Source organism: Vibrio sp. 1159 (genome assembly GCF_033340395.1).
Lineage (GTDB): Bacteria > Pseudomonadota > Gammaproteobacteria > Enterobacterales > Vibrionaceae > Vibrio > Vibrio alginolyticus.
Genome location: NZ_JAWOWL010000003.1, coordinates 75,352 through 133,022 on the forward strand (window position 1 = coordinate 75,352; position 57,671 = coordinate 133,022).

The 57,671-nt window shown below is 45.5% G+C and carries 45 protein-coding genes and 1 pseudogene (1 of these 46 running past the window's edge); 20 read left to right on the forward strand and 26 right to left on the reverse strand.

Annotation, left to right across the window (positions count from 1 at the left end; genetic code table 11):
• Positions 1-444: 444 nt before the first annotated feature.
• From yacG to nadC, 8 genes are all read right to left on the reverse strand, one after another.
• Positions 445-639 (reverse strand): DNA gyrase inhibitor YacG, encoded by a 195-nt coding sequence (gene yacG / locus R7127_RS03710; RefSeq protein WP_017635922.1) that lies wholly within the window; start codon positions 637-639, stop codon positions 445-447.
• 158 nt (positions 640-797) lie between these two features.
• Positions 798-1,538: a cell division protein ZapD gene (gene zapD / locus R7127_RS03715; protein WP_005373086.1), complete on the reverse strand. Its 741-nt coding sequence runs from the start codon at positions 1,536-1,538 to the stop codon at positions 798-800.
• 27 nt (positions 1,539-1,565) lie between these two features.
• Entirely contained in the window at positions 1,566-2,180 is a 615-nt protein-coding gene (gene coaE, locus R7127_RS03720; RefSeq protein ID WP_017635920.1) for a dephospho-CoA kinase, read from the reverse strand.
• Positions 2,181-3,050, reverse strand: a complete 870-nt coding sequence (locus tag R7127_RS03725) for a prepilin peptidase (RefSeq protein ID WP_025768182.1) — start codon at positions 3,048-3,050, stop codon at positions 2,181-2,183.
• A gap of 64 nt (positions 3,051-3,114) precedes the next feature.
• Positions 3,115-4,338: a type II secretion system F family protein gene (locus tag R7127_RS03730; protein ID WP_262584474.1), complete on the reverse strand. Its 1,224-nt coding sequence runs from the start codon at positions 4,336-4,338 to the stop codon at positions 3,115-3,117.
• A gap of 23 nt (positions 4,339-4,361) precedes the next feature.
• Positions 4,362-6,047 (reverse strand): type IV-A pilus assembly ATPase PilB, encoded by a 1,686-nt coding sequence (gene pilB / locus R7127_RS03735; RefSeq protein WP_206949411.1) that lies wholly within the window; start codon positions 6,045-6,047, stop codon positions 4,362-4,364.
• Complete coding sequence (locus tag R7127_RS03740; RefSeq protein WP_064368760.1) at positions 6,047-6,505, reverse strand: pilin; 459 nt, start codon at positions 6,503-6,505, stop codon at positions 6,047-6,049. Before R7127_RS03740 ends, pilB begins: the two co-directional genes overlap by 1 nt.
• 261 nt (positions 6,506-6,766) lie before the next feature.
• Positions 6,767-7,654 (reverse strand): carboxylating nicotinate-nucleotide diphosphorylase, encoded by an 888-nt coding sequence (gene nadC, locus R7127_RS03745; RefSeq protein ID WP_017820396.1) that lies wholly within the window; start codon positions 7,652-7,654, stop codon positions 6,767-6,769.
• Between the two features lie 92 nt (positions 7,655-7,746).
• On the opposite strand from nadC, the gene ampD reads away from it, so the two are divergent.
• The 5 genes from ampD to lpdA all read left to right on the forward strand — a co-directional run bounded on the left by ampD (position 7,747) and on the right by lpdA (position 15,795).
• Entirely contained in the window at positions 7,747-8,298 is a 552-nt protein-coding gene (gene ampD, locus R7127_RS03750) for a 1,6-anhydro-N-acetylmuramyl-L-alanine amidase AmpD (RefSeq protein ID WP_042521337.1), read from the forward strand.
• Positions 8,299-8,703: 405 nt separating this feature from the next.
• On the forward strand, positions 8,704-9,471 hold the full coding sequence (gene pdhR / locus R7127_RS03755) for a pyruvate dehydrogenase complex transcriptional repressor PdhR (protein ID WP_005379989.1): 768 nt from the start codon (positions 8,704-8,706) through the stop codon (positions 9,469-9,471).
• 48 nt (positions 9,472-9,519) lie between these two features.
• A complete protein-coding gene (gene aceE / locus R7127_RS03760) occupies positions 9,520-12,183 on the forward strand; it encodes a pyruvate dehydrogenase (acetyl-transferring), homodimeric type (protein ID WP_005386612.1) in 2,664 nt (887 codons plus the stop codon).
• Positions 12,184-12,202: 19 nt separating this feature from the next.
• The gene (gene aceF / locus R7127_RS03765) at positions 12,203-14,101 is read left to right on the forward strand and encodes a pyruvate dehydrogenase complex dihydrolipoyllysine-residue acetyltransferase (RefSeq protein WP_005386611.1); all 1,899 of its coding nucleotides are present in this window, start codon (positions 12,203-12,205) and stop codon (positions 14,099-14,101) included.
• Positions 14,102-14,367: 266 nt separating this feature from the next.
• Entirely contained in the window at positions 14,368-15,795 is a 1,428-nt protein-coding gene (gene lpdA / locus R7127_RS03770) for a dihydrolipoyl dehydrogenase (RefSeq protein WP_005379993.1), read from the forward strand.
• A gap of 145 nt (positions 15,796-15,940) precedes the next feature.
• Here lpdA and opaR read toward each other — a convergent pair whose 3' ends face one another.
• Positions 15,941-16,555 (reverse strand): transcriptional regulator OpaR, encoded by a 615-nt coding sequence (opaR, locus tag R7127_RS03775; RefSeq protein WP_005379994.1) that lies wholly within the window; start codon positions 16,553-16,555, stop codon positions 15,941-15,943.
• A 319-nt stretch (positions 16,556-16,874) separates the two neighbouring features.
• Here opaR and hpt point away from each other — a divergent pair, with 319 nt between their 5' ends.
• Positions 16,875-17,405: a hypoxanthine phosphoribosyltransferase gene (hpt, locus tag R7127_RS03780; RefSeq protein ID WP_005379995.1), complete on the forward strand. Its 531-nt coding sequence runs from the start codon at positions 16,875-16,877 to the stop codon at positions 17,403-17,405.
• 78 nt (positions 17,406-17,483) lie between these two features.
• Here the strand turns inward: hpt and can are convergent, their stop codons facing one another.
• Positions 17,484-18,152 (reverse strand): carbonate dehydratase, encoded by a 669-nt coding sequence (gene can / locus R7127_RS03785; protein WP_005379996.1) that lies wholly within the window; start codon positions 18,150-18,152, stop codon positions 17,484-17,486.
• A gap of 281 nt (positions 18,153-18,433) precedes the next feature.
• Here can and R7127_RS03790 point away from each other — a divergent pair, with 281 nt between their 5' ends.
• From R7127_RS03790 to R7127_RS03805, 4 genes are all read left to right on the forward strand, one after another.
• Positions 18,434-20,104 carry a SulP family inorganic anion transporter gene (locus tag R7127_RS03790; protein WP_005379997.1) on the forward strand — a complete coding sequence of 557 codons (1,671 nt, stop codon included), beginning with the start codon at positions 18,434-18,436 and terminating at the stop codon, positions 20,102-20,104.
• A 250-nt stretch (positions 20,105-20,354) separates the two neighbouring features.
• Positions 20,355-21,272 carry an ABC transporter ATP-binding protein gene (locus tag R7127_RS03795; RefSeq protein ID WP_005380000.1) on the forward strand — a complete coding sequence of 306 codons (918 nt, stop codon included), beginning with the start codon at positions 20,355-20,357 and terminating at the stop codon, positions 21,270-21,272.
• Positions 21,273-22,043, forward strand: a complete 771-nt coding sequence (locus R7127_RS03800) for an ABC transporter permease (RefSeq protein WP_005380002.1) — start codon at positions 21,273-21,275, stop codon at positions 22,041-22,043.
• Positions 22,044-22,170: 127 nt separating this feature from the next.
• Entirely contained in the window at positions 22,171-23,100 is a 930-nt protein-coding gene (locus R7127_RS03805; protein ID WP_053304122.1) for a Kdo(2)-lipid IV(A) acyltransferase, read from the forward strand.
• 53 nt (positions 23,101-23,153) lie between these two features.
• Here R7127_RS03805 and panC read toward each other — a convergent pair whose 3' ends face one another.
• The 7 genes from panC to sfsA all read right to left on the reverse strand — a co-directional run bounded on the left by panC (position 23,154) and on the right by sfsA (position 29,100).
• Positions 23,154-24,059, reverse strand: coding sequence for a pantoate--beta-alanine ligase (gene panC / locus R7127_RS03810; protein ID WP_005380005.1), 906 nt, complete (start codon positions 24,057-24,059; stop codon positions 23,154-23,156).
• An 11-nt stretch (positions 24,060-24,070) separates the two neighbouring features.
• Complete coding sequence (gene panB, locus R7127_RS03815) at positions 24,071-24,865, reverse strand: 3-methyl-2-oxobutanoate hydroxymethyltransferase (RefSeq protein ID WP_172563501.1); 795 nt, start codon at positions 24,863-24,865, stop codon at positions 24,071-24,073.
• Positions 24,866-24,889: 24 nt separating this feature from the next.
• Positions 24,890-25,375: a 2-amino-4-hydroxy-6-hydroxymethyldihydropteridine diphosphokinase gene (gene folK, locus R7127_RS03820; RefSeq protein ID WP_017635910.1), complete on the reverse strand. Its 486-nt coding sequence runs from the start codon at positions 25,373-25,375 to the stop codon at positions 24,890-24,892.
• Positions 25,372-26,739: a polynucleotide adenylyltransferase PcnB gene (gene pcnB / locus R7127_RS03825; protein WP_005386589.1), complete on the reverse strand. Its 1,368-nt coding sequence runs from the start codon at positions 26,737-26,739 to the stop codon at positions 25,372-25,374. Before pcnB ends, folK begins: the two co-directional genes overlap by 4 nt.
• A 102-nt stretch (positions 26,740-26,841) precedes the next feature.
• Positions 26,842-27,705: a tRNA glutamyl-Q(34) synthetase GluQRS gene (gene gluQRS, locus R7127_RS03830; RefSeq protein ID WP_005386586.1), complete on the reverse strand. Its 864-nt coding sequence runs from the start codon at positions 27,703-27,705 to the stop codon at positions 26,842-26,844.
• Between the two features lie 95 nt (positions 27,706-27,800).
• A complete protein-coding gene (dksA, locus tag R7127_RS03835; protein ID WP_005386584.1) occupies positions 27,801-28,247 on the reverse strand; it encodes an RNA polymerase-binding protein DksA in 447 nt (148 codons plus the stop codon).
• 136 nt (positions 28,248-28,383) lie between these two features.
• Positions 28,384-29,100: a DNA/RNA nuclease SfsA gene (gene sfsA, locus R7127_RS03840; protein WP_005380023.1), complete on the reverse strand. Its 717-nt coding sequence runs from the start codon at positions 29,098-29,100 to the stop codon at positions 28,384-28,386.
• A 66-nt stretch (positions 29,101-29,166) separates the two neighbouring features.
• On the opposite strand from sfsA, the gene hrpB reads away from it, so the two are divergent.
• The 10 genes from hrpB to R7127_RS03890 all read left to right on the forward strand — a co-directional run bounded on the left by hrpB (position 29,167) and on the right by R7127_RS03890 (position 45,493).
• Positions 29,167-31,635 carry an ATP-dependent helicase HrpB gene (gene hrpB / locus R7127_RS03845; RefSeq protein WP_172563502.1) on the forward strand — a complete coding sequence of 823 codons (2,469 nt, stop codon included), beginning with the start codon at positions 29,167-29,169 and terminating at the stop codon, positions 31,633-31,635.
• Complete coding sequence (mrcB, locus tag R7127_RS03850; protein WP_005380020.1) at positions 31,628-34,000, forward strand: penicillin-binding protein 1B; 2,373 nt, start codon at positions 31,628-31,630, stop codon at positions 33,998-34,000. Before hrpB ends, mrcB begins: the two co-directional genes overlap by 8 nt.
• Before the next feature lie 122 nt (positions 34,001-34,122).
• Positions 34,123-36,453 (forward strand): patatin-like phospholipase family protein, encoded by a 2,331-nt coding sequence (locus R7127_RS03855; protein ID WP_171343195.1) that lies wholly within the window; start codon positions 34,123-34,125, stop codon positions 36,451-36,453.
• Between the two features lie 268 nt (positions 36,454-36,721).
• Entirely contained in the window at positions 36,722-39,319 is a 2,598-nt protein-coding gene (gene acnB, locus R7127_RS03860) for a bifunctional aconitate hydratase 2/2-methylisocitrate dehydratase (protein ID WP_005380009.1), read from the forward strand.
• Positions 39,320-39,418: 99 nt separating this feature from the next.
• A complete protein-coding gene (locus R7127_RS03865) occupies positions 39,419-39,787 on the forward strand; it encodes a YacL family protein (protein WP_017635908.1) in 369 nt (122 codons plus the stop codon).
• A 188-nt stretch (positions 39,788-39,975) separates the two neighbouring features.
• Entirely contained in the window at positions 39,976-40,314 is a 339-nt protein-coding gene (locus R7127_RS03870; protein WP_005386570.1) for a P-II family nitrogen regulator, read from the forward strand.
• A gap of 27 nt (positions 40,315-40,341) precedes the next feature.
• Positions 40,342-41,571, forward strand: a complete 1,230-nt coding sequence (locus R7127_RS03875; protein ID WP_005386568.1) for an ammonium transporter — start codon at positions 40,342-40,344, stop codon at positions 41,569-41,571.
• A 152-nt stretch (positions 41,572-41,723) separates the two neighbouring features.
• Positions 41,724-42,737, forward strand: coding sequence for a Fe(3+) ABC transporter substrate-binding protein (locus R7127_RS03880; RefSeq protein WP_005386566.1), 1,014 nt, complete (start codon positions 41,724-41,726; stop codon positions 42,735-42,737).
• A gap of 99 nt (positions 42,738-42,836) precedes the next feature.
• Entirely contained in the window at positions 42,837-44,462 is a 1,626-nt protein-coding gene (locus R7127_RS03885; RefSeq protein WP_258484327.1) for an ABC transporter permease, read from the forward strand.
• Positions 44,462-45,493 (forward strand): ABC transporter ATP-binding protein, encoded by a 1,032-nt coding sequence (locus R7127_RS03890; RefSeq protein WP_256901300.1) that lies wholly within the window; start codon positions 44,462-44,464, stop codon positions 45,491-45,493. Before R7127_RS03885 ends, R7127_RS03890 begins: the two co-directional genes overlap by 1 nt.
• 158 nt (positions 45,494-45,651) lie before the next feature.
• Here the strand turns inward: R7127_RS03890 and R7127_RS03895 are convergent, their stop codons facing one another.
• The 9 genes and pseudogenes from R7127_RS03895 to R7127_RS03935 all read right to left on the reverse strand — a co-directional run.
• Entirely contained in the window at positions 45,652-47,064 is a 1,413-nt protein-coding gene (locus R7127_RS03895; protein ID WP_158156842.1) for a phosphoglucomutase/phosphomannomutase family protein, read from the reverse strand.
• 125 nt (positions 47,065-47,189) lie between these two features.
• Positions 47,190-49,598 (reverse strand): annotated as a pseudogene (locus tag R7127_RS03900) (GH36-type glycosyl hydrolase domain-containing protein).
• Positions 49,599-49,682: 84 nt separating this feature from the next.
• A complete protein-coding gene (locus R7127_RS03905) occupies positions 49,683-51,602 on the reverse strand; it encodes a beta-N-acetylhexosaminidase (protein ID WP_025768196.1) in 1,920 nt (639 codons plus the stop codon).
• A gap of 8 nt (positions 51,603-51,610) precedes the next feature.
• Entirely contained in the window at positions 51,611-52,501 is an 891-nt protein-coding gene (locus R7127_RS03910) for an N-acetylglucosamine kinase (protein ID WP_206959606.1), read from the reverse strand.
• 2 nt (positions 52,502-52,503) lie between these two features.
• Entirely contained in the window at positions 52,504-54,243 is a 1,740-nt protein-coding gene (locus R7127_RS03915) for a glycoside hydrolase family 9 protein (protein ID WP_138939049.1), read from the reverse strand.
• 63 nt (positions 54,244-54,306) lie between these two features.
• Positions 54,307-55,302 (reverse strand): ABC transporter ATP-binding protein, encoded by a 996-nt coding sequence (locus tag R7127_RS03920; RefSeq protein ID WP_262584477.1) that lies wholly within the window; start codon positions 55,300-55,302, stop codon positions 54,307-54,309.
• A gap of 47 nt (positions 55,303-55,349) precedes the next feature.
• A complete protein-coding gene (locus R7127_RS03925) occupies positions 55,350-56,333 on the reverse strand; it encodes an ABC transporter ATP-binding protein (protein ID WP_005380040.1) in 984 nt (327 codons plus the stop codon).
• A gap of 2 nt (positions 56,334-56,335) precedes the next feature.
• Positions 56,336-57,361, reverse strand: coding sequence for an ABC transporter permease (locus tag R7127_RS03930; protein WP_054579088.1), 1,026 nt, complete (start codon positions 57,359-57,361; stop codon positions 56,336-56,338).
• Positions 57,362-57,363: 2 nt separating this feature from the next.
• On the reverse strand, positions 57,364-57,671 hold the 3' end of the coding sequence (locus R7127_RS03935) for an ABC transporter permease (protein ID WP_005380038.1). The gene runs 679 nt beyond the window's last position; only the last 308 of its 987 coding nucleotides appear in the window; its start codon lies beyond the right edge, outside the window; it ends in the stop codon at positions 57,364-57,366.

Here is a 57,671-nt window from a genome sequence, read left to right on the forward strand (position 1 = left end):
GAGTACCGTGGTTAAAATTCGTCATTCTGGACAGCGACGAAGGAGCGTGATTCAGAATCTACTAGTCGAGCATGCAATTGTTTACGTTGTTAGCTTCATCCTTGCTATGCGTAGATTCCTGATGCCGCTATGGCTCCTCGGAATGACAGGAAATGATGGTCAAAGATTATAGAGTACCGTGGTTAAAATTCGTCATTCTGGACAGCGACGAAGGAGCGTGATTCAGAATCTACTAGTCGAGCATGCAAGTGTTTAAGTTGTTAGCTTCATCCTTACTGTGAGTAGATTCCTGATGTCGCTATGGCTACTCGGAATGACGGAAAATGATGGTCAAAGATTATATAGCACCGAGGTTCAAATTCGTCATTCTGGACAGCGACGACGGAGCGTGATTCAGGTTCCCCAAGAAGGAACCTAGGGTATTCCTTTACCCTAGGTCTCAATTTAATACTGGTCTTCAGACCAGCCATCACTATCGGACATATCGGGTGCGCCTGGGATGGTGTTTTCTTCATCTGCCCATTCACCAAAATCAATCATTTGGCATTGTTTACTGCAGAAAGGGCGATGAGGACTTTGTTCTCCCCATTCTACGTCGGCGCCACATTGTGGACATTGAACGATGGTAACTTTAGACATAGTTGAGCGTCCCATTACTAATTGGTGTTAAAGGGTAGTATACCTAAACGAATTAAAGATGGCTTATTCAACGCGCTATTGCTGCTACGAAATTTTATCAAATATAAGCGCAATAAAGCGTTGAATTTTAGATTATGGAGGCGAGGCTAAGTGTCGTCTTAGCTGCACACAGCAAGTTCAAATTCAATATCTTGTGTGCACGCTTGACCGTTTTCAAACGACATGAACTTGATCGCAAAGCGGTTTTTATGGCCTGAAATCATAGGATACACGCCATATTCCATTGGGATGTGAAGTCTTAGAATGTTGGCTTCATCAGCGTCACTTTGGAAGAAACCTGCACGACCGATTTGAGCTTTGAAATGTCCGGTCTCTCTAGTGAGCTTTAACCATAACGAAAGCGCATCAGATAAGGGCTTTAAGCTTGCTTGCCACTGTTGTGCATCACGCTTTTTACGTTCAATAGGTAGATGAAGCCAGTAGTGTAATGCTGGCAGATCAAAACAGCATGAACCACCCGGTAGATTAAAGCGTTGACGGATAGAGCTTAGGAAGCGATCTTCTTTTAATGCTTGGCCAAAACGTTCTGCACCCATCAGTTGGCTATGAACGACATCTATCTCTTGTAGTAGGGTATTTAATGCGTCTTGATCGACGCCATCAACATTTAGCCAATGGCGGTACGACAGCCGTTGCTTCTCAAGATCTTTAGCCAGTTCACTTTTCAACTGGATCTGTTCGAAGATCTCAACCATATCGAATAACGCACGGAAAAACAGTTGATACTGATGATTTTCGCTAAACCCAGAGGCCAAGTGAGCCTGACGCAGCAGAGACTCCACTCTTAGATAAATACGAGTTTTCTCATTTAACGGATGTTCAAATTTGTGCGTGGTCATCGACATAAGCCTTTGTGAGTTTCGTTCCTATTTTCGCAGATTTTTCTTACACATGGCTAGGTACTTTTCGTGCAAATCTGTGATTTGAAGCAAAAGATCAGGGTCACTTGGATTATTCTTAACCACATCGTCTGCAAGCGCGAGCCTTTGCTCTCTTGATGCTTGAGAGGCAAGGATGGCGCGAACTTGATCTTCACTCACATTGTCTCGTTTCATCGTGCGAGATATCTGTGTATTCGGTTCTACATCGACGACAAGAACGCGATCACACAAACTATCTAGCTTGTTTTCTACGAGCAACGGCACCACAAGTAACGCATACTCTGAAGTGACTTGCTGCAAATCTTCGATCATCTTTTCACGAATTATCGGGTGCAACAGTGCGTTGAGCCATGCTTTTTCATCTGAATTCGAAAAGATTTTTTCTCTCAGCTTTGCGCGATCTAAAGTTTGGTCTTCACGAACGATATCGTGACCAAAGTGTTCAATAATCGCGTTTAGGCCGGGAGTACCTGGTTCGACAACTTCTCTTGCTACAATGTCGGCATCAACGATATCGATTTTAAATTGTTGTTTGAACAGATTCGCGACGGTTGTTTTTCCACTAGCGATACCACCTGTTAAACCAATAACCAAAGCCATTTACACTCCTAGAACTGAAGTAAAGTACCAGTTTAAAATCTGCTCGCCCCAAATTAAGCTTATCCAACCAGCAATTGCTAAGTAAGGACCGAAAGGGAAAGCTTTTTCAATTCCCTGCTTTTGCAAGCGTAGTTGAATGATGCCAAATACGATGCCAACCACAGAAGAAAGTAGAATGATCATCGGCAGTGACTGCCAGCCCAGCCAAGCCCCTAGTGCTGCTAGTAGTTTAAAATCACCATATCCCATTCCTTCTTTACCAGTAAGTAGCTTAAAGCCCCAGTAAACGGACCAGAGACATAGGTAACCAGCAATAGCACCAATGACAGAATCTTGTAGAGTAACAGGACTTATTTCGACTAATGCTAAGGCAATGCCAGCCCAAGTTAATGGTAATGTTAATTGGTCAGGTAACAACATAGTATCGAGATCGATAAATGTTGCAGCGATTAAGATAAAAGTGAAAAAGAGTAGTGCAACGGTAAAGTAACTAAAACCAAAGTGGTAAGCGACAAAGCCTGAGCAGAATGCAGTGAGCAGTTCAATCAGTGGATAGCGTGTGCTAATGGTTGTCTGACAGTTGTGACATTTGCCTTTTAAAAGCAGCCAGCTAATCACAGGAATGTTGTCGCGAATACGTATCGGTGTTGCGCATTTCTGGCAGGAGGAGCGTGGGACGCTCAAGGTCAGCACTTCTTTAGGAGGTTCTATTTTGTATTCAGGAAATGACTCGGCACATTCGCGTCGCCATTCTAGTTCCATGATTTTAGGTAGTCGATAAATAACCACATTGAGGAAGCTACCCACGATAAGACCGAAGATGGTGGCAAACACAACGAATAGCCAAGGGTAGTACTGGAATACTTCCATATTTGTCTCTTGAGCGATGAGTGAAATCAGCAAGATGCTGTTTTAAAGGAGTTAACAGCTCATTCTAGCCCAATACACTCATTAAGTTAAAGATTGGCAAGTACATTGCTGTCACTAATCCGCCAACAACGATACCTAAAAAAACGATAATTAGTGGCTCTAGAATTTTACTAAGGTTGTCGACGGTGTTGTCGACTTCAAACTCGTAGATTGTTGCAACTTTATTGAGCATATCGTCAAGTCGACCAGACTCTTCACCGATCATAACCATTTGTAACACCAATTCAGGGAACACATTACAGTTGCGCATGGCTACATACATTGGCATACCTGCGGCGGTATCACGGTAAACTTCTTCTATGGCGAGTTGATAGTGCAAGTTTCCTGATGTTTTTGATGTAGTTTTTAAACTGGTTAGAATTGGAATGCCCGCTGTAAAGCTTGTGGCGAGTGTTCGACTAAATTTGGCGATAGCGGCTTTTGATAATACAGGGCCCAGGACAGGAAATTTAAGCACAGAGCGGTTGAGCATTAAGCGAAAAGAATCTGAACGCTTAGAGAGGATTCTCGCCGAAATGAATAAACTAATGGAGCCTAGTGCGATAAACGGACACCAGTTTTGTGTCCAGGCGGAAAGATCTAATACTTGCCTGGTAAACCACGGTAAGTCAGCACCAAAACCAACAAACATTTTTTCAAACTCGGGAATGACTTTGGTGAGCATGATAAACGACACGCCTAACGCTACTAGCACTACCATCGCTGGGTAAATCAGAGCTTTGATCACTTTCGCACGGAGTTGTTCATTTTTTTCTCGGTAGGTGGCTAAGCGCTCGAACACTTCTGCTAAGTTACCGGATTGCTCACCTGTGGCGATAAGATCGGTATAGAGTGGGTCAAAGTGTTCACTTGCAGTGCGCATGGCTTTTGACATGGGCGTCCCCGCTTCAACGGCGCGTGTCACGCTCATCAAAATGGATTTCATCTCTGCTTTTTTATGATTTTCTGAGACCAATTTTAAAGCCTGAACTAAGGGTACACCGGTTATCAACATCGTCGAAATCTGACGGGTAAACACCGTGATGTCTCTGGCTTTCACGCGATGGCTGAGTTTAGTGAGAAACGAGATACTGCTTTTCTTTAACTTCTTGATCTTGATGTGCTGTGCGTCTAGACGCTCGCGTACTTCAATTTCTGTCATCGCGAGGGTTTGTCCAGACGTCTTTTTGCCAGAACTGTTGATGCCTTTCCAGCGGAAGTTTTTAAGTTGTGGTGTAGTGCTTTTCATAGAGGTGACTGCTGATTAAAGGATTAAAAATAAAGTACGCGCTGTAGTTCACTAAAACTTGTGATCCCTTGTTTGAGTTTTTCTATGCCCGACATTTGTAACGTGCTCATACCATTTGCGATGGCGAGTTTTTCTAGTTCATGTACCGAGGCACCTTTAATAAGCGCTTCGGAAAGAAATTCATCAAAGCGCATCACTTCATAAATCCCCGTTCGGCCGGAATAACCATGGGTACACTCATTGCATCCATCGGGATTGGCTTTAAAAATGTTGTCGCTTGCTTGAATTCCGAGATGTTGTAGCTGAACGGTAAGCTCTTGTGATTGTTTGCAGTGCGAGCACAGTTTACGGGCTAAGCGCTGGGCAATAATCAAACTAAGAGATGAGGCCAAGTTAAAGCTTTCTACGCCCATGTTTGATAAACGAATAACCGTTTCAGCCGCAGAATTGGTATGTAAGGTTGAAAGTACTAAGTGACCGGTTTGCGATGCTTTTATGGCTATTTCCGCAGTGTCTAAGTCACGAATCTCACCGACCATTACCACATCGGGGTCTTGACGCAAGAAAGAGCGCAGGGCTTCGGCAAAACCAAAACCAATCTTAGGCTGAACTTGAACTTGGTTAATGCCCGATAAGTTAATTTCTACTGGGTCTTCTGCCGTGGAAATGTTGATTTCTGGCTTATTGAGGATACTCAGCCCAGTGTACAGAGATACGGTTTTTCCGCTCCCGGTTGGACCTGTCATCAGAATCATGCCTTGTGGGCGACGCAGCGCATCCAAGTACAATTGTTTTTGTTGTTCGCTATAACCAAGCTTGTCGATATCCAATGATGCAGAGCTGCTGTCGAGCAGTCGTAGTACAATTTTCTCTCCAAATAGAGTAGGCAGCGTGGATACACGCATATCAATTGCGGTGTCTTGATTCAACTTGAGCTTAATACGCCCATCTTGTGGTAAACGTCGCTCTGCAATATCAAGTTTAGAGAGGATTTTGATACGAGCGGATAAGCGGCGACTTAAGTGGCTTGGTGGCTGCTGTGTTTCAATTAAGATGCCATCACAGCGTAGGCGCACGCGGTACATCTTTTCATAAGGTTCAAAGTGGATATCGGATGCGCCTTTGCGCACAGCGTCCAGCAGAATTTGGTTTATGTAACGGCTGACGGGCGACTCGTCTTGGCTCAAGTCTTCAATGTTGTCGATTTCATCTGCGCCCACGTCAACCAGATTGGCTAACTCTTCTTGGTTGATCTCTTTTAACCCGGACTTCTCATGACTCAATGAACGACCATATAAGCGCCGAATCGCAGCGGTCAGTTCGCGAAAATCAGCCAGAACAAGTTCGACTTGCAAGCCTGTTGCAAAACGAAAGTCGTCTTCGGCTTGAAGATTGGTTGGATCGGCAACCGCGAGAATCAAAGTTGATGAGGTGCGATTAAGCGGCAGAGCGTTGTGCCGAGTGATCAAATCTCGCAAACCTAGTGTTTGGCATAACGAAGCGTATTCGTATTGATTGAGAGAAGCGCAAGAAAGCCCGAAAACAGAGCTTAGGTGCTCCGTTAATTCATGAGATTGAAAAAAGCCAGAATTGAGCAAAGCCTCCGGCATTGATTTACCAGAAGCTTTAGCTTGCTCAAGTAACAGTTCTTCTTGGGAAAAAGTCAGTATCCCTGCTTGGCGAAGAACTGTTGAGAGGTTGGTTAGCATTAGTTACCAGAACAATCTATGCTACGTCCAGCGGTTGTACAGCCAGTACCTGTTAGGTCCCATTGTACAACACCATTACCAATCTGAGGGGTCAATGTTAAAGTCAGGTTAGCACCTTGATCATCAACACCGGTAGTGGTCATGGTGATAATGCCATTTGTAACCGCTAACTCGTCCACATAAGCAATGGTCGCACCAGCGTTATTTGCTGCAATTGCTGCTGGGATGTCATTGGCGGCGTTGTTGCAACCGTTAAGCTGGCCACGCTCTTGAGCACACATGGCAATGGCTGTTTTAAAGCCACTGATCCCTGCTGCTGCACCCGCAACACGAGTTCGTTGTGTGTAGTCTGAGTAGGCAGGCACGGCAAATGCAGCCAAAATACCGATAATCGCCACCACAATCATCAATTCAATCAGAGTAAAACCCTGTTGTTTTTTATGTTTACTGTTTTTCATTTTTAACCCTTTCTTAAAAATTAATAATGCTCTTGCATTAGCGAAAGATTATGGAGAGTTAAGGTGGGTTGAAAATGGGGAAGAGATGGGCTCTCGAGTGAGATAAAACTCTTTGGTAAAAAGTTGCATATCGCATGCAGAGTTTTGCGAGTAGTACTATTTTTTTAGTGGATAAAAAGAAAGGGCCAATTGGCCCTTTTAAATGATGAGTTACTCACAACTCACTGAGTTAGTTGAAGTAATTTAGATTTGTTGCTTTTATTATTTGAAGCGCATCGAAAGATCCATCGCTTTTAAATGCTTAGTCAACGCGCCTACCGAAATGTAATCGACACCGGTTTCTGCGTATTCTGCGATGGTCTCTAGCGTAATGTTGCCGGAGTTTTCTAAAGCGGCACGACCTGCGTTAATCGCTACGGCTTCACGCATCATTTCTTTTGTGAAGTTATCGAGCATGATGATGTCGGCACCAGCCTCTATCGCTTGTTTCAACTCTTCTAAGCTTTCCGTTTCGACTTCTACCGGTTTGCCTGGGTTGAGCTCTTTCGCTTTTTGGATAGCTTGAGTGATGCCACCACAAGCAATAATGTGATTTTCTTTAATAAGGTAAGCGTCGAACACACCGATGCGATGGTTAAAGCCACCACCGCAGGTCACGGCGTATTTTAGTGCGCTACGCAGACCAGGAATGGTTTTGCGTGTGTCTAGTAGACGGCACTCAGTATGCGCGATTTTTTCAGCGTACTCTGCGGTAACTGTTGCGCAGCCAGACAGCGTTTGGATGAAATTCATTGCGTTACGCTCACCAGTCAACAGGTCACGAGCAGGGCCTGTCAGCGTGCAAAGGGTTTGGTTAGGTTTGACCTTATCGCCGTCCTTTACGTGCCATTCAATGCTGACCTTGCCACCGAGCTGTTTAAAAACTTCATCAGCCCATGCTTGACCACAGAACACACCATGCTCACGAGTAATAATCGTTGCGGTATTAACCGCATCGGCAGGGATCAAAGATGCAGTAATGTCATTATCTGCGTCGACACTGCCACCTAGATCTTCTTTTAAGGTATCAGCGACAGAGCGAGTGATCTCTAAAGGGAGTTGTTGTTTAAGGTATTCTAGGCGTTCTTGAATGTTGTGTGTGTTCTTCATCGCAAATCTTGTCTTGAAAGGGAGATGGCAACGAATGATACTCTCCGGTGTCAATAATTTCAGCAGTTAATTTGCAAAGTAGAGAGGTTGATATGCGCCCAATTATCGAGAATGGCTGGCTGACACAAGCAAAGCATGTTCCGTCACCATTTTTTGATGCCCGCTCTGATATAAACGACATCTCTCTGCTGGTGGTACACAATATCAGTTTGCCTCCTGGTCAGTTTGGTGGACCATATATAGAGGACTTCTTCACTGGCAAGCTAGACCCAAATGAACATCCATTTTTTGAAGTCATTCACAAAATGGGCGTTTCTGCACATTGCTTGATTAAAAGAAACGGCGAGGTTGTTCAATTTGTTTCTTTTCTTGATAGAGCATGGCATGCCGGTCAATCCAGTTTCGCAGGCAGGGAGCGTTGTAATGACTATTCCATTGGTATCGAGCTTGAAGGGACAGAATTTACTGCCTACACAGAAGCGCAATATCAATCACTTGCAGAGATCACTGAGGTGATTATGCAGTCTTATCCTCAAATCACCCCGCCACGAATTACCGGTCATCAATATATTGCGCCCTTGAGAAAAAGCGATCCTGGTCTAAGCTTTGATTGGGTGAAATATAGACTGCTTATACAGCGTTGATTTGTAGCGAAAGTGTAAATTCAAAAAAGCGAAATAAATAAGGCATACGATCAGGTATGCCTTTTTTTGATACCAGAAATATTAATGATTGTTAAAAGTTAACTACATTTTTACGCTCGCACATGCCGTTTTGGTGAATAAATAGACTGATAATTTTGTCATTTTCTGTATTTCTTTTCCAAAACTGCTAGCACGTCGACTTCCCATTTGTATGCTTTATGTAATTGGTCATACCAATTCTATTGCTGTTTTAACAGTCGATTGTTATCAGAGTGTTGGAAGTAAGCTCGTTCTATGATTTAGGTCAATTTTCGGCTGGACAGTGGCGTTTTAATTATGTTAATTTCTGCACCAACTTAAAATTGGTATTACCAATTACCTGCAAGAGTAGAAGAACAATAAATTATGGCTTATCAAAGGATTCGTCAGCCAAAACTCTCTGATGTTATAGAACAAGAGTTAGAAAGGTTGATAGTGGAAGGAACATTGTCTCCGGGGCAACAACTGCCTCCAGAGCGTGAACTGGCAAAACAGTTCGATGTGTCTCGTCCTTCAGTCCGAGAAGCCATTCAACGCTTGGAAGCGAAGCGTTTGTTGACTCGTCGCCAAGGTGGCGGAACATTCGTAAGTGAGAATATCTGGAAGAGCTTTTCAGATCCCTTGTTGAATTTGTTGTCTAGTCATTCTGAAACCCAGCTTGATGTGCTTGAGTCTCGTCATGCGATGGAAGGAATTTCAGCCTACTTTGCAGCTTTACGTGGTACCGAAGAAGATTTTGCGCGTATTCAAGGTTGCCTTGAGCGCATTAGCCAAGAGCAAGCAAACAACGATATCGAAGCTGAATCTGCGGAAGTGATGCAATTTTTGATCGCTTTGACAGAAGCCGCGCACAACGTGGTTTTGTTGCACATTGTTCGAAGCTTAGCACCTTTGCTTGAGCAAAATATTCTACAAAATTTTAAATTACTACGTCGCCGCCCAGAAGCGGTCGAGAAAGTCAGTAAACACCGAGCCAATATCGTGGATGCGATTGTTTCTGGTCAGCCTGAAAAGGCGCGAGAAATGTCCCACTCGCACTTGGCTTACATCGAAGAAACATTGTTGGATTTGACTCGAGAAGAGTCTCGACGAGAGCGTTCTCTACGTCGAATTCAGCAGGGTAATGACTCGTAAGAGCGTTACTTAAATAAGTAGATCCAACCAACAGAAGGATAGATCGCCATGTCTGATATGAAGCATGACGTAGATGCACTGGAAACTCAAGAATGGCTACAAGCGCTTGAGTCAGTTGTACGTGAAGAAGGTCTAGAGCGTGCTCAATTCCTATTAGAGCAAGTTCTAGATAAAGCACGTCTAGACGGTGTTGATATGCCAACAGGTATCACAACTAACTACATCAACACGATTCCTGCAGACCAAGAACCAGCATACCCAGGTGACACAACACTTGAGCGTCGTATTCGCTCAATTATTCGTTGGAACGCTATCATGATCGTTCTACGTGCATCTAAGAAAGACCTAGAGCTAGGCGGCCACATGGCGTCTTTCCAGTCTTCTGCTGCGTTCTACGAGACATGTTTCAACCACTTCTTCCGTGCACCAAACGAGAAGGATGGTGGCGACCTAGTTTACTACCAAGGTCACATTTCACCAGGTATCTACTCACGTGCATTCGTTGAAGGTCGTCTAACTGAAGAGCAGCTAGACAACTTCCGTCAAGAAGTAGACGGAAAAGGTATTCCTTCATACCCGCACCCTAAACTGATGCCTGAATTCTGGCAGTTCCCGACAGTATCGATGGGCCTAGGTCCAATCGCTTCTATCTACCAAGCTCGTTTCCTTAAGTACCTAGAAGGCCGTGGTCTTAAAGATACTTCAGAGCAGCGCGTTTACGCGTTCCTAGGTGACGGTGAGATGGATGAGCCAGAATCACGTGGTGCTATCTCTTTCGCTGCGCGTGAGAAACTAGACAACCTATGTTTCCTAATCAACTGTAACCTACAGCGTCTAGATGGCCCTGTAATGGGTAACGGTAAGATCATTCAAGAACTTGAAGGTCTGTTCAAAGGTGCTGGTTGGAACGTAGTGAAGGTAATCTGGGGTAACAACTGGGATTCACTACTAGCTAAAGATACGACTGGTAAGCTTCTACAGCTTATGAATGAAACGATCGACGGCGACTACCAAACATTCAAATCAAAAGATGGCGCGTACGTACGTGAGCACTTCTTTGGTAAGTACCCAGAGACAGCTGCACTTGTTGCTGACATGACTGACGACGAAATCTTCGCACTTAAGCGTGGTGGTCACGAGTCTTCTAAGCTATACGCGGCATACAAAAACGCGGCAGAAACTAAAGGTCGTCCAACAGTAATCCTAGCTAAGACTGTTAAAGGTTACGGCATGGGTGAAGCGGCTGAAGGTAAGAACATCGCGCACCAAGTTAAGAAGATGGACATGACTCACGTACTACACCTACGTGATCGTCTAGGTCTTCAAGACATCCTAACTGACGAAGCAGTGAAAGAGCTTCCGTACCTGAAACTTGAAGAAGGTTCAAAAGAGTACGAATACCTACACGCTCGTCGTAAAGCGCTACACGGCTACACGCCACAGCGTCTACCAAAATTCACTCAAGAATTCATCGTTCCTGAGCTAGAAGAATTCAAGCCACTACTAGAAGAACAGAAGCGTGATATCTCTTCTACTATGGCATTCGTACGTGCGCTAAACGTTCTACTTAAGAACAAGAACATTGGTAAGAACATCGTTCCTATCATTGCTGACGAAGCACGTACATTCGGTATGGAAGGTCTGTTCCGTCAAATCGGTATCTACAACCCGCACGGCCAAACTTACACACCAGAAGACCGTGGCGTTGTTTCTTACTACAAAGAAGCGACTTCAGGTCAGGTTCTACAAGAAGGTATCAACGAGCTAGGTGCTATGTCTTCATGGGTTGCTGCTGCGACTTCATACTCGACAAACGACCTACCAATGATCCCGTTCTACATCTACTACTCAATGTTCGGCTTCCAACGTGTTGGCGACATGGCGTGGATGGCTGGTGACCAACAAGCACGTGGTTTCCTACTAGGTGCAACTGCGGGTCGTACAACGTTGAACGGTGAAGGTCTACAGCACGAAGACGGCCACTCGCACATTTTGGCGGGTACGGTTCCTAACTGTATTTCTTACGACCCAACATTCGCGTACGAAGTAGCAGTAATCATGCAAGACGGTATCCGTCGCATGTACGGTCCAGAACAAGAAAACGTGTTCTACTACCTAACGCTAATGAACGAAAACTACGCAATGCCAGCAATGCCAGAAGGCGCTGAAGAAGGCATCCGTAAAGGTATCTACAAGCTAGAAACTTACACGGGCGACAAAGCGAAAGTTCAGCTAATGAGCTCTGGTACTATCATGAATGAAGTACGTAAAGCAGCTCAAATCCTAAGCGAAGATTACGGTGTTGCTTCTGATGTTTACTCTGTAACGTCATTCAACGAACTAACTCGCGATGGCCAAGATGCAGAGCGTTTCAACATGCTTCACCCAGAAGCGGAAGCGAAAGTACCTTACATCCAAACAGTAATGGGTACTGAACCTGCTATCGCAGCAACTGACTACATGAAGAACTACGCAGAGCAGGTTCGTGCATACATTCCTGCTGAGTCTTTCAAAGTTCTTGGTACTGATGGCTTCGGTCGTTCAGACAGCCGTGAAAACCTACGTCGTCACTTCGAAGTGAACGCAGGTTACGTAGTAGTAGCAGCGCTAACTGAACTAGCGAAACGTGGCGAAGTTGAGAAATCTGTAGTTGCAGAAGCAATTAAGAAATTCGACATCGACACAGAGAAAACAAACCCGCTATACGCTTAATTAAGAAGGTAGATAAGAAATGGCAATCGAAATTAATGTACCAGACATCGGTGCGGATGAGGTTGAAGTTACTGAGATTCTTGTAAGCGTTGGCGACAAGGTTGAAGAAGAGCAGTCTCTGATCACAGTTGAAGGCGATAAAGCTTCTATGGAAGTTCCTGCTTCTCAAGCGGGTATCGTTAAAGAAATCAAAGTTGCAGAAGGCGACAAGGTTTCTACTGGTTCTCTAATCATGATTTTCGAAGCCGAGGGTGCAGCTGACGCTGCACCTGCTCCTGCGGCAGAAGCAGCTCCAGCAGCAGCTCCAGCTCCAGCAGCAGCGGCAGAACTAAAAGAAGTTCACGTACCAGACATCGGTGGTGATGAAGTAGAAGTTACTGAAATCATGGTTGCCGTTGGCGACAGCATCGAAGAAGAGCAATCTCTTCTAACTGTTGAAGGCGACAAAGCTTCTATGGAAGTTCCAGCGCCATTCGCAGGTACTCTAAAAGAGATCAAAGTTGCAGCAGGCGATAAAGTATCGACTGGCTCACTTATCATGGTATTCGAAACAGCAGGTTCAGGCGCTCCAGCAGCACCAGCGGCAGCTGAAGCTCCTGCGGCAGCAGCTCCAGCAGCGTCTGCGGCAAAAGAAGTGAACGTTCCAGATATCGGCGGCGACGAAGTTGAAGTTACTGAGATCATGGTTGCGGTTGGCGACACAGTGGAAGAAGAGCAATCTCTAATCACTGTTGAAGGTGACAAAGCTTCTATGGAAGTTCCTGCACCATTCGCTGGCACAGTTAAAGAAATCAAGATTGCAGCTGGCGACAAAGTGTCTACTGGCTCACTAATCATGGTATTCGAAGTGGCGGGCGCAGCACCTGCTCCTGCAGCAGCTCCAGCTCCAGCTCAAGCGGCAGCACCTGCAGCTCCAGCTCCTAAAGCAGAAGCTCCAGCGGCAGCAGCTCCAGCAGCGACTGGCGATTTCAAAGAAAACGATGAGTACGCTCACGCGTCTCCAGTTGTTCGTCGTCTAGCGCGTGAATTTGGCGTTAATCTTTCTAAGGTTAAAGGTTCTGGTCGTAAGAGCCGTATCCTAAAAGAAGACGTTCAAGCTTACGTGAAAGATGCACTTAAGCGTCTTGAGTCTGGCGCAGGTGCAGCAGCATCTGGCAAAGGCGACGGCGCGGCTCTTGGTCTACTACCATGGCCAAAAGTGGACTTCAGCAAGTTTGGTGAGACAGAAGTTCAACCGCTATCTCGCATCAAGAAGATCTCTGGCGCAAACCTACACCGTAACTGGGTAATGATCCCGCACGTTACACAGTGGGATAACGCAGACATCACGGCTCTTGAAGCATTCCGTAAAGAGCAAAACGCGATTGAAGCGAAGAAAGACACTGGCATGAAGATCACACCACTTGTGTTCATCATGAAAGCGGTAGCTAAAGCGCTTGAAGCGTTCCCAGCGTTCAACTCTTCTCTATCAGAAGACGGTGAGAGCCTAATTCTGAAGAAATACGTGAATGTTGGTATCGCGGTAGATACACCAAACGGTCTAGTTGTTCCTGTATTTAAAGACGTGAACAAGAAAGGCATCTACGAGCTATCTGAAGAGCTAATGGCGGTTTCTAAGAAAGCACGTGCAGGCAAGCTAACAGCGGCTGACATGCAAGGTGGCTGTTTCACTATCTCTAGCCTAGGCGGTATCGGCGGTACGGCGTTTACTCCAATCGTAAACGCGCCAGAAGTTGGTATCCTAGGTGTGTCTAAGTCAGAAATGAAACCGGTATGGAACGGTAAAGAGTTCGAACCGCGTCTACAACTTCCACTGTCTCTATCATACGACCACCGTGTGATCGATGGTGCTGAAGGTGCGCGCTTCATCACTTACCTAAACTCATGTCTATCTGACATTCGTCGTCTAGTTCTGTAATAGAAATTAGATGAATGAGAGGCGGCAACTTAGCCGCCTCTGCTAATCATAATTACCGACAATTTGGTTATCAGCCTTGCTTCGTTCAGGGTTTTCACAATCGAATTGTTGTCTAGCTCACAGGCTAAATTGATTTACTTTTCACACCATTAACATCTCTGTAAACTGTTAGCGGTCTGAAATAACTGTTTAAAACAAATCTCTCTTAAACATAAAAAATCGATACCCACTCAGCCTGTTAGGGATAATGACTACAAGAGGTCAAAATGAGCAAAGAAATTAAAGCCCAAGTTGTTGTACTTGGTTCTGGTCCTGCTGGTTACTCCGCTGCATTCCGTTGTGCGGACTTAGGTCTTGAAACTGTACTAGTTGAACGTTACAGCACGCTTGGCGGTGTATGTCTGAACGTGGGTTGTATCCCATCTAAAGCACTGCTTCACGTTTCTAAAGTAATTGAAGAAGCGAAAGCGATGGCTGACCACGGCGTTGTGTTCGGTGAGCCTCAAACAGACATCAGCAAAATCCGCATCTGGAAAGAAAAAGTTGTTAACCAACTAACTGGCGGCCTAAGCGGTATGGCTAAGATGCGTAACGTAACAGTAGTTAACGGTTACGGTAAGTTCACTGGCCCTAACTCTATCCTTGTAGAAGGCGAAGGTGAGCCAACAGTTGTTAACTTTGACAACGCAATCGTTGCGGCTGGTTCTCGTCCAATCAAACTGCCATTTATCCCGCATGAAGACCCACGTATTTGGGACTCTACTGACGCTCTTGAACTAAAAGAAGTGCCAGAAAAACTGCTTATCATGGGCGGTGGTATCATCGGTCTAGAAATGGGTACGGTTTACCACTCTCTAGGTTCTAAAGTTGAAGTTGTTGAAATGTTTGACCAGGTAATTCCTGCAGCAGACAAAGATATCGTGAAAGTATTTACTAAGCGTATCAAAGACAAGTTCAAGCTAATGCTAGAAACGAAAGTAACAGCAGTTGAAGCAAAAGAAGACGGTATCTACGTTTCAATGGAAGGCAAGAAAGCGCCAGCTGAAGCTGAGCGTTACGATGCGGTTCTAGTTGCTATCGGTCGTGTACCAAATGGTAAGCTAATCGACGGTGAAAAAGCGGGTCTAGAAATTGACGAGCGTGGCTTCATCAACGTTGATAAGCAAATGCGTACTAACGTTCCTCACATCTTCGCGATCGGTGATATCGTTGGTCAACCAATGCTTGCTCACAAAGGTGTACATGAAGGTCACGTAGCTGCTGAAGTTATCTCTGGTAAGAAGCACTACTTCGACCCTAAAGTTATCCCTTCAATTGCGTACACTGAGCCAGAAGTAGCTTGGGTTGGTAAGACTGAAAAAGAAGCGAAAGAAGAAGGCATCAAGTACGAAGTAGCAACATTCCCATGGGCAGCATCAGGTCGTGCAATCGCATCTGACTGTGCAGACGGTATGACTAAGCTAATCTTCGACAAAGAAACTCACCGCGTAATCGGTGGTGCTATCGTTGGTACTAACGGTGGTGAACTACTTGGTGAAATCGGCCTTGCAATTGAGATGGGCTGTGATGCAGAAGATATCGCTCTGACTATCCACGCTCACCCAACTCTACACGAGTCTGTAGGTCTAGCTGCTGAAGTATTTGAAGGTTCAATCACTGACCTGCCAAACAAAAAAGCAGTTAAGAAGAAGTAAGCTTTTTCTGACTGAATGATAGAAGCCGCTGCATTGCAGCGGTTTTTTTATGCTTGTTATATAGAAATATAAATGTGTGCTTAGCTGACAGCAGACAATAAAAAGCCCACCAAACGGTGGGCTGACATATATCACGAGTTAAGCTTTAGTGTTCACGGTTGTAAATGCAAAGCATATCTAAGTATGAATTCACTAGGTGTTTCAGCTCCGCTTCACCTTTAGCGCGGTTCGCTTGGACAAACAGTGAGTAACAAATACCGTGGAACAGGTTTGCCAAGTGTTCTGAATCGTGCTGGTCACACACCTCACCGCGTTCAATTGCTTTAATGAACATGTTTTGTACTAGCAGCTGGTTAGTGCGGTTAGTCGAAACAAACAATGGCCATACTTCGTCACGTGTTGAAGCACTCCACTCGAACCATACTTTTAGCCAGTGACAATCTTGGCTGACAAGCTCGATCATCGCATTAGTAATATTGGCGATGTTTTCACGTGCATGTAAGTCTAGGTCTATGTTATCCGATAGGAAGTTTGAGAACTGACGTACGACGTGATTGAGAACTTCATCCACCAAGTCTTCGCGTGTAGGGAAGTAGTTAAAAACAGTCGCCACAGAAACTTGAGCAATTTCTGCGATATCTGCGTGACCACCACGACCGATGCCGCGGCGCGCAAATACTTCCAATGCGATTTCCATTAACTGTTGCTTACGCTTAATTGGAGAAAGCCTAGTTCTAGGTCTCTTTGCAATTGAGTCCATATCCATTTTCCTTGCCATTTGAGTTGATATTGGGGGTAACCCCCTAATTGATTATTTTAATAGTTGCTTAAAGCAGTGATGAGTGTAATGGTGCATATGCACAAGGTCAACATCTGTAGAACAATTTATATACAGTAATGTCATTATTATTGATAAATTTAGCTATGAACTTTATAAAACTAAGACCTTCTTCCAAGATTTTTTGGCAACAGGATGCGACTTTCAACCCAATGAACGTGGTGATACACTACACGCCGTAAGATTAGGTGATCGTTTGCGTGCGACTTACCTCAACCCACAAATTTAGATTGAGCACAGTATGAAACATACAATAGAAGTCATGATTTCTGAGCAAGAAGTTCAGGAGCGAGTTCGTGAATTAGGCAAACAAATTACAGAGCGTTATCAAGGTAGTGAAGATCTTGTGTTGGTAGGCTTATTGCGTGGCTCATTTGTATTTATGGCAGACTTGGCACGTGCTATCGAACTGACTCACCAAGTTGATTTTATGACAGCGTCAAGCTACGGCAACACGATGGAAAGCTCACGTGACGTTCGTATCTTGAAAGATTTGGATGATGACATCAAAGGTAAAGACATTCTGCTTGTTGAAGACATCATTGACACTGGTAACACACTAAATAAAATCCGTGAGATTCTTTCGCTACGTGAGCCGAAGTCTATCGCGATTTGTACGCTCCTAGATAAGCCATCTCGTCGTGAAGTGAATGTTCCTGTGGATTGGATTGGTTTCGAAATTCCAGATGAATTTGTCGTTGGGGTGGGTATTGATTACGCGCAGAAATACCGCCACTTACCATACATCGGTAAAGTTGTACCTCAAGAATAATCATTGAGAGCAGCATTAAAAATATAAAAAAAACGCCCATCTAAGATGGGCGTTTTTTGTTCAACTTTTAGATATGACTTAGCGACAAAGCAGCTTGTTATCTGTATTTAGAATCGTCGAAAGAGCTTTCTGGTAAGACGCTTCTACGGTTTCCTTAGAGTTAGAACGAATGCCTAAGTACTCTAAGCGACCATCTTCAATTCCGTATACCACACCATGAATTTCAACATCTTGTCCACGCTCCCAAGCGTTTTGCAGGATGGTTGAGTTACCCAAGTTGTACACTTGCTCTGCAACATTAAGCTCGCCTAGTTTATCCGCTCGATCTTGTTGCGGCATTTGATCTAGGTAAGTGCGGTGTTTGAAATAGATATCTCTGATATGTAACAGCCAATTATTAATAAGACCTAGCTTAGGGTTATCAATGGCTGCATTTACGCCACCACATCCATAGTGTCCACAGACAATGATGTGTTTAACCTTAAGAACGTCTACGGCGTACTGGACGACGGATAGACAGTTGAGATCAGTATGGATAACTTGGTTTGCAACATTCCGATGAACAAAGAGTTCACCTGAGTATAGTCCGGTTAGTCGCTCGGCAGGGACGCGGCTATCAGAGCAGCCAATCCAAAGAAAATCAGGCTTTTGCCCCTCAGCGAGTTTTGCGAAGTATTCAGGTCGATCAGATTTGATCTCTTGAGACCATTTCGAATTGTTTTCAAATAACTGTTTTATTTCCGGCATTTTGCAAACTACTTCCCTTAAAAGACAAAATCGCTGCCGCTGTTTGTGTGCACATGCAAGCGATCAGTGTTGTAACTATACACAATGTTACAATTTCGATCTCGTTAAATATTCGTCAGATAGGACTCATCTGACTAGTTTTCATTAAGAAAAAAGTAAAATCTGATGAAACTATTTGTGGTGTGAATTTAGCCTTAATCTATTTATGGTTTAAATTTTCGCCTAGCTCGTTAAAGTAGTGATATTTTACTTTTTAAAATTGAATGCAGGGAAAATCAGCAGTGTTCGGTAGTCGTTTTGAAGATATCAATTTCAAAGGGGATGTATTTGGCGGGGTAACCACGGCGATTATCTCTCTCCCTCTGGCGTTAGCGTTTGGTGTTGCATCCGGAGCCGGTGCTGAGGCCGGCCTTTGGGGAGCAATAATGGTCGGTTTGTTTGCCTCGTTATTTGGTGGTTCTAATACGTTAATATCAGAACCGACAGGGCCAATGACGGTAATCATGACCGCAGTATTAACCAGTATGATGGCGAAATACCCAGAAACGGGCATGGCTATGACTTTCACGGTTGTCATGATGGCTGGCGCGTTCCAAATCCTATTGGGGACGTTAAAACTGGGTAAATACGTTACCTTAATGCCTTATAGCGTTATTTCCGGGTTTATGTCTGGCATTGGTGTGATTCTTATCATTCTGCAGTTATCGCCTTTGATGGGGCATGCTGCGCCTTCAGGGGGAGTACTCGGAACGTTATCTGCTTTGCCGGAGACCATTTCTAACCTTAAGTTCAGTGAGTTGTTTTTGGGACTACTGACTTTGGGGATTCTTTTTTTCTTCCCTAAGCAATATCGTAAATACGTTCCTGCACAGCTCGTGGCATTGGTCGCGGTGACTTTATTGTCTGTGATTCTCTTTGATACAGAAGATATTCGTCGTATCGGTGAAATTCCTGCTGGGTTACCTTCTCTCGTCGCCCCTTATATTGACACAGATATGTTTGTCGAGATGGTCATTGATGCATTAGTGCTCGGCACATTAGGTTGTATTGATACTTTGTTAACGGCGGTTATCGGTGACTCATTAACTCGTAAAGAACACGACTCAGATAAAGAGCTGCGAGGTCAAGGGTTAGCTAACATGATCTCAGGCTTGTTTGGTGCGCTGCCGGGGGCGGGGGCTACCATGGGGACGGTAACGAATATCCAAGTTGGGGCTCGTTCGCCATTATCTGGTGTGATTCGTGCACTAATGTTGGCGTTGGTTGTACTGGTTGCTGGCGGGTTAACAGAGCCAATCCCGATGGCTGTGTTAGCAGGCATTGCGGTGTATGTTGGCTTTAACATCCTAGACTGGAGCTTTATTCAGAGGGCACATAAGGTAAGCTTTTCCGGAATGGCGGTGATGTATGGCGTTATGTTGCTTACAGTATTCGTTGATCTTATCGTTGCGGTGGGTTTAGGCGTCTTTATCTCGAACATTATCATCATCGAGCGTTTGAGCCGAGAGCAGGCGCGACAAGTAAAAGCGATCAGCGACGCGGATGAAGATGATGTGCCGCTGACTGACAGCGAGCGTGGCTTGTTGGATCGTGCGAATGGTAAAGTGCTGTTCTTTTATCTTTCCGGTCCGATGATCTTTAGTGTTTCTAAAGCCATTTCACGTCAGCACTCTAGTATTTCGGACTATGACGTGATGATTCTCGATCTTACGGATGTACCAATGATTGATGTGACCGTCGGTTTGGCGTTAGAGAATGCGATTAAGGATGCTCTCGATGCCAATTGTGCCGTGTATTTATTATGCCCGAATGAGCGAACACGAGAACAGCTAGAGAAATTCCATGTGATTGACCTTGTGCCTGATGAAAATATGTACCAATTCCGTTACGAAGCATTGAATGCGGCGGTGGCACATGTTGAGGCAGACCAGTATCAGCGCATAACGGCGTAATCATTCTGACAGTTAAAAACGCAACAGTGTCCTGTTGCGTTTTTTTATGCTCTATTTTGTCTTACTCAGAGATAACCTTTACAAGGTAAGGGTTATATTTCCAATATTATCGAAAGGTTTATTTGTAATCATCGTTATTCAACGATAAACTGATGGACCTCCAATACGATACCCAAGGCGATTTTGTAGTAAACCGCTGCTAAATATGAGTCGGTATTAGTAATCACAAACAAACGGCAATCAAGACCTTATGTACGCATTAGAAATTGAACAACTGCGCAAGACGTATGCAGGTGGCTTTGAGGCGTTAAAAGGTATAAGTCTCCAAGTGAAAAAGGGTGACTTCTACGCGCTTCTGGGTCCCAATGGTGCAGGAAAATCGACCACGATTGGCATCATTTCCTCCTTAGTGAATAAAACCTCCGGAACGACGAAAGTTTTCGGTTATGACATTGATACCGACCTCGAATTGGCCAAGCAGAATTTAGGCTTGGTGCCACAAGAGTTCAACTTCAACCAGTTTGAAACCGTTGAGCAAATTGTGATGCAGCAAGCTGGCTATTACGGTGTGTCTAAAGTGTTAGCCAAAGAAAGAGCAGAAAAATACCTGAAAAAATTGGATTTATGGGAAAAACGCCAAGAGCGTGCTCGTAACCTATCCGGTGGGATGAAGCGTCGTTTAATGATCGCAAGAGCTTTGATGCACGAGCCGCAATTACTCATTTTAGATGAACCAACGGCTGGAGTGGATATTGAACTACGCCGCTCAATGTGGGGGTTTCTGAAAGAGATCAACCAAGAGCAAGGAATTACGATTATTTTAACGACACACTACCTAGAAGAAGCGGAGATGCTGTGTCGAAATATCGGCATTATTAATCGTGGTGAGCTGATTGAAAATACCACCATGAAGGCGTTACTAGGTAAGCTAAGCGTCGAGACATTTATCTTGGATATTGAGTCAGAAGTCGAGGTGCCTGAGCTTGAAGGTGTTAATCGACAAAGTATTGTTGATGGCTCTTTAGAGATAGAACTAGATAAGAGCCAAGGATTGAATTCGGTATTCAGTCAGTTAACAGAGCATGGCATTAAAGTTCTCTCAATGCGTAACAAAGCCAACCGACTTGAAGAGTTGTTTGTCAGCATTGTAAGAGAGGGGAGTAATTAAATGTACGGTTTATATTGGACGGCATTTCGCAGCTTGCTGAGCAAAGAAGTCACTCGTTTTACACGTATTTGGGTGCAAACCTTAGTGCCGCCAGCCATTACGATGACGTTGTACTTCATCATTTTCGGTAATCTTATTGGCTCTCGAATTGGTGAGATGAGCGGCTTTAGTTACATGGAGTACATTGTTCCAGGTTTGATCATGATGTCGGTGATCACCAACTCATACTCGAATGTTGCGTCTTCATTCTTTAGTGCAAAGCTACAGAAGAATATTGAAGAACTGCTGGTGGCACCGGTACCAAACTATGTGATTATTGCTGGCTATGTGATGGGCGGCGTGACTCGAGGTTTGTTGGTCGGTGCAATTGTTACTTGTGTGTCACTTTTGTTCGTTGATTTGCAAGTGGAGCACTGGGGCATTATTGTCGCGACTGTCTTCATGACGTCGGTGGTATTTGCTCTCGGTGGCCTGATCAATGCGGTTTACGCAAAAACATTTGATGATATTTCGATCATCCCTACGTTTGTATTGACTCCTCTAACTTACTTGGGAGGTGTCTTTTATTCGATTAGTCTTCTGCCTGAATTTTGGCAAGGCGTTTCTAAGATCAACCCAATCGTCTACATGGTGAATGCGTTCCGTTACGGCTTTTTAGGTGTCTCGGATGTAGGCATTATCACTTCATTTAGTGTACTTGCAGTGTTTGTTGTTGCACTGTATGCCATTGCGCATTATCTAGTAACCAAAGGGATTGGGCTAAGAAGCTAAGCCATTCTCATAAAGCAAAGAGCGGCGATTCACGCTGCTCTTTCGCATGCATAACAATACATACCCATACAATTTTTCGGTTTTTATCATGGTAGGTTTCAATCATTTGTAATAAATGAGTGATCCTATGAATATTGTCCCGCCGCCGCCTTTCTCCTATCAGTTACTTAAGCCCAAATATTGGTCTGTATGGCTGGCATTTGGATCTTTAGCGATTCTTGTTAATGTACTGCCATACGTAGTATTGCGAATCTTAGGTAGAAGCATCGGCTGTATTGCGATGCATGTAATGAAGCGCCGACACAAGATCGCTCTGCGTAATCTCCAGCTGTGTTTCCCTGATTTTACGGATTGGCAATGTAAGGACGTAGTACGAAAAAACTTTCAATATACTGGAATGGCGATCATCGAAACCGGTATCGCTTGGTTTTGGCCAGATTGGCGGATACGTCGGATAACCTCTATTGTTGGAAAAGATCGTTTACTCGCTGAGGAAAAGAATGGACGTGGTGTGTTGGTGGTGTGCAGTCACCATTTAAACTTGGAGATAACCGCTCGTATTTTTAGCCAGTTTGCCCAAGGTTATGGCGTTTATCGCCCAAATTCGAATCCTGCTTATGAGTTTATTCAACATCGAGGTCGAACTCGTTTTGGACATCAAATGATTGATCGAAAAGACGTGAAATCAATGCTCAAAGTTCTGAAGAATGGTCATCGACTTTGGTATTTGCCCGACCATGATTATGGCGTTAGCCATTCTGTTTTTGCGCCGTTTTTTGCTGTTGAACAAGCGGCGAGTACCGTCGGGTCTAGTGTTCTCATTGATGCAACAAAGTGCGCGGTTATATCTGGTGTTACAGTGAGTAAAAATCACCATTACACGCTGTACATTGGAAAAGACATTAGCGAGCGTTTCGAGAGACGTAATGCGGTTAAAGCGGCAAGCATCTTGAACCAAGAGCTTGAGAAAATGATAAAACGTGATATTCCAGCGTGGATGTGGCTGCACAAGCGGTTTAAAACTCGCCCTGAAGGGTTAGATTGCGTCTATACGTAGAGTATAAAAAAGGTCGACTAAGAGTCGACCTTTTTACTTTTATGACTCAGAGCTTACTCTGCGCTCTCTGAGTTTGTATTGTTAGATTCAGCTTCTTCCTTCGCTTCGACAACCATATCTACCGTTTGGTTATCGATAAGACGAGCTTTGCCTAGGAACGCAGACATCAGAATGACAGCTTGTGTCGTTTCTGGTGTGATCACTTGTAATGTACGAGCATCACGAATGAAGATCTCATCAGGGTGCAGACCTGCAGCTCGAAGTTGGTCGCTTGCATCTTCGATGATCGATGCGTAGTCATCGCGGCCACCGCGAATGGCACTGCTGATCCAACGCATTGTACGAGCAAGTACAGGCGCACGTTGACGCTCGTCCAGCGTAAGCAAGCCATTGCGTGAACTCATTGCTAAACCGTCCATTTCACGTACGGTTGGTACACCGATGATTTCAATGTCCATTGCTAGGTCATCAACCATCTTGCGGATAACAGCAAGTTGTTGGAAGTCCTTCTCGCCGAAGCACGCGACATCCGGTTGTACGATGTTAAACAGCTTATTCACTATCGTCGTCACGCCACGGAAATGACCTGGTCGAGACGCGCCTTCGAGAATTGTTGATAGGCCAGGGACATCGACGAAGGTTTGCTTATCCAGACCTTCAGGGTAGATAACTTCTGGTGTTGGCGTAAATACCACATCGACCCCTTCAGAGGTTAACTTGCTTAAGTCTTCCTCTAGCGTGCGTGGGTAATTATTTAAATCGTCTGCACGATCAAACTGCATCGGATTAACAAAGATGCTTACGACAACGATATCAGCGTATTCGCGTGCTTTACGCACTAAAGTTAAGTGGCCTTCGTGAAGGTTGCCCATGGTAGGGACAAACGCCACTTTACGACCTTCACGTTTAAAGGTTTTAAGGTGTTCACGAACTGCTGAGATTTCCGCAAAAGTTTGCATGCATTTATCCTCTAGGCAATGGTATGAGCGTCGTCTGGGAATACACCGTTGGCTACATCTTCAATGTATTTAGTAACGGCTTTGCGCATATCACCTGTTTCAGCAAGAAAGTTTTTGGAGAATTTCGGCATGTAGTTGGCAGAAATACCGAACATATCATGCATCACGAGAATTTGACCATCTGTTACGTTACCTGCACCAATACCGATAACAGGAACGTCAAGCACTTGCGTAATACGTTCAGCAAGCTCAGCTGGTACGCATTCTAGTAAGACGATTTGAGCGCCTGCTTCTTGCAGCGCTAATGCGTCTTTTACCATGCGGTCTGCTTTTTCTTGATCGCGACCTTGGATTTTGTAACCACCAAAAATATTAACAGCTTGAGGAGTTAAACCAAGATGAGCACAAACTGGAACTGATCGTTCAGTGAGCATTTTCACCGTGTCGACAAGCCAGTCACCACCTTCAATTTTTACCATATTGGCACCAGCACGCATCAGTTTAGCCGCATTTTCGCAAGCTTGCTCTGGGGTGGTGTAGCTCATGAATGGCATGTCTGCCATCAACAAACAATTTGGGCTACCAGCGCGTACGCAACGAGTATGGTAAGCGATATCATCGACCGTTACTGGCAGAGTATCGCTGTGACCTTGCAAAACCATACCTAGAGAATCACCAACAAGAAGTACTGGCATTTCTTGGCTTTCAAACAGTTGGGCAAAGCTCGCATCATAAGCGGTTGAAGTAGCAAATTTACGACCTTCTTGCTTCCACTTGATTAGGTCGTTGATGGTCATTTTTTTCATGGTTTTATCCTTACTAGGAGTTGGCTATGACTGCCAGATACTGAGGCCGTTTCTATCTACTTGTTCCAGTAGTTCAGAGACCTCGGTCCCATCAGGGAGTTGTAAACTTGGTGCAATTTCCGCAAGAGGGTAGAGTACGAATTCACGCTCTTTCATTCCATAATGAGGAACGATCAGCCTCTCGGAATTAATCACCTCATTGCCATAAAGCACAATGTCGAGGTCCAAGGTTCTTGGTCCCCAGCGTTCGTCTTTACGGACACGCCCTTGTTCTTGCTCTATAGCTTGTGTGCAATTGAGCAATTCAATAGGCGTCAAACTGGTGTTAATAGACACAACCGCATTGATGTAATCCGGTTGGTTTTGTGGCCCCATTGGCGTGCTGCTGTATAGCGAAGAAGCTTGAACAAACTCTGATTTAGGCAGCGTTTTTAATGCTTCAATCGCTTGCTTCGCTTGGCTGACAGGATCAGCCAAGTTACTGCCTACCGCAATGTACGCTGTAATCATGATTTGGGCTTACTCTTTTTCTTGCGATAAGTTTTACGGCGGCGCTGGCCTGTTTTCGGTGATTGACCGTCTAAGTCGGCAGCCATTGCTTGACGCATTTCTCGGCCTGCATTTTGAAAAGTTTCCCACCACTTGGCAAGCTTCTGAGTGTCACCACCTTCAATTTCACCGCGCATTTCAAGAAAATCAAAGCCAGCTCTAAATTTATTGAGCTCCATAAGACGGAATGCACGTTTACCGTTACGTCGTGGAAGACGAAGCTGTAACTGCCAAATCTCGCGAATGGTTGCGGTGTGGCGTCTTGGAATGGCAATTGTGCGAACTTGCTCGTCAAGAATGATGTTGCTCGCTTCCATAATGGCGTCGTAATGGCCTAAGTTGCGCTCTTCCATCAGTTCATCGGCTTTCGCACACAGTGGGTACCACAGCATTGCAGCAAACATAAATGCTGGATTGATGCGTTTCCCATCTTCGATGCGCATGTCGGTAGAATCTAGGACAAGATCCAACATCTGCTCAGTGTGAGAGGAGTAATCTTCTGTAAAGTGCGCTGCAATCGTCGGGAATAGTTGCTGGAATAGGTTGTACTCACGCAGTAGGTGGTAGGTTTCTAAGCCATGACCGGATTGCAATAATTTGAGTGACTCTTCAAAAAGACGCGCTGACGGAATGTCACCGAGCAACGGTGCCATGTGTTCGATTGGCGCTGCGGTGTCTTCTTCAATATCAAAGTCTAGTTTTACCGCGAAACGAACCGCACGCAGCATGCGCACAGGGTCTTCACGGTAGCGTGTTTCTGGATCACCAATCAGTCGAATTAGGCGATCTTCTAAATCTTCAATACCACGTGCGTAGTCGTGAATCGAGTAATCTGCGATGTTGTAGTACATCGAGTTAATCGTGAAATCACGGCGCTCAGCATCTTCATCGATGGTGCCGTAGACGTTGTCACGCAGCAGCATACCCTCTTTTGATTGCTGAGAAATGCTCTTATTCTTTTGCTCTTGGTGGTGACCACGGAATGTCGCAACCTCAATGATGTCTCGGCCAAACATAATATGAGCCAAGCGGAAGCGGCGACCAATCAAACGGCAGTTACGAAATAGCTGTTTGATCTGTTCCGGCGTTGCGTTGGTCGCAATGTCAAAATCTTTTGGTTTTTGTCCAAGCAGTAAGTCTCGAACCCCGCCACCCACAAGAAAAGCATCGAAACCAGCACCATTTAGGCGGTACAGTACCTTCAGCGCATTATCACTGATCTGCTTACGCGAAATGTTGTGCTCTTCACGAGTTATTACATTGAGAGCGAGCTCTGGAATTGTGGCAGGTTCGCTTGGTGTATAGTCGTTTGTATTCATGTGCATCTGGCAATAACTGGGTTTAATCCAATCTTGCTTTGGTTAGTTTTATACGCCTCTAGGGCCTAATTTGCGGCTAATGATAGCCTACACAATGCCATTTGAGAATCACGGTGTGATCTCTATCTCTGCTGGAAGCTGTTCCAAGCGCCAGTTTTCGCAGCCCCAACGAAGAATATCTTCTATGTTGGCCGCCCTTACGGTTTCAGGTATCTCGAAACCTAAAAATGTCATGGCGCGCAATAGAGTAGGTTTTGGTGTATCTATATCAATAGCCGTCGCGTGATTTTGTTTCGACAATTTATTGCCGTTGTTGTCCATCGCCAATGGTAAATGCAAGTAGCTAACTTCAGGCTGACCAAGTATTTGGTACAGGCTAATTTGACGCCCTGTCGGCTCGATTAAGTCTGCACCTCGCACGACTTCTGTGACGCCTTGGTCGATGTCGTCCAATACTACCGCAAGATTATAAGCAAATAATCCATCTCGACGTTTAATAATGAAATCTTCATTAACGAGTTGCTCTGGAATAGTAATGGTTCCCCGCTTTTGGTCGAGGAAATGAGCGACAGGCTTGGTCATTTTTAGGCGAATCGCGCCGTCTTTCAAGTTTTTATCGCGGCAAGTGCCAGGATAAAAACCGCCATGCTCTTTAATTTGCTTACGAGTACATTGGCAATAATAGGCTTCCCCATTTTCGAGCCATTTGTTTATTTGAGCTTGGTAAAGGTCGTGACGTTCGCTCTGGTATACCACTTCTCCATCCCAATGCAGCTGATAGGCCTTGAGTGCCTCTAGGATAAGTTGCGCTGCACCTGGCATTTCTCTTGGTGGGTCTAAGTCCTCAATACGTACTAACCAAGCTCCGTTTTGTGCTTTCGCTTGAAAATAACTGCCAAGAGCGGCAATCAGTGAACCAAAATGCAGTGGACCAGAAGGAGATGGGGCGAATCGACCTACATAGCGTGTCATGCGTGTATCTCGAATTTAGTAAACAAATAGGGTGCGAAGATAGCCAAAACAAAAAGGGAGCCTGAGCTCCCTTCAACAATCATAATGCTGGGTGATTAACCTTGCATTTGCTTCTCTTTGATTTCTGCAAGTGTTTTACAGTCAATACAAAGGTCAGCGGTTGGACGTGCTTCAAGACGGCGAACGCCAATCTCTACGCCACAAGACTCACAGAAGCCAAAATCGTCTTCTTTGATTTTATCCAAAGTCTTTTCAATCTTCTTGATCAAACGGCGTTCGCGGTCACGGTTACGCAGTTCTAGGCTGAACTCTTCCTCTTGAGAGGCGCGGTCAACTGGATCTGGGAAGTTTGCTGCTTCGTCCTGCATGTGGTGAACAGTACGATCCACTTCAGCTCTTAGCTGGTCGCGCCAAGCTGTTAAGATTTTCGTAAAGTGTTCAACCTGCTCTGGTGACATGTACTCTTCACCAGGTTTTTCCTGATATGGCTCCACGCCGGCAATGGCTAGGATGCCTATCGTTTTCTTCTTTGATTCTGGCATACAGCATCTCCTACTTACACCTAGTCAACTGCTACGCAGTCAATTTAAGGCGGGTATCTATAGCAAAAAGAGGCGGTGCAAGCAAATACTGAATCGCAAAGTTATCGTCAATGTGAAGACGACATCATTTTTTCTCTTAATTGATAAAATCAATAGCGGAAATCAGCTTCATTCCAGTATCGCTCAGTTCAGCTTTGTAGCAGAGAACTTCCACTCCAGCGTCTTGTGCTTGTTTGAGTAATAGTGAATATTTCGCGTCTATATGGTGCGCCGCGGATACTTTTTCAATACCTGAATGTAAAACAGTGAATAAAAGTATGGCTCTACTTCCATTTTGTGCCATTTCTGTGAGCTCTCTCAGGTGTTTTTGTCCCCGAGTCGTGACCGCATCTGGGAAGTATCCTTGTCCAGTAGAGTCGGTCTCATCAAGAAGAGTGACGCTTTTCACTTCTATATAGCACTTTGGCTTGTCGTCTGCGCTGAGCAAGATATCAATTCGGCTATTTTCATTGCCGTATTTCACCTCAGTTTGAAGTGTGTCATAACCATAAAGCTCTGAAATGACATTATTTTCAATAGCCTCTACGGCTAATTGATTGGCACGCGCGGTGTTGATACAAATACGGTGGCCTTGTTCGGTCTCACTCAACTCCCAACTATTGGGGTATTTTCGTTTCGGGTTGTCGGAAGTAGAAAACCAAACTTTGTTTCCGGGCGTTGCACAACCCGTCATTGCACCTGTATTTGCGCAGTGGATTGTACGGATTTCACCAGTATCGAGCTCGATATCGGCAAGAAAGCGTTTATAACGTTTGAGTAGAGTGGCGGACTCTAAAGCGGGTGTGAAATGCATTTGCTTATTTAGACAAAAAATTTTTTATGTACAATGTTGCCACCATTACACCATAAGGTATTTCCTTTGTCACAATTGCCGATTGAAGCCGTGATGCCTGAGTTGCTGACGGCGGTCAAAAATCAACATCAAGTGATCTTAAAAGCGGCGCCTGGTGCCGGTAAGTCGACTTACTTCCCTTTGCAGTTACTCTTAAATCATTCGGTTGCTGGAAAAATCATCATGCTTGAGCCAAGACGACTCGCGGCGCGTAACATTGCCCGTTATCTTGCTGAGCAATTGGGAGAACAAGTTGGTCAACGCGTGGGTTATCGAGTTCGTGGCGAGGCAAAGGTAAGTTCTGCAACGCAGCTGGAGATCGTGACCGAAGGGATCATGACCAGGATGATCCAAACTGACCCTGAACTGGATGGGGTTGATCTACTGATCTTTGATGAGTTTCATGAACGCAGCATTCATGCCGATACCGCTTTGGCATTCAGTTTAGAAGTTCAAGAGGCATTGCGAGACGATCTCAAGCTGGTGGTAATGTCGGCAACGCTTGACCAACAAGCATTACAATCGTTGTTGCCGGAAGCCAGTTACATTGAATCTGAAGGGCGGAGCTTTGATGTGGCAATGCGCTACCAGCCGTTAGGTGTGAACGAGCATTTACCTACGAGTATGGCAAAAACAATAGAAAGTCTTATGAACAAAGAGTCTGGATCTTTGTTAGCTTTCCTACCGGGTGTTGGTGCCATAAAACAAGTTGAAGAGCGGTTGTCTCATTTAGCGGATGATATCGACGTATGCCCACTTTATGGTCAACTGAGTTTTGCAGATCAACAAAAAGCGATTACGCCAGCAGAACAAGGTAAGCGTAAAGTCGTTCTAGCGACCAACATTGCAGAAACTTCACTAACGATTGAAGGCATTCGCCTCGTCGTTGATTCTGGGTTAGAGCGTGTTGCCCGCTTTGATTTGAAAAACGGTTTAACACGCTTAGAGCAAACACGCATTGCACAGTCTTCAGCGATTCAGCGTGCAGGACGAGCGGGACGAATAGAAGAGGGCATTTGTGTTCGTCTTTATTCTGAAAGCCAGTTCAAGCAGCAACCGCTAGTTCCCCAACCCGAAATTTTGCATTCCGATTTGGCTAGTTTAGTTATGGAGCTTGCCTTTTGGGGAGCGAGTGATATCCACGATCTAAAGTGGCTTGATGTTCCCGCTAATGCGTCATTGGAACAAGCGAAGCAGCTATTGGTGTCATTGGGACTACTGACGGAAAAAGGGCAATTAACGTCCGAAGGAAAACAGGCGCATGAACTAGGCGTTGAGCCTCGTGCGGCTGCGATGCTAATTAAAGCGCAATCTTACAGTGATAAGATGTTAAATGCTGCTTTGGCGGCGGTCGCACTGATTGAAGAGCCAGAGAGAAATGTTACCAATATCGCTTATAGCTTGCATCGTTGGCTTGTTGGTACTCATCCAAAAAAGTCGATGTTGTTCAAGCGTGCTCAATCTCTGGCGTACAAATTGGATACGGTATTTGACCTGAAAGGCGTGGATGAAGATGCATTACCGCTGGTGTTAAGTTTGGCATTTCCAGATCGCATTGCGCAGCAGCGCACAAATCAATTTGGGCGATTTACTTTGGCTAATGGTCATGGTGCAGAATGTCATCAGGAAGACATGCTAGGTGGCTGTGAGTATTTGGTTGTCGTTGACTTAATGCGTTCTCATTCTAACTCAAGTCAAATTCATTCGGCATGTGAATTGGATGTCAATATATTGCGAACGACCTTTGATACGCTATTTTCGTCTGAAGAAGTAGTGGACTGGGATGAAAAAAGAGGCCGTCTAATAGCTGAGCGACAAACAAAACTCGGTCTGCTGGTCGTTGAACGCGAGCCGTTGCCAAGCCCTGGCAAAGAAAAAATGACACAAGCTTTACTCACGTATGTCCGCCGCCAGGGCTTACAGAGTCTAAACTGGACACCGGCAGCGGAGAGCTTGTTGGCTCGGATTCGTTGTGCGGTGGAATGGTTACCTGAGCAGTCATGGCCAATGTTTGATGAAGCCAGTTTGCTGGATTCATTAGAGGAGTGGTTAGAACCATACATGACGTCTGTCAGTTCGGTTAAAGACCTGAGCAAGATCAACTTGGTCGAAGCGCTTAATGCTCGATTAGGTTGGCCACTCAATCAACAACTGGATGAATGGTTACCTGAGCATTACCAACTGCCCACAGGTTCAAAGAAGCGTATCCGTTACCAATATGGCCATGAGCCGATATTATCGGTGCGTATGCAAGAAGTATTTGGGGAGAGTGGTTCCCCAACGGTGGCTCTTGGCCGCAAGCGTTTGGTGCTTGAACTGCTTTCACCGGCACAACGTCCATTGCAAGTAACGTCGGACTTGGCGGCTTTCTGGAACGGAAGCTACAAAGACGTTCAAAAAGAGATGAAAGGGCGCTACCCAAAACACGTTTGGCCAGATGATCCTGCCAATCATGTAGCAACAACGAAAACAAAAAGACAATTGAATAATGACTGACAGCAAGAAGCCTAGCGCGAAAAAAGCGCCAGCGAAGAAAAGTACAACCAATAAAGGAACCGCAAAACAGACTCGACGTACGCCGAGTAAAAAACCGACTAACGAGAAACGTTCGTGGTTGAAAGTTCTGTGGTCGTTTAGCTGGAAAGCTGGCGTTGCACTTGCCGCTGTTTTGCTGTTTGTTGGGATTTACTTAGATAGTGTGGTGAAAGAACGCTTTGAAGGTCAGCTGTTTGAGCTGCCTACGGTGGTTTATGCCCGTATCTTGAATCTAAGCCCTGGTGAGAATATCACCATCCAAGAACTGCGCAACGAGTTAGATGTGTTGAATTACCGTAAAGTGAGTCAACCTCGTTACCCAGGCGAATATTCCTCTTCTTCCACTCGGATTGAATTGATTCGTCGTCCATTCGAGTTTGCCGATGGTCCCGAGCCAGATCGTCACATTATGCTGCATTTCTCTGATTCCGGCTTGCAACGTATTCAGTCTTTAGAATCTCGAGGAGACCTTGGTTACTTGCGCCTAGAACCGAAGATGTTGGGCATGCTGGAAAAAGACCGTGATGAACAGCGCCTTTTCTTACGTCGTGATCAGTTCCCTGAAATTTTGGTGGATGCACTGCTTGCGACCGAAGACCGGGATTTTTATCAACATGACGGGGTGTCACCGCTCGCGATTGCACGTGCATTGGTTGCGAACATTAAGGCGGGTCGTACTGTTCAAGGTGGTAGTACGCTGACTCAGCAATTGGCAAAAAACCTGTTTTTGACTCGTGATAAAACACTGTGGCGTAAAGTTCGAGAAGCGTATATCGCGCTAATTTTGGATTACCGTTACAGCAAAGATCGTATCTTAGAAGCCTACCTAAACGAAGTGTACCTAGGTCAAAGTGGAGGTGAAGCGATCCACGGGTTTGGCTTGGCGTCGCGTTACTATTTTGGGCAGCCAATCCAAGAGTTGCGAATCGATCAACTGGCGATGTTAGTTGGGATGGTAAAAGGACCGTCTTACTACAACCCAATTCGTTACCCTGAGAGAACGAAAGAGCGTCGTGATCTCGTTCTGCGCCTGTTAATGCAGCAAAACATGTTGACTTCAGAGCAGTATGAACAAGCTGTAAGTCGTCCACTCGATACGCAAAGCAAGCCACGTATTGCGAGCCGTCAGCCAGCTTATTTCCAACAATTGAGCATTGAATTAAAAGAAAAAGTTGGGGAGCGATTTAAAGCAGAGACCGGACTGCGCGTATTTACGTCTCTGGACCCAGTATCGCAAAGCAAAATGGAACAAGCTATCGCGAAAAAGATCCCCGAACTAGCTAAACGGGGTGGTAAAGAGTTAGAAGCCGCTGCTGTGGCCGTTGATCGCCATAGTGGTGAAATCCGTGCGATGGTTGGTGGTAAACGTGTCGGTTATGAAGGCTTTAACCGCGCGCTCAATGCCAGTCGTCCAATTGGTTCTTTAGTGAAACCAGCGATTTACTTAACGGCTCTAGAACAACCGGATAAATACAACCTAGGCACGACGCTACACGACACGCCGTTAAGTCTGAAGAGCAGTAAAGGTAACGTGTGGACGCCGCGCAACTACGATAGAAAATATCGTGGTGATGTGCCACTTTACATTGCTTTAGCGAAATCACTTAACGTACCAACCGTGCGCTTAGGTATGGCACTTGGCATTCCTGAAGTCTCCAATACTTTAGAGCGTTTGGGCGTGAACAAAGACGAAATTCGCCCAGTGCCTTCGATGTTTTTGGGTTCGTTTTCTTTGACGCCATTCGAAGTCGCACAGATGTATCAGACTCTGACGAATTCAGGTAAGCGTGCAAAACTGACCGCTCTGCGCTCAGTCATGGATATGGAAGGTAATGTGCTGTATCAATCCTTGCCTCGTTCATCAAGAGCCGTGGATGAACAAGCAGCATGGCTAACGACCTACGCGATGAAACAAGGGGTTGCTCAAGGCACTGGCCGCTTCTTACAAAGCCAGTTTGGTTGGGCTGCATTGGCAGGAAAAACGGGTACCAGTAATGATAACCGCGATAGTTGGTTTGTCGGTGTTGATGGTCGTGAGGTGACGACAATTTGGCTAGGCCGCGACGATAATAAACCCGTGAATCTAACGGGGTCGAGTGGTGCATTACGAGTATACGCAGAGTACTTGAAGCAGCGTATTCCTGAGCGTTTAGAGCTCCCATGGCCAAGAGAAATCACCACATTAGGGTTCAAGCCTACATCTGATGGAGGTTTAGAAATGAACTGCCGTAGTGATTACAAACTGCCGGTTTGGGATAAAACCGGTCAGATAAAGCAACAGTGTGAGAAGAAATCAAACTGGTTAAATAGCATATTTGATTGGTAGCATCGCCAAATCAACAACATTAGCTTGTTTATCTGATTAATTCTTAGTACATATTAGGGCGTGTTAGTACAGTACTGCTAGCACGCCCTACTTGATCAGATATTCAATAAAGGAAGAAGTGAATGTTCAAAAAGCTGTTATCAAGCCCATCGGTTCGCAACTTTGCGCTTTGGCTTAGTACCTTTTTGATGATCACTCCTTCTGTTTCCCTCGCAAACTCTCTAACAAAAACGGATGACTTGGAACCTCGACCAAAGGTGGCGGTTGTGCTCGCTGGTGGCGGAGCGAAAGGGGCGGCACACATTGGAGTTTTAAAAGCATTGGAAGAAATGCAGATTCCTGTGGATATTGTGACCGGTACCAGTATGGGCGCCTATGTGGGTGGGCTTTATGCCACGGGGATGAGTGCTGATGAAATCGAGAGTTTTATCTACACCGTCGATTGGGGCAGCGGTTATCGAGATCGTGTTGACCGTAGCCAACGTAGAGTTCGTGACAAAGAGTATGAAGACCGCTATCAAATTAATACCGACCTCGGCTTAAGATTCGGTGAGGTACGAGCACCAACGGGTGTGGTGCAAGGCCAGAACATGTTGCGAGTATTGCGTGAGACTACAGGGAACTTAGGGCGATTCGATTCTTTTGATGATCTTGCCATTCCCTATCGTTCTGTTGCGACAGATATTCTTGCCCTAGAAGAAGTCGTACTGGGCAATGGTTACCTTGTTGATGCAATGATGGCTAGCATGTCTGTACCAGGAGCGCTTCCTCCTTATAAGCTCAATGGCCATATGCTTGTTGATGGCGGCGTCGTCAATAACATGCCTGTCGATGTGGCTCGCGCCATGGGGGCTGATGTCGTTATTGCCGTCGATATTAGCACCGATTACAAAACCGAAGATGAATTTACGGGGCTGTTTACTGTCGCGGACCAACTCTCTAACTATCTCGTTCGTCGTAGTACACAACAGCAAGTGGACGAGCTTGAACCTCAAGATATCTATATTCGTCCCAATGTGGGCACCATGGAAACCGTCGAGTTCGACAAAATGCCTTGGGCTTTTCAAGCTGGGTACGATATTACCAAGCAATTAAAAGACAAGCTGAAAGAGTTACGCTTGTCCAACGCGGACTATCAAAAATACATCGATCGCAAACAAGAAGTTCGTAAAACTTTGATTTATGGCGATCAGCGTGTGGTTGATGACATAGTGATTGTTAATAACACGCACTACAGCGATGTGTTGTTGACGAATCGTATTGAATTAGAAACCGGACGTCGTATTTCAACGGCCGAAATTGAGAAAGCCGTTGAAAACCTCTACGCGTTAGATCGGTTCGAGCTCATCACTTATCACTTTGAAGAGGTGGATGGTGAGACATTGTTGGTTTTTGATGTTAACGAGAAGTCGTGGGGGCCTAATTATCTCAACTTCCGATTTTTTCTTGAAGATGACTTCGATACAGATAGCCAGTACGGCATAGGAATATCGACCAACTTTACCAACTTGAACTCTCATGGCGCGGAGTTGGCGTTCAACGTAGAAATGGGCACGGATAAGCTGATTGAAGCTGAGTTGTATTCCCCTGTTTTATCTAGCCAAGAACTTTTTGTATCGGGGCGAATTTCCTATGGTAGTGAGAGCCGAAACTTACCTTTAACAGAGCCTCAAGCTCCAGATTTAGAGTCAGTAAATGACTTTTTTCCGGTCACTTACGATGATTTTACAACAGAGTTAGCGATAGGTATCCAACCCACATTGTGGCAAGAACTTCGATTTGGCGCTCGCTACTCTACCGGAGATATTGAGCTTTCTACTTTGGCTTCTGCTGGTAAATTGGATTTTGAACGTCGTGGCCTGTTTGCGAACTATCGCCTAGATACACTTGATGATTTCGCATTTCCGACTCGCGGGCTTTTAGTCGATCTCGAATATTTAGTGTCTCATGATCAAAGTCCTCAGGGCGTTAGCCTTTTAGAAACTGACAAAATTATTGAAGATACCGTGTATGAAATCTCTGCACGATTTAAAGGTGCAGTGAGTCATCAGCGTCATACTTTAGTCGGACATGCTGAATATAGTTTTGTAGAGAGTAAAAACTCATCTTTACCGCTTGATCCCAGAGAGTTGGGCGGCTTCTTAAGCCTATCGGGAATCCCAAGAAATAGCCTGATCGGACAGAACTTATTTTTCAGCAGTTTGGTGTACCGATATAAGTGGTTTGATAATGATTTCGGATTGTTTGAAGCTCCAGTCTACTTGGGCGCATCGGTCGAATATGGCGGTGTTTGGTCTGATAATGATCTGAAACTAAACGAAGCGCCGCTTTACAATGCTGGCTCAATCTTCTTTGGTGTTGACTCACCAATAGGACCAATAATGTTGGCATACGGTCGTACCGAGCAAGATTTGGATGCTGTGTATTTGATCGTAGGAACATCGTTTAATTAATCGGGTATGAGAAAGCAAAAACTTGGCATATTTGGTCAAAATTAGCAGAACTTTAGTCGTAAGTTGCTATGTTGGTCAAAATGATAAGATTTTAATTTAAGGTTAAATTTGCTATTATTTTGCCCACAGTTTGGCCTCTACGGCGCTGTTTCTCAATCATAATTGAATGAAAACAAGGGCAATGGAGAGCCAAGTTTCCAAGGATGTTCACTCCTTTACTTTAACAATAGTAATAATAGAGGAGGAACCGCAATGAGAGGAAAAAGTCGTGCTTGAAGCCTACCGTAAACACGTCGAAGAGCGTGCTGCTGAAGGAGTTGTTCCTAAACCGCTAGACGCAGAACAAGTTGCTGGACTTGTAGAACTTCTGAAAAATCCCCCGCAAGGTGAAGAAGAAGTCATTCTTGACCTACTTGAAAACCGTATCCCTCCAGGTGTTGATGAAGCTGCTTATGTAAAAGCGGGTTTCCTAACAGCAGTAGCAAAAGGTGAAGTTAAATCACCATTAGTGAGTCGTGAAAAAGCGGCTGAACTGCTAGGCACTATGCAAGGTGGTTACAACATCGAACCGCTAGTTGAGCTATTGGATGATGAAGCACTGGCAGAGATCGCAGTAAAAGCGCTGTCTCATACGCTGCTGATGTTTGATGCTTTCTATGACGTAGAAGAGAAAGCGAAAGCAGGCAATGCGCATGCACAGAAAGTACTTCAATCATGGGCTGATGCTGAGTGGTTCCTTTCTAAGCCTAAGCTTGAAGAAAAAGTCACTCTAACCGTATTTAAAGTAACAGGTGAAACGAACACGGATGACCTTTCACCTGCACCTGACGCTTGGTCTCGCCCTGATATCCCAGTACACGCACTGGCGATGCTTAAAAACGAGCGTGAAGGAATAAACCCTGATCAACCGGGTACTATTGGCCCGATCAAGCAAATTGAAGAGTTAAAAGACAAAGGCCATCAATTGGTTTACGTTGGTGATGTTGTTGGTACTGGCTCTTCACGTAAATCTGCAACCAACTCAGTGCTTTGGTTTATGGGTGATGATATCCCTTACGTTCCAAACAAACGAGCTGGTGGGTATGTGCTTGGTGGCAAAATTGCCCCTATCTTCTTTAACACAATGGAAGATGCTGGCGCACTACCAATCGAAGTTGACGTAACTAAGCTCAACATGGGCGATGTTATCGATGTTTACCCATATGAAGGTAAAGTTTGCAACCACGAAACTGGTGAGGTTCTAGCTGAGTTTTCGCTAAAAACAGAAGTACTGATTGATGAAGTTCGTGCTGGTGGTCGTATCCCATTGATCATCGGTCGTGGTTTGACAGACAAAGCGCGTCAATCGCTAGGTCTTGAGCCTTCGGACGTATTCCGCAAACCAGGTGAAATCGCAGATTCTGGCAAGGGTTACACGCTTGCACAGAAAATGGTTGGTAAAGCATGTGGCGTAGAAGGCATCCGTCCTGGAACCTACTGTGAGCCGAAAATGACGACAGTAGGTTCGCAAGATACTACTGGCCCTATGACTCGTGATGAACTTAAAGACTTGGCGTGTCTCGGCTTCTCTGCTGATCTTGTCATGCAGTCTTTCTGTCACACATCGGCTTATCCAAAACCAGTAGACGTTAACACTCACCATACACTTCCGGACTTTATTATGAACCGCGGTGGTGTATCTCTTCGTCCTGGTGACGGTATTATCCACTCATGGCTAAACCGTATGCTACTACCGGATACTGTCGGTACGGGTGGTGACTCACATACTCGTTTCCCTCTGGGTATTTCATTCCCAGCCGGCTCGGGCTTGGTTGCCTTTGCAGCTGCGACAGGCGTTATGCCGCTAGACATGCCAGAGTCAATCTTGGTTCGTTTTAAAGGTGAGATGCAACCGGGTATTACACTGCGTGATCTTGTTCATGCCATCCCTTACTACGCGATTCAGCAAGGTCTACTAACGGTAGAAAAAGCGGGTAAGATCAACGAATTTTCTGGCCGTATCCTTGAGATTGAAGGCTTAGAAACGCTAACGGTTGAGCAAGCATTTGAGCTTTCTGATGCATCTGCAGAGCGTTCGGCGGCAGGTTGTACTGTGAAATTGTCTCAAGAGTCGATCGAAGAGTACTTAAACTCTAACATCGTGATGCTGAAGTGGATGATCTCTGAAGGCTACGGTGATCGCCGTACTATCGAGCGCCGTATTACTGCAATGCAAGAGTGGCTAGCAAACCCTGAGCTGATGCAAGCAGATAAAGACGCTGAATACGCACATGTGATTGAAATCGATATGGCTGAAATCAATGAGCCAGTACTATGTGCACCGAATGACCCAGATGACGCTCGTTTGTTGTCTGAAGTACAAGGCACAGCGATTGATGAAGTGTTCATCGGTTCTTGTATGACGAACATCGGTCACTTCCGCGCAGCAGGTAAATTGCTTGATAAGTTCAATGGCCAGTTAGCGACGCGCCTTTGGGTAGCGCCACCAACAAAGATGGATAAAGACCAACTGATTGAAGAAGGCTACTACGGTATCTTCGGACGTGCAGGGGTGCGTATTGAAACGCCAGGGTGTTCACTTTGTATGGGTAACCAAGCGCGTGTTGCAGATAAATCAACAGTAATGTCGACTTCAACGCGTAACTTCCCGAACCGTCTGGGTACTGGTGCGAATGTTTACCTATCGTCAGCTGAGCTAGCTGCAGTAGGTGCAATCCTAGGTAAGATTCCAACCAAAGAAGAATACCTAGAATACGCGAAGCAAATCGACGCTACGGCAACGGATACATACCGCTACTTGAACTTCCATAAAATGGATCAATACACCAAGAAAGCGGACGAAGTGATCTTCCAAGAACCGGCATAATCAGAAATGCACAATTCGAAAGCACCTCATATGAGGTGCTTTTTTTATGGGAGCAATTCGCTATACTCGCACCAAATTGATACGAAATAGGCAATCTCGGTGGAATTTGAATTCATTCGTAACACGTTGATGGGCGAGTACTACGTAAAATGTAGCATGGGACATGAGATTGTAGGGCGCTGGTTGCAAGAAGAAATTGGCAAAGATCCGATGAAGATTGCACAGGTTGAAAAGCTAATTGAGCGGTCATTTTCAGCGCCTTCTCAGGAGCATAACCTAACAGGCACGGAAATTAGCTTGATGATTCAGGGCGACGAAGTTCTTGTACAAGAAAACGCATTAGCCCATGAATATGATGTCGAGATGGAAAGTGAGTTCGACTTCTACAATGCAGAAAGTACAGCAAGTTGTGGGATAGAGGATTTCATGGCACTTATCGAACAGTGGAAAGACTTTTTGAACATTTAATGCACAGTTTTGGGTAACTTCTCTGCCGTTGCTTTAAATTTGTGAAAAGGGCGCACCGATATGGTGCGCCCTTTTTGTTTATAGATATGTAAATTGAGGTTAGTTTTTATTATTCAATAACTTAAAAACTTGGCACGTAGATTGGATTATAAGAAGTGTTTCAGGATGAAAGCTTCGGAGATAACTCAATGAAAATAATCAATGCCATTATTAAGCCGTTTAAATTAGACGATGTACGAGAAGCATTGGCTGATGTCGGTATCGAAGGGATGACAGTATCAGAAGTTAAAGGGTTCGGTCGTCAAAAAGGTCACACGGAATTGTATCGCGGTGCAGAGTATCAAGTCGATTTTCTACCAAAGGTGAAAATTGAAATCGCGACTCACGCAGACAATGTAGATCGCGTTGTTGAAGCAATTACAAAAGCTGCGCAAACCGGAAAAATCGGCGACGGTAAAATTTTTGTTTACGATCTGAACCAAGCGGTGCGTATCCGAACTGGCGAAATGGACGCAGAAGCACTTTAAGAATTCAAAGGATTGGAGATACTTATTATGGAATTAACAACAACAGTAACCGAGTTACGTTACGCACTTGACACCTTTTTCTTCCTCATTTCCGGTGCGTTGGTAATGTGGATGGCAGCAGGTTTTGCGATGCTAGAGGCTGGCCTTGTGCGCTCTAAAAACACAACAGAAATTCTTACGAAGAACATCTGTTTGTACGCCATCGCATGTACGATGTTTCTGATTGTCGGTTATAACATCATGTATGTCGATAATGGAGAAGGAGGCTGGTTACCTTCATTTGGTACGCTAATTGGTACTCAAGGTGAAGGGGCCGACCACTCTTTAGAGTCTGACTTCTTCTTCCAAGTTGTCTTCGTTGCAACTGCCATGTCCGTCGTTTCTGGTGCGGTAGCTGAGCGCATGAAGCTTTGGTCTTTCTTGATTTTCTCTGCGATTTTAACTGCGTTTATCTATCCAATGGAAGGTTACTGGACATGGGGTGGAGGCTTCCTAGCAGAAGCTGGATTTAGTGACTTTGCGGGTTCTGGTATCGTACATATGGCAGGTGCTTCTGCTGCTCTTGCTGGTGTGTTACTGCTTGGCGCGCGTAAGGGTAAGTACGGTAAAAATGGTGAAATCTATCCGATTCCAGGTTCTAACATGCCTTTGGCAACGTTGGGTACTTTTATCCTTTGGTTTGGCTGGTTTGGATTTAACGGTGGCTCTCAGTTGATGGTTTCAGATTTTGAGAATGCTACAGCGGTAGGTCAGATCTTTCTAAACACTAACGCAGCAGCGGCTGCCGGTGCAATTGCGGCGCTATTCGTTTGTAAAACTACTTGGGGTAAAGCCGATTTAACGATGATTCTCAATGGCGCGCTAGCTGGCTTGGTTGCCATCACTGCAGACCCTCTATCGCCATCACCACTGTACGCGGTTGCGATTGGTGCGGTGTCGGGTGCACTAGTAGTATTCAGTATCATTGCTCTAGATAAACTTAAAATTGACGATCCAGTAGGTGCTATCTCAGTTCACGGTGTGTGTGGTTTCTTCGGCCTAATGGTAGTGCCACTGAGCAACGGTGATGCAACGTTTGGTGCACAGCTTTTAGGTGCCGTAGTTATCTTTGCTTGGGTATTTGGTGCCAGCCTAGTTGTGTGGGCAATCTTGAAAGCAACCGTTGGGATTCGCGTTACAGAAGATGAAGAAATGGAAGGTATGGACATGCATGATTGTGGTGTTGGTGCTTACCCAGAGTTTGTTACGGTGAAATAATCATTAGCTTGTAATAAATGGTTACACACTTAACACAATAAAACCTGCTCCGATGAGCAGGTTTTTTAATATTCGTCATTGTCTTCTTATTGAACATACATATAATAACGCAACTGATAAACGTTATCATTAGCATGGTAAAGGATTAAACAATGAAAAAACTGCTAACTCTTTCAGCACTAACTTGCGCTACTCTAGCTCCAACAGCAATGGCTGCTGAAGAAGTGAACGTCTACTCTTACCGTCAACCTTTCCTAGTTGAACCTATGTTCAATGAGTTCACTAAAGAAACTGGCATCAAAGTAAACGTAAAATTTGCTAAAAAAGGCTTAGCAGAAAAGCTAGCTCAAGAAGGTGAGTACAGCCCTGCTGACGTTATTCTTACGACAGACATCAGCCGTCTAGCTGAACTGACAAACAAAGGTTTAGTTCAGAAAGTCGATAGCAAAATCATTGAAGAAAACGTACCTGCTCAATACCAAGATAAAGAGAATGAGTGGTTTGCTCTAACTCTACGTTCTCGTAGCGTTTATTCATCACGTGATCGCGTAGGTAAACTAGGCGCAGATTTCAACTACGCAGACTTAGCTAAGCCAGAGTTCAAAGGTAAAATTTGTACTCGTAGCGGTAAGCACCCGTACAACGTTTCTCTAGTTTCAGCAATGATTGCTCACAATGGCGAAGCAGAAACCAAAGAGTGGTTGGAAGGCGTGAAAGCAAACCTTGCTCGCAAACCACAAGGCAACGACCGTGCACAAGTTAAAGCGATCAAAGAAGGCCTATGTGATGTTTCTCTGGGTAACAGCTACTACCTAGGTAAAATGGTTAACGACAAAGAGCAAAAAGCTTGGGCTGATGCAGTTTACATCAACTTCCCTAACCAAGAGACTACAGGCACTCACGTGAATATCTCTGGTATGGCGATGGCTAAGTACTCTCCAAACAAAGACAATGCTGTGAAGCTAATGGAATTCCTAACGGGTGACAAAGCGCAGCAAATGTACGCAGAAGTTAACTACGAGTACCCAGTTAAAGAAGGCGTGAAGCGTTCTGAGCTTGTGGAATCTTGGGGTGACTTTAAAGCAGACAAGCTTTCTCTAGACGATATTGCAGCCAACCACGAAGCGGCAATTAAGCTATTAGATGAAGTGAAATTTGACCTTTAATTCCTTGTGGGGGTATAACAGTACCCCCATTTGATTAAAGGATATGAGATGTATTTGCAACAGCATTTGTATTTCATACAGCCTTGCAGTAATTAGGCGATGAAAGATAAACACTCTTTATGGAAAACCAGTAGTGGGGTAATAACTCTGCTACTGGTTTTGCCGATCTTAGCGATCTTCTACACCGCAATTGGTGAAACGGATGATTTGTTTGCTCATTTAATGGCAACGGTCATGCCGACTTATATTTTTAACACGGTTGCGCTAACTGTTGGCGTAATGGTGCTGTCCTTAATTCTTGGTATTCCAAGCGCTTGGATAATGGCCATGTGTAAACTGCCGACCGAAAAATGGTTGCAGTGGGCATTGGTGCTACCTCTTGCAATGCCAGGTTATATCATTGGTTATATTTTTACTGATTGGTTTGATTTTGCAGGCCCGATTCAGATCTTTTTGCGTGATGTAACCGGATGGCGACCTGGCGAGTATTGGTTCCCTGACATTCGTACGTTGCCTGGTGCGACCTTTGTGTTGGCTTTGGTGTTGTATCCTTACGTGTATTTATTGTGCCGGGCTGCGTTTATGGAGCAAAATGTCTCTTTATTGCAAAGCGCGCGTTTGCTCAAGTGCTCTCCATGGGAAAGTTTTTGGCGCATCTCGATGCCGTTAGTAAGACCCTCTATCGCAGTGGGTTTATCATTGGTCGCGATGGAGACCATTGGTGACTTTGGTACGGTAAGTTACTTCGCGGTGAATACGTTAACCACAGCGGTCTACGATACTTGGTTGGGGTACTCTAATCTTAATGCGGCAGCCAAGATTTCTGCCATGATGCTCGTCATTGTAGTACTGCTTCTTAGTGCCGAACGATACAGCCGCCGTAAACAAAAGCTTTTTCAAAGCCAATTTAACAGTCACGAAGATTTTCGTTACGAGTTGACGGGCTGGAAAAAGTGGACCGCACTAGTTTGGTGCTGGGGCTTGGTTTCGGTCGCGTTTATTTTGCCGCTACTACAGCTGATTGATTATGCGATCACTTATTTTGTGCAGAGTTGGACCTCAGAGTTTCGTGAATACGCATGGAATAGCTTAGTTGTGTCTGTTATTGCTGCGATTATTGGTGTTGCTGTCGCACTGATCGTTAACTTTACCCATCGAGTCAATGGTAAACGAGAAAGCTTGGCATTTATGCGTCTTTCTTCTATGGGCTATGCAGTACCAGGAACGGTACTAGCCATCGGTGTGATGGTCGCTGTGCTGTTTATGGATCATCGTGTCAACGACGTTGCTAAAGCCATGGAGTGGGGAAGGCCGGGACTTATCTTTTCTGGTTCCATGTTCGCACTAGTATTTGCCATGGTTGTGCGCTTTTCCGCGGTAGCGATTGGTAGTATCGAAAGTAATTTAAATAAAATTTCTCCGTCGTTAGATATGGCATCGCGCACTATGGGTTGTAAGCCCAATGCCATGCTGTGGCGCGTGCACTTTCCGCTGGTTAAGCGCGGTGCACTGATTGCGGCTTTATTAGTGTTTATCGAGTCGATGAAAGAGCTTAATGCGGCTTTGTTACTTCGTCCGTTTAACTTTGAAACACTAGCCACATACGTTTATAACTTCGCCTCGGATGAGCATTTAGAATTGGCCGCTTTGCCAGCGGTTCTGTTGGTTCTTGTTGGGTTGATCCCGCTTGTTGTTGTTAACCGTTCACTGGAGCAAAATCACTGATGAGCTGTGCATTATCAATTAAAAACCTAACGTGCCAATATGACGCTCAAACCGTACTCGAATCATTGTCTCTTGAGGTAGAACAAGGGCAGATTGTCTGTTTGCTAGGAGCCAGTGGCTGTGGGAAAACAACACTATTAAAGGCCGTTGCGGGATTATTGCCGTTAACGTCAGGCGAAATGAGTCTAAATTGCGTCACAATTGATGATGGGGAAAACTGGTTGCCGCCAGAACAGCGTAATATCGGGATGATTTTCCAAGATTACGCACTTTTTCCTCACTTGACGGTGGAGCAAAACATTGCCTTTGGCTTAAAGCAGTGCTCGACAAAAGAGAAAAATGCCAAAGTTCAAGAGATGTTAGAACTCGTGCATCTTCAAGGTTATGGCGATCGTTATCCTCATCAATTGTCTGGTGGACAGCAGCAGCGTGTTGCGATTGCTCGCTCATTAGCTTACAGCCCAGACTTACTGTTACTGGATGAACCGTTTTCTAATATTGATACGCAAGTTCGCCATGAGTTGATAAGTGAGATCCGTAAGATTTTTAAGGCCCAAGGTGTGACTGCCATTTTTGTTACGCATAGCCGTGAAGAGGCTTTTGCTTTCGCCGATAAAATGGCAGTGATGAACAATGGAGTCATCGAGCAATATGGCACAGCATCTGAGCTTTACTACCAGCCTTCAAGTAAATTTGTCGCTGATTTCTTAGGTGGTGGCAGCTACCTTGCTGCTAAACGGGTTTCGAATTCAGAATATGAAACCCACTTGGGCGTGGTTGAAGCCACGGCTCAACAAGATATTCCAGTACAGGCGGAGTGCTCTTTACTGCTAAGACCGCAGCATGTGCAAATTCAATCCGATGAAGATAGTTCGGTAACCGTATTGGAACAGCATTTTATGGGTGATCACTGCCGTTATGTGATTAACGCGAATGGTGACCGTTTGTTAGCTACAGCTTCGCAAGCATTAAATATAGGTGAGTCCGTCGCGGTGAAAATTGAAACGCAAGGCGTCCTGGCATTTGCTTAACGGTCCTGAGTATCTTTGCTATCTCGTTTACGACTTTCCAACATACAATAAAAAAGCCCGGCAGTGAGGCCGGGCAAGTGCTCTTCTCCTTTTTGATGAGCGCCTTTTCAGACAGCGTCGACTCTCATCATAGTGCGCGAAGCGGGCACAAGGTTCAGTTATAAAGACAAGAAGTCTTTAAACTGTTGAAGAACACGTTCCGCAGTGTCCTTATCTTGCATCTCTGCAAAAATTCGTAGCAGTGGCTCAGTGCCAGAGAAGCGAGCGATGATCCAACCGCTGTTTTTGAAGTAGACTTTCGCACCATCTTCATAGCTGACTTTTTCGATTTCAAACTCAAACTCAGGCAACTGCTTTTCAACATAAATCTTGTTGAACAGTACGTCTTTTTGCGCTGGTTTGAACTTGCAATCGCCTTCTGCCATGTAGGCATAGCCGTACTTGCCGTAGATTTCATCCAGCAACTCAGACAGCTTCTTGCCGGTTACTGAAATCATTTCTACCAATAGGCTTGATGCGAATACGCCGTCTTTACCTTTGATGTGGCCGCGAATGGTTAGGCCACCAGAGCTTTCCCCGCCAATCAGTGAGTCATCCGCTTCCATTTGGGAGCTGATGTGCTTAAAGCCTACAGGAACCTCAAAGCATTTCTCGCCATGATCTTCGGCGACTTTATCGAGAAGGTGGGTGGTTGCGATGTTACGTACCACGGAGCCTTTCCAGCCTTTGTATTCAAGTAGGTAGTAGTAAAGCAGCAGTAGCACTTCATTTGGATGAATGAAGTTACCTTTTTCGTCGATAATACCAAGACGGTCCGCATCGCCATCAGTACCGATGCCAATATCGTAACCTTGCTCTTTCACTAGGTGCATCAAACGGTAGAGTGTTGCAGCGCTTGGCGAAGGCATTAACCCACCGAAGTCTGGGTTTTTGCCATCGTTAATCACATCAACGTCACAGCGGCCGTTGATTAATACGGTTTGCAGTGCGTTTTTCGCGACACCAAACATTGGGTCGATCAAAACACGTAAATTCGCCTTCTTGATCGCTCCGATGTCGATAAAGTCGATGATTGAGTCAACGAATTCGTTCATCGGATTGATGATTTCAATCAGCTTATCTTCAACCGCTTGTTCAAAGTCGACGCTTTTTACATCTTGCGCAGTGAGCGCGTCTATTTGTGATTCGATTTTTTGGGTGATGATTTCATCTGCGTCACGACCGCCTTCAATGAAGACTTTAATGCCGTTGTAATCGGCAGGGTTGTGTGATGCGGTAATACATGCCGAGTATGCGCAGCCCATTTCTTTCGCTTTAAACATGACGATAGGTGTTGGGACAAATTTGTCGATAAAGCTAACCATAATGCCGTTTGCTGCTAGAACTTCAGCGAACCAACGACCTGCTTTATCGGAAAGAAAACGACGGTCATAGCCAATCACAAAACCGCGATCAGCAACCGATTCGTTATTCGTGATGTTTGCAACTGCTTGGGCAACCAAGCGTACGTTATCTTTGGTGAACTCCTCACCAATAAATGCACGCCAACCGCCTGTACCAAATTTGATCATGATTCGATCCTCGATAAGAGCGGCATCCCACCGCGTCTTAAATCTTTGCTAGCGAACCGATGCACTTGTAAAACATAAATGCACCGGATAAATCAAAAGGGGAGAAGGACTCCCCCAAAAGATGATTAACCTAGAGTAGCGATAACTTCGTTTACTGAACCTTCCGCTTGAACTGGGACAGAGGCACCATTTACAGCTTCACCGTTCACGGTAATCGACTTAACGCCTTTGCTTACTGAGTCTGGGTTAACGACTTTGATGTTGTACGTTGCTCCTAGCCATTGGCGAGTCACTTCGAAACCAGGCCAGTTCGTTGGGATACATGGATCGATAGTTAGGCCATCGAAGCCTGTACGCACACCAAGAATAAAGTTGGTAACAGCGAAGTAAGCCCAGCCTGACGTACCTGTTAACCATGGGTGGTTTGCACGACCGTGGTCTTGGTGGTCACGACCCATGATGAACTGAACGTATGAGTATGGTTCTGCAATACGTTTTTCGATGATATCGTTCTGGTTGTATGGGTTTAGCGCATCGTAGAACTTCATTGCACGATCACCACGACCCAGTTTCGCTTCAGCTACCCAAGCCCATGGGTTTGGATGCGAGAATATCGCACCGTTCTCTTTTACGCCTTGGTAAACACGAGTTACGAAGCCGATATCATCATTCGGTGTTGCAAAAGATGGTGAGTTTAGGTGAAGGCCGTATTCAGAGAACAGGTTCTCATCGACAGAGTCCATCGCTTTTTCGCCGCGCTCTTGAGATACCGCACCAGAAAGTACCGCAAGTGTGTTTGACTCTAGGTGCACTCGGCCTTCCGCTTGTTGCGCAGTACCGATCTTGTCGCCATTCTTCGTCAGACCACGGATGTACCAACCGCCTTCGTCATCCCAAAGGTGGGTTTCACACGCTTCACGAACGTTTGCTGCCATCACCGTGTATTTTTCAACGTCGGCTTGTTTACCTAGGTATTTCGCTAGGTCGATGAACTCCTGCAGTGCCCAGAAATGTAGGAACGACACCATTGAAGATTAGCCACCACCTAGGTTCAGACAGTCGTTCCAGTCTGCACGCAGACCTTTACAGATACCGGTTTGACCTACGTATTCAGCCGAGAAGTCTAGCGCGGCTTTCATGTGGTCATAAACCGTTGCATCGCCACCGTCGGCGTAAGGGATCACTTCGTCGAAGAAGCTGTGCTCACCGGTTTCCATCACGTACTTACAGATGGTTGGAACTAGCCATAGATGGTCATCGGAACAAGTGTCTTCGATGCCGTGAATTTTGTCTTCATCAGAAGGTGTTGGAACTACGGTTGGAGACTTCGATGGTTTAACATCAGCTTTTTCTGGATCAAACCAATCTGGATCGAATAGGTGTAGACCGTAGCCCGCTTTTACTTGGCCGCGCAGTAGGTCAACGATACGTTTGCGCGTCATTGCTGGGTTAGCGTGAGGAACTGAGATTGCATCTTGCGCTGTATCGCGGTAACCAAGACCAGTACGGCCTCCCACCTCGATGAATGAAGCAAAGCGAGACCACACCACACACGTTTCCGCTTGGTATAACGTCCAAGCGTTGATCATGGTATCTAGACCTTCGTTTGGTGATTTCACTTGGAACTTGCCACAACGCTCATCCCAGTGTGCTTTGATACCCGCAAATGCATTGTCGACTTCTGCAAGGTCTTGGTACTTAGCACGTAGACGGTCACCATTGCCTTTACCGATACCTAGAATGTAAGCAAAGCGAACTTCTTCACCCGGCTGGATAGTGAATTGCTTGTGCAGAGAGCCACAGTGGTTGTAACACGTTTGTGCTGTGTTGAAACACTTACCTTGTTCTACCGCTAGCGGGTTTGCTTCGTCACGGTATAGGCCAAGGAAGCTGTCACGTTGACCGTCGTATGAATCTGGATCAAATGTTGAAGCTAGGTAGTAGAAACCTTCGAAATCGTTGGTGTTGTAGTACAGGTCGTACTCAATCACGCCTTCATTGTAAGCCGTACCTGCTGAGTACAGAGACATCTGATGGTTTTGGTTATCAGATTGAATGTGGCTGAATGAGAACTCAACAAATGAGAATGCACTGATCGTACGTGGTTTGTCAGAGGTGTTTTTAATCACTACATCCCAGATTTCAGCGTCTTCGCCTTTTGGCACGAACAGAGTTTTTGTTGCGGTAATACCGCTGTATTCACATTTGAACTTAGAGTAAGACAAGCCGTGACGAACTTCGTAGTTTGCTTCGTCTAGGCTCTTCGCAACTGGTTGCCAAGAGATTGACCAGTAATCACCTGTCTCATCATCACGCAAGTAAACGTAGTGTCCTGGGCGATCGAATGTCGCATTTGGACGAAATTTAGTAACACGGTTGTATTCTGGAGAGTTGTAGAACGAGTAGCCACCCGCGTTGTGCGAGATAACCGTACAGAACTTCTCAGTACCTAGGTAGTTGGTCCATGGTGCTGGTACGTCAGGGCGAGTGATGACGTATTCGCGATTCTCGTTATCGAAATAGCCGTATTTCATTTGTGTCTTTCCTTTTTACGAAGCTGCATCAGCAGCCAAAATTTAAAAACTCTTCAAGCGTGATGTTTCGACATCAGTTTTGTATTACTTCCACGGTTTACGGTAATTCACTCCCTGCAAATCAAGCAGAGGTAGATGGCCTTTCAAGCGTGATAAATAGTCGGTCCAATCTCGGTGTTGTTTGTCTGTCCAACATGCTTCTGCCATTGCAGTTAAACGAGGGAAGATCATGTAGTCCATGCGAGGTTGGTTATTGATAATTTCGCACCATAATGCTGTTTGAATGCCCCAAATGCGCTTACGTATTGGGTCGTCAGCAGGCACTTCAGCGAGCGGCTCGTAGTTGTAAGCTTTTTCTAGTGGCAGTGGGTTTGCCCAGTCCACGCCCGGTTCTTCAGGTGCGTAGTCTTGGGTCATATCTAGGTAAGTGGTTTGTGCTGGTTGCAGCACCACATCAAAGCCTTGGCGAGCACAGTTCAATGCCGCTTCTTCGCTTAGCCATGAGTAGATCACCGTATCTTTACTGACTTTGTCGCCGTGTTGAGCTTCTTCCCAGCCCAGCATGCGTTTGCCCAATTTACGAAGTTTGTCTTCGGCATAACGCAAGAAGTGTCCTTGCAAATCTTTGTAGTCGCTGTAACCCAGTTGTTCCATTAGTGCTTGGCATGCTGGGCTTTTTGACCATACGCCGTTAGGTACTTCGTCGGCACCAATATGAACGTAAGGCGCAGGAAAAAGCGCAGAGACTTCTTCTAGCACTTTGTCGATAAATTCATAACTCCCCGGCAGAGCAGGGTTAATGACGTTGTCGTTGTAATGCTGAATACTGCGGTATTCGGTGGTATCTTCCGCTTCTACCAATAGGTGTGGTAACGACTTGATGGCGGCTCGGCAATGACCAGGTACATCAATTTCAGGAATGATGGTGATGCCGCGTTGCGATGCAAATTCGATAACGTCTTTGATGTCTTCTTGTGTGTAGAAGCCGCCGTAACGTTCATCAAAGTGCGTGTACTGTGGTTCATTGATCTCATCCAATCCGCGCCAAGCACCAATATCGGTCAGTTGAGGCAGTGATTTGATTTCAATTCGCCAACCCTCATCGTCGGTAAGATGCCAATGGAACGTATTGAACTTGTAATGAGCCAGTTGGTTGATCAAGCGTTTGACTTGCTCAACGGAGTGAAAATGACGAGCACAATCCAGCATCATACCGCGGTAACGAAAGCGTGGCCTGTCCTTGATTGAACAGCAAACTACTTCCATTGAGTTAGGTTGATCGCCAACTTTGATTAGTTGTAATAACGTTGCACAAGCATGGGTAAAACCAGACGAAGATCCTGCTTCAATTTTGATTGACTCTTCGGCTACTTTCAGTTTGTAAGCGCCTTCATCCAAGGTTGGGTTGCCTTTGAAGATGATCTGACTGCCATTGTCTGATGCGAACTCAAATTGGTGAATGCGCTTAAGCTCTTCAAGTAGCCATTCTTTAGCTGAATTGGCCAGGCTTGAATAAACCGCGACGCCAGCATGATGGTCAAAGCTAAAATAGTGATCGCTGACCTCAATATGGTTTGGTTTTGGCAGCAAGGGTTGTGCATGGGTTAAACTTGCAGGAATCTCACTGCGTTCACGGTATGGTGAAGCTAATACGATAGGCGTGACATCCACTTGTGCGCGCTGTGGGTTTCCATCAACGACAAAGTTGATCATCGCTTCGTTAAAGCCATCCGAGTAATAACGGAATGGGTTCGAACCAATACTGAATTCACAGTAATAGTGATGGTTGGCAGCCAGTACCAGCCCTTCTGGCTTAAGTGTGCAAAAACTACCAATTTGAGTCAGTTGACCATTTGAAACGCTGTCTGGAAGAATGTAACGATCGAAAGCGAAAGTTAAGCTCCAGCTGTTTAGGTCTTGGTCGCTCAAGTTATGAAAGGTGAGGCCAAAGCGGCAGTTTTGTTTCTGCTCAGAAAGGACTACGAGATCAACACGATATTCCATATCTACTCCTACGCCGCACTGAGCGAGTAAAGGTTATGTTCTGGTTTGCCAGCAAACATAATTGCGCCTTCAATCGCGTCAAACTGTGGCTCAACAATCCATTGCTGAACTGGTGGTGAAAGCCAACGTACAATGCGTTCAGCTATGCTGCCCATTAAACAAATACGTGTTGCGCCGCGCTTGTTTAATGCCACGAGAAACATTTCTATATCCGCTGCGGTTTGCTTCAGCATTTCAATGGCCAGTGCATCGCCTTGTTCCGCATGTTGGAAAATAGCCGGAGAAAACTGCCCATAATCACGAGGAAGCGCCTGTTTTGACCACGCCACCACGTTGTCGACCTCATTTCCGAAATGCGTCATAACGTGTTGTGCTAGGGGCGTTTTTTCTCTGATGCCATCTTCAGCTAACAAAACTTGCTGAACTAGGCGTAGCCCCATCACTGCGCCGCCACCTTGATCCGAAATAGGGAACTCACGACCACCGACAACGTGTTGCTCCAATCCTTTAAGGTAGATGCCACAAGAACCGGTTCCCGCAATCATGATTGCGCCATCTTCGCCATTGTGCGCACCAACGCACGCACCGTAAGCATCGGTATTCAGAGTTATACTGGCAAATGGATGAGGAAGAGACATGAAGGCTTGCCAAGATGCTTTGTGCTCTGCGCCAGCAAGGGCTAAGCCGACGTGCATCGACGCGAAATCTTGTTGTGTTAGACCGCCTTGCTCGGTAGCCGAAGTGATGGATTCAAGAATCGAAGCCATTGCTATTTCAGCACCTAGCATGATGTTGGCACTGCCGCTTTTGGCCTCGCCAAGAAAATTACCTTGTGAATCTTTAATCCTGGCTCGACATGACGTGCCGCCACCATCGATACCGACAAAATACATTCCCATGATTATTCTTCCTTCATATTTTTAGAGGTCGCCAACTGAGAAACATGCTGAGCTTGACTCATTATCGCGAGTAAGTACCAAGCGCCATGCGGGATCCATTGTTCGCCCCAGCGCCAGTTTTGTAACACGTCTTCTTTTTGTGCTGGTGGGTTAAATGCAATGTCTTCCTCGTCTTCAAAGCCGCCAGTGATTCCGTTACACACGCCACCTTTTGCGTTGAAGAAACCATATTGAGGGAGGTAATCAGGGTTGTTACGACCATGGCCATCTAGCATGCACATGTCGTATGGGTTTAAGCCTACAACCCAGTTCAATGCATCTTGAGCAAACACAGAAAGTTGTTGCTGTACTTCTTGCGACGCTATATGCGGTTGAGCAAGGTACGCCATGGTCGCGAGTGAGCCAAGTCGAGCATTCTCGCCTTGCCACCAATAGCCGGATTCATTGTTGTGTGCGACAAAAAATGCCTCGCGTTTTGACTCATTTACGCCTTTAACATATTGGCGAGGGTAACCGAATGGGTTGATCACTTTATTCGATATTGTGATCTCAAACTCACACGCTAGGTTGACGATACGTTTTACTGATTCCGCTCGTGCTGAGTCGTCTTCAATAGATAGATATTCGCATAGGGCAATAACTGGTAGACCAGCTTCGGCTGCGTGAAAGTATGGACGGCTGCCGTCTTGGTTTGCTGACCAAAAGTGTTGAATCTGCTCGTCGCTCATTTGGCGTGCAACTAAACGTTGCGCCCACAAACGGCTCTCTTCCAAGTAGCGAGTTTCTTTGGTTGCTTTAAACAGTTCTACACAAGCCAGTAGCGCACAGTATTCGTCGATAATGTTTTCTTCCCCATCATTGAGGTACTGCGTATTGTGCTCTTTTAAGTGCCAGTAACCATTTTCGGCAGCGTTGCGGTATTTTTGTTGATCGTATTCACCGTGAACACTTAAACGCGACGCTGCCGCTAGCGCTGCAATGGCGACACCGCCACCTTGTCGAAAGCCTGCTTGATAGTCGTCAAATTTGTGACCAAGTTGAGTTTCGTACGCGCAAATCTCGCGTTGCGCAGTATCTTTGCTCCACTTGTCAAAGACCGTCATGTAGAAAAAGCCTTTTTCGTTTTGCATACGCACAAGAAAGTCTGCACCGAACAGGGCTTCTTCAATCAGACGTGTACGTGTGAAAGCTGCAATGTCTTCGCTTCCTTCAAGCAACGAAACCCCTTTTAGGATGTTCCAAACCACCATTGGGGTTTGTTGAGGATTCAAATAATTCGCGTATGAAAGGTGACTTAAATACTTGCTAACGTCTCCTGATGCGTCGTACCAGCCGCCGTGTACATCAACCTTTTTATTGGAGTTTAGTACTGGAAGTTGTCGATCTTGTTGATCGAAGATCCCGCCGCAACGTTGCGATTTGAAGTAGTGGATCACATCTGACAAAGTTTGATCCAACAGAATGTGTTCGCCAACGATGAAAGAGGAAGAGCGCGTATCTTCTACTTGCAAGAAATAGTCACCTGACGTTGTGAAAGAGGAAAAGTCGATGAGGTAGAAATAGCCCTGATGCCAGTTCGCCACTTTACCTTGTTCTTCAACCGCAAAAGTTGCCACGGTTTGCTCGCTAGTGGCACAAATCAATTGAGCAGTGTAAGAAGACAAGTGTGGTTGTTCGGTCTGGATAATGGCTTTCTTTGGGCCCAGACGTTCATAACCAATGTGGTTAGTCAGTAGCAGCATTCAATGTCTCCGGGAAACGATAAAAACAGGAATGGGTCAGGCTGAACCTGACCCTCGTTATGATTAATCTTCAAATAAGTAACAGCGGACAAAGTGGTTGTCGGACAGTTGAGTGACGCCTGGTAGTCGTTCACGACATTTGTCGGTAGCGTGTACACAACGTCCAGCAAATGGACAGCCGACAGATTCTGGTGTCCAAAGTGGGATTTCCCCTTTGTTGCCTTTCAGTTTCTCGTGAATAGACTTCGATGGATCTGGAACCGCAGATACCAACAGTTGCGTATATGGGTGTTGAGGGTCGTGAATGATTTCTTCAGTATCGCCCCATTCAACCATGTGACCTACGTACATGACCGCGAGATCTTCAGCAATGTAACGCGCTGTTGCGATGTCGTGAGTGATGTAAAGCAGAGACATTTGTTTCTCGAACTTCATCTCTTCCATCAAGTTCAGAACACCGGCACGGATTGATACATCGAGCATCGATGTTGGCTCATCCGCCAATACCACTTCAGCACCAACTGCGATGTTACGAGCTAGGTTTACACGTTGACGCTGACCGCCAGATAGCTGGTGCGGGAACTTTTGCGCCGTTTCTTTTGGTGGAATAAGACCAACTTGTTCAAGTAGGTCGTACACACGCTCTTCCAGTTCTTTCTTGTTGCCCGGTGCTACTTTCTTATGAATCAGCAGCGGGCGCGCAATATGGTGGAAGATATTGTGCGTTGGGTTTAGCGAGCCAAACGGGTCTTGCCACACCATTTGTACACCTTCACGGTAGGTCATTAAATCGTGACGAGAGGTGATGTCTTGGATATCACGACCTTTGTACTCAATGATGCCATCGGTTGGTGCGTACATTTTTGCAATCATTTTTGCAGTAGTAGACTTACCTGAACCAGATTCACCTACCACTGACAAGCCGCGGCTCTTGTACATTTTGAAAGAGACGTCGTTGATTGCGCGCATCTTAGATTGTTTGATTGAGTTACTGTTTAAAGGGAAGTCCTTAACGACACTTTTACCCTCAATCAGCAGTTCGCCGAATTGTTTGCTCATAATTCTCTCCAGTGTAATTTTTGTTCTTAGCTAGCGTTTTTTTGTTGTTAAACCTTAGCTTGAGCAATGGTGTCGCCGTACAAATGGCAATTTGAGAGGCGACCTGGTTCAATTTGACGTAATTGGGTTGGTACACGTGTACATGCTTCATGTACGCGATCGCAACGAGCTTGGAAGCGGCAGCCCCGTGGTACTTCTAGCAAGTTCAACGGGTTACCTGGAATACCAGTCAATTTGGTCTTTGGTCCAGTTAGTGGAGGGAAAGAGCTACCCAAACCTTTGGTGTAAGGGTGGTAAGGACTTTCCAGAATTTGCTTAGAAGGCGCGACTTCAATCAACTCACCTGAGTACATGATGCCGATACGATCCGAGAACTCGACCATCAATGACAAGTCATGTGTGATGAACAGAATTGAGAAACCAAACTCTTCTTTAAGCGCGTAAATTTTTTGTAGAATTTCACGTTGAACCACTACATCCAATGCGGTAGTCGGTTCGTCCATGATGATCATTTTTGGGTTCAGAGCCAAAGCGATTGCGATTACTAGACGTTGACGCATACCACCAGAGAACTGGTGCGGGTAATCACTCAATCGGCTAGGGTGGATATCAACGATTTCCAGCAGACCTTCAGCGCGTGTTTTTGCTTGAGCGCGAGTCATATTGGTATGACGCATGATGACGTCACAGAACTGCTCTTCCATGGTTAGAACAGGGTTCAAAGCGTTCATCGCACTCTGGAATACCATCGACATTTCACTCCAGCGGAACGCTTGCATGCGATCATCGCTGTACTGAAGGATATCTTCACCGTTGAAGATCACCTCACCACCTGTGATAAACGCTGGCGGCTTATGAAGGCGCATTAGTGAGAAGGCAACAGTGGATTTGCCACAGCCAGATTCACCAGCCAGACCGAATACTTCACCTGGTGCAATGTCGAAGCTCACGTTGTTACAGGCGCGGACATCGCCCGCGTCTGTGATGTAGTCTACGCATAGGTTACGGATGGAAATTAGTGGTGCAGTCATGATTATTTATCTCCGCTCCATAGTGCATTTTGTGGTGCCAGTTCAGGCTCACGTTCTTTCTTGTCTTTTGCTGCTAGTTTTTTCCAGCGTTTCATGCCTTTGTGAGAACGAAGTTGAGGGTTCGCAATTTCGTCAACGGCAAAGTTCAACAGAGCAAGACCAGTAACCAGTAGTGTTAGGGCAATACAAGGTGCTAGTACTTCCCACCATGCGCCAATCAGCATGGCTGATGAGGTTTGCACGTTGTAAAGCATGATGCCCCAACTGATCGTGTTGGCATCACCCAAACCTAGGAACGAAATGACCGCTTCAGTGTTGATCGCCAGCATTACTGAGCCAATGAAGCTCGCACCGACAATCGGGATAAGGTTTGGTAAAATCTCAACGAAGATGATACGGAATGAAGACTCTCCCAATACTTCGGCAGCTTTAACGAACTCTTTCTCGCGTAGTGCCATAGTTTGAGAGCGGACAACACGTGCACCCCATGCCCAAGAAGTACCAGCGATAATCAAGGCAATGGTGAGTGGGCCTGCTTCACCGATAAAGGCCGCCAGCACGAATAGCAATGGATACTGCGGAATTACTAACATGATGTTCATTGCGGCACTCAATATGTCATCCACTTTACCGCCGAAGTAACCTGCCGATATACCAATGACTGTTGCTAAGAAGCACACGATGATGCCAGCGCCAAAGCCTACACCCAGTGATACTCGTGCACCGTAAGCCACTTGCGACCAGATATCGCGACCCATTCGGCTAGTACCTAATACGTGGTCGGCCTTTTTAGACATAATCAGCGTACGACGATCGTCTGCCAGGTTTTTAGCGACCCAACCATCAGGATTGTTTTGTGCCTGTTTTACAACAAAGCTTGGGTATTCGTGTGGGTTACCGGTTCGCTTGTCTGGCGCATGCTTTGTAAGTAAAGGAGCGGCAATCGCAACGAACACGAACAGCGTAACAATGCCAAGACCAATGCGAGCAAATGCGTTACCTAAAATAAGTTTGAATAGTTCTTTCATGATTATTTGCCTCCCGTACGTAGGCGAGGGTCTAGAATCATGTACAGCATGTCAGCCATTAAGTTGAAGCACAGCATGAACATCGTCATGATAATTAACTGACCTTGAAGTACTTGGTAGTCACGAGCGTGAATTGCGTTCAATAGAACAGTACCTAGGCCTGGGTAGTTGAAAATCATCTCGATGATTAATTGACCTCCAATGGCCATACCTAAAGACATAGACAGTGCGGTAACACTTGGAAGTAGTGCGTTACGTGCGGCGTAATTAAAGACGACGCGGTTTTCACTCAGCCCTTTACCTTTAGCCA

What these genes read in the sequence shown, in the direction of transcription:
- yacG (WP_017635922.1), bottom strand. Translation starts at nt 639, where the DNA reads ATGTCTAAAGTTACCATCGTTCAATGTCCACAATGTGGCGCCGACGTA.
- zapD (WP_005373086.1), bottom strand. Translation starts at nt 1,538, where the DNA reads ATGACCACGCACAAATTTGAACATCCGTTAAATGAGAAAACTCGTATT.
- coaE (WP_017635920.1), bottom strand. Translation starts at nt 2,180, where the DNA reads ATGGCTTTGGTTATTGGTTTAACAGGTGGTATCGCTAGTGGAAAAACA.
- R7127_RS03725 (WP_025768182.1), bottom strand. Translation starts at nt 3,050, where the DNA reads ATGGAAGTATTCCAGTACTACCCTTGGCTATTCGTTGTGTTTGCCACC.
- R7127_RS03730 (WP_262584474.1), bottom strand. Translation starts at nt 4,338, where the DNA reads ATGAAAAGCACTACACCACAACTTAAAAACTTCCGCTGGAAAGGCATC.
- pilB (WP_206949411.1), bottom strand. Translation starts at nt 6,047, where the DNA reads ATGCTAACCAACCTCTCAACAGTTCTTCGCCAAGCAGGGATACTGACT.
- R7127_RS03740 (WP_064368760.1), bottom strand. Translation starts at nt 6,505, where the DNA reads ATGAAAAACAGTAAACATAAAAAACAACAGGGTTTTACTCTGATTGAA.
- nadC (WP_017820396.1), bottom strand. Translation starts at nt 7,654, where the DNA reads ATGAAGAACACACACAACATTCAAGAACGCCTAGAATACCTTAAACAA.
- ampD (WP_042521337.1), top strand. Translation starts at nt 7,747, where the DNA reads ATGCGCCCAATTATCGAGAATGGCTGGCTGACACAAGCAAAGCATGTT.
- pdhR (WP_005379989.1), top strand. Translation starts at nt 8,704, where the DNA reads ATGGCTTATCAAAGGATTCGTCAGCCAAAACTCTCTGATGTTATAGAA.
- aceE (WP_005386612.1), top strand. Translation starts at nt 9,520, where the DNA reads ATGTCTGATATGAAGCATGACGTAGATGCACTGGAAACTCAAGAATGG.
- aceF (WP_005386611.1), top strand. Translation starts at nt 12,203, where the DNA reads ATGGCAATCGAAATTAATGTACCAGACATCGGTGCGGATGAGGTTGAA.
- lpdA (WP_005379993.1), top strand. Translation starts at nt 14,368, where the DNA reads ATGAGCAAAGAAATTAAAGCCCAAGTTGTTGTACTTGGTTCTGGTCCT.
- opaR (WP_005379994.1), bottom strand. Translation starts at nt 16,555, where the DNA reads ATGGACTCAATTGCAAAGAGACCTAGAACTAGGCTTTCTCCAATTAAG.
- hpt (WP_005379995.1), top strand. Translation starts at nt 16,875, where the DNA reads ATGAAACATACAATAGAAGTCATGATTTCTGAGCAAGAAGTTCAGGAG.
- can (WP_005379996.1), bottom strand. Translation starts at nt 18,152, where the DNA reads ATGCCGGAAATAAAACAGTTATTTGAAAACAATTCGAAATGGTCTCAA.
- R7127_RS03795 (WP_005380000.1), top strand. Translation starts at nt 20,355, where the DNA reads ATGTACGCATTAGAAATTGAACAACTGCGCAAGACGTATGCAGGTGGC.
- R7127_RS03800 (WP_005380002.1), top strand. Translation starts at nt 21,273, where the DNA reads ATGTACGGTTTATATTGGACGGCATTTCGCAGCTTGCTGAGCAAAGAA.
- R7127_RS03805 (WP_053304122.1), top strand. Translation starts at nt 22,171, where the DNA reads ATGAATATTGTCCCGCCGCCGCCTTTCTCCTATCAGTTACTTAAGCCC.
- panC (WP_005380005.1), bottom strand. Translation starts at nt 24,059, where the DNA reads ATGCAAACTTTTGCGGAAATCTCAGCAGTTCGTGAACACCTTAAAACC.
- panB (WP_172563501.1), bottom strand. Translation starts at nt 24,865, where the DNA reads ATGAAAAAAATGACCATCAACGACCTAATCAAGTGGAAGCAAGAAGGT.
- folK (WP_017635910.1), bottom strand. Translation starts at nt 25,375, where the DNA reads ATGATTACAGCGTACATTGCGGTAGGCAGTAACTTGGCTGATCCTGTC.
- pcnB (WP_005386589.1), bottom strand. Translation starts at nt 26,739, where the DNA reads ATGCACATGAATACAAACGACTATACACCAAGCGAACCTGCCACAATT.
- gluQRS (WP_005386586.1), bottom strand. Translation starts at nt 27,705, where the DNA reads ATGACACGCTATGTAGGTCGATTCGCCCCATCTCCTTCTGGTCCACTG.
- dksA (WP_005386584.1), bottom strand. Translation starts at nt 28,247, where the DNA reads ATGCCAGAATCAAAGAAGAAAACGATAGGCATCCTAGCCATTGCCGGC.
- sfsA (WP_005380023.1), bottom strand. Translation starts at nt 29,100, where the DNA reads ATGCATTTCACACCCGCTTTAGAGTCCGCCACTCTACTCAAACGTTAT.
- mrcB (WP_005380020.1), top strand. Translation starts at nt 31,628, where the DNA reads ATGACTGACAGCAAGAAGCCTAGCGCGAAAAAAGCGCCAGCGAAGAAA.
- R7127_RS03855 (WP_171343195.1), top strand. Translation starts at nt 34,123, where the DNA reads ATGTTCAAAAAGCTGTTATCAAGCCCATCGGTTCGCAACTTTGCGCTT.
- R7127_RS03870 (WP_005386570.1), top strand. Translation starts at nt 39,976, where the DNA reads ATGAAAATAATCAATGCCATTATTAAGCCGTTTAAATTAGACGATGTA.
- R7127_RS03875 (WP_005386568.1), top strand. Translation starts at nt 40,342, where the DNA reads ATGGAATTAACAACAACAGTAACCGAGTTACGTTACGCACTTGACACC.
- R7127_RS03880 (WP_005386566.1), top strand. Translation starts at nt 41,724, where the DNA reads ATGAAAAAACTGCTAACTCTTTCAGCACTAACTTGCGCTACTCTAGCT.
- R7127_RS03885 (WP_258484327.1), top strand. Translation starts at nt 42,837, where the DNA reads ATGAAAGATAAACACTCTTTATGGAAAACCAGTAGTGGGGTAATAACT.
- R7127_RS03890 (WP_256901300.1), top strand. Translation starts at nt 44,462, where the DNA reads ATGAGCTGTGCATTATCAATTAAAAACCTAACGTGCCAATATGACGCT.
- R7127_RS03895 (WP_158156842.1), bottom strand. Translation starts at nt 47,064, where the DNA reads ATGATCAAATTTGGTACAGGCGGTTGGCGTGCATTTATTGGTGAGGAG.
- R7127_RS03905 (WP_025768196.1), bottom strand. Translation starts at nt 51,602, where the DNA reads ATGGAATATCGTGTTGATCTCGTAGTCCTTTCTGAGCAGAAACAAAAC.
- R7127_RS03910 (WP_206959606.1), bottom strand. Translation starts at nt 52,501, where the DNA reads ATGGGAATGTATTTTGTCGGTATCGATGGTGGCGGCACGTCATGTCGA.
- R7127_RS03915 (WP_138939049.1), bottom strand. Translation starts at nt 54,243, where the DNA reads ATGCTGCTACTGACTAACCACATTGGTTATGAACGTCTGGGCCCAAAG.
- R7127_RS03920 (WP_262584477.1), bottom strand. Translation starts at nt 55,302, where the DNA reads ATGAGCAAACAATTCGGCGAACTGCTGATTGAGGGTAAAAGTGTCGTT.
- R7127_RS03925 (WP_005380040.1), bottom strand. Translation starts at nt 56,333, where the DNA reads ATGACTGCACCACTAATTTCCATCCGTAACCTATGCGTAGACTACATC.
- R7127_RS03930 (WP_054579088.1), bottom strand. Translation starts at nt 57,361, where the DNA reads ATGAAAGAACTATTCAAACTTATTTTAGGTAACGCATTTGCTCGCATT.